Here is a 57,321-nt window from a genome sequence, read left to right on the forward strand (position 1 = left end):
CCGCCGGAATTGAGCCATTGGCGCGGGCGTTCGAACGGATAATATTGCGCCGCGAACATTTGGTGTTGTCCCACGTCCGAAGTGATGATGGCGGAATTACCGGTAACTTCGGCAAGTTTCTGCACGACATATTGCGGCTTGATGATTTCGCTGTCGTTGTCAAACCACAGGCAGTTGCGCGAACGCCATTCTTCGATGTTTTTCCACCATTTGTCCAAAGAGTCGGCGGCAGGTGCATCCTGCTTGCCCCACAAAGCAATCATTTCGGACAAGACGTTTTTCACGTCGCCGACAATCGGAATATCGACTTTGACGCGTTTGGCGATGCTGGACGGGTCAACATCAATATGAATGACTTTTTTGGCTTTTTCAAAGAATTTGGACGGAACGGAGACGACTCGGTCGTCAAAACGCGCGCCCACTGCCAACACGACATCCGCGTTTTGCATGGCGAGGTTGGCTTCGTAAGTGCCGTGCATACCCAGCATACCTAAGAATTGGCGGTCGCTTGAAGGGTACGCGCCCAGCCCCATCAGTGTGCCGGTACATGGTGCGCCCGTCATGCGGACAAACTTCGTCAGCTCTTCCGAAGCATTGCCCAATACCACGCCGCCGCCGAAATAAACGATCGGACGTTTGGCGGAAGCCAACATTTGGATGGCTTTTTTAATCTGCCCGATATGGCCTTGCACGACAGGTTGGTAAGAGCGGATAAAGATGTCTTCCTGCGGATAGCTGAATTTCGCCATCGCCTGCGTTACATCTTTGGGAATATCGACTACGACCGGGCCGGGTCGGCCGCTGGCGGCGATTTGGAATGCCTTTTTAATAGTCTCTGCAAGCTCGTTGACGTTGGTTACCAAGAAATTGTGTTTGACGCACGGACGGGTAATGCCGACCGTATCCACCTCTTGAAACGCATCCGTACCGATGAGCGAATTACCGACCTGTCCGCTGATGACCACCATCGGAATCGAATCGCTGTATGCGGTGGCAATGCCTGTCAGCGCATTGGTCACGCCCGGACCGGAAGTAACCAGCGCGACGCCGACTTTGCCGCTGACGCGCGCATACGCATCTGCCGCGTGTACCGCCGCCTGCTCGTGTCGGGTCAGGATGTGCTTGAATTTATTGAGTTGGAAAATAGCGTCGTAGATTTCGATGACTGCGCCGCCCGGATAGCCGAAAACGTACTCTACACCTTCGGCTTTGAGACTTTGCACTATGATTTGTGCACCTGATAATTGCATAATGACCTCTTTTATACGGCTTCAAACCAATAGGGGCAACCCGCCTCGCCACAGCACCTGTAATGCAAGCCCTCCAAGCAGCGGTTTAGGGTACGCGCATTGAAGGAACACGGCGACAGTCAGACTGTCCAATCAATTGGAATGAAACACAGAGTTTATGAATGAAAGAATGCAAACGATAACGCAAACCGCCTGTTCAATCAAGACAAAATCTTTCATCTTTTAACATTATCCGAATACCGAAAAGATTGAGTATTGATTTTTATAAAATAAATATTCGGGCATTCGGAATATATTAATGAAAATTGTTGACAGTTTTTATAGAAGGGGTCGTCTGAAACCCGTTTTATAGTGGATTAACTTTAAATCAGGACAAGGCGACGAAGCCGCAGACAGTACAAATAGTACGGCAAGGCGAGGCAACGCCGTACTGGTTTAAAGTTAATCCACTATACACTGTTTTCAGACGACCCTCAGGCTACCACCCTCCTCCTCCGGTTTCGCATTCTCTATAAACTTATTTCTCCCGTTTTGTCTATGCCCTCCGGCATGTTTTCCAAGAAGAGATGCAACAAATGATCAATCACCAAATCATTGGTGGTGCTGCAATAAGGCCTATTCGCATAATGTTCTTTGTGATGATGGTATTGGCTTTTGATAATGGCGGAATCCTGAACCATCAGCCGTTCCAGAAACGGGCGGAACAGATGGAATTTGATGGGCAAAGGAAAGCGGCTTTTAGGGAAATGGACTCGGACATTTAAGCCCATACTGCCCTTGTTTTGAGGGATAAAAAAGGCGGAAATCCGATATTCATGACTGTTCGGCGTGAAGTAATCGATACGCACCAAACCCGGGAAGGTAAATGCCGCATCGTTAACGGTAATGCCTTTGTCGAACAGCTTGTTAATCAATCCGTTTTGCTGTTGATTGAGACGATAATGCGTCACGAAACCACGTTCATGGTGGCTCTGGCTGATCTGCATGCTTTGTTTGCCGTTGTTGCGCAGCAGTTTGGCATGGATATAGCGTGTATGGGTCGGGTCGAGGAAGTTTTCGATGGCGTGGATAAAATCACCTTCCATATATCGGACGGCGTTGGCGGTTTCAAAACCTTCCGGCGCTTCAAAATCGGCATACGGTTCAAAAGGAATATCGGAAACCAGACAAACCCACACCCAATCGTCGTACTCTCGGCATGGAAACGTAGGAACACTCTCAGCTTCTTCACAAGCACACATCCCGCCGACAACAGTCAAAACTTTGCCTTGCGCGTCAAACTCCCAGCCGTGATAACAACATTGGAGTTTGCCCGAAACGATTTTGCCCGCACTCAGCGGCACATGCCGATGCGGACAGCAATCATCCATACAGGCTGCGTGTCCGTTCAGCCGTACCAATACCAGCTGCTGTCCCAACAATTCGCGATGAACGGGTTTGTCTTTCAGCTGCTTGCTCGGTATCAACGGATACCAAGCGCGTTTCATTTTTTCTATATTCATGGTTTGTGTCGTTTTATTTGATTGTGATGGCAAATCAACTTTTTCATGTTGATACACCTCTTTTGAAACTTACAGCATGGATTAACCTAGGCAGCTCTTGCGCTTATAGGGGCGGTAGGCTTTTCCATTAAAGCGGTAACGCGTTTCGGTGCAATATCCTGCATTGCCTTCTGTAACGGCGATATCGCGCAAACCGTTATGTTGTTTCGGTAAGATATTGATTCCATAGCCTCCGTCTTCCAACAAGACCTCTGATTTGCCGCGTCCGCTGGAGAGGATTTGGAATTCTGTCGATGCGCTACCGCCCATTGTGCAGACTGCGACGAAATATTTAGCGTCCTTTTTCGGGGAAAGCAAAAGGGGCGCAACGGCAAAATCACCGCATTCGTTTTGTATGGATTTGAACGCAGGCTCTACCTTCGCATTTGCGGAATATTGACGGAATGCCGGATTGCCCGATACTTCCAACGATATCGTTTCGGCGGATGCGGCCGCAGTGGCGGCAAGGCAGATGAGTAAAAACGTTTTTTTCATGATGTACTCCATGTTTTAAGTTCAATATTTATAGTGGATTAACTAAACCAAGACGGCGTTACCTCGCCTTAGCTCAAAGAGAACGATTCTCTAAGGTGCTGAAGCACCAAGTGAATCGGTTCCGTACTATCTGTACTGTCTGCGGCTTCGTCATCTTGTCCTGATTTAGTTAATCCACTATATGTTTACAGTTTGTATTTAATCAGGATTTTTTTGTAATACCCCTGGCTCAATGCGTGTAACAGCTTCCAAATAAGCCGGCGCGCAGGTCGGAGATGGGACGTATAGACCGCCATATATTCGATTTCAGGTACTGCGCCGCGTACCCTTTTGAAATCGGGCGCACCGGAACTGAAATTTAAAGGGACATCCGCTTCGATACAGGTTTGCATGGAACGCGTCATGCAGCGGCGGTATAAGGCATCACTTTGCGGCTTGGCATCATCGTAGCCGACGATGGGCGAAGTAGCGGCGCCGCTGTCGATGACCACGCCTGATACGCCGGCACTTTCACCGGTTTTGCCGTCACGCAGTAGAAATAAATTCAAGATATCGCGCGATACGGCTTCGCGCATAAATTCAGCGGTAAATTGTACGTTTTGCTTGGAATATTTGTTCAGATACAGGCGGTTGTACCAATGCACCGCCGCTTCAAAATCCGCATCAGGGCTGTCGGCACTCAAGCGCTCGAAAACATAACGTCCATCATTAAATATCTTGCGGTCGCGTTTGGTATTGGTTTTTGCCATGACTGCCTGCCAATCGTCCATAATGTAAACCTGCCGCGTCACAACCATTTTCCAACCGAGCTGTTCCAGCCGTTCAATCAAATCCTTATGCTGGCGCGGATTCAGCGAACGGACGGACAAAGCATGTTTCGGCCATTTTGCGACGGCGGCTTGGGTCAGCTTCGGCATTGGGGTCGTCTGAAAAGCCTCAGAGAAGCTATTGGTAGAAAGGCAATAATTGTTCAGCGTCACCATACGGTCGATCTGATTCAGCCGCAGAATGCCGCTTAACGCCGACAACAAACTCGCCGCAAGCATACGCTGCCCGCCGGGCAGTTTGACCAACTCGTCCTTCGCATAATCCACGATTGCCGAATGCGGCGACGCGGTATAGCAATTAGGCGTGATCCGGTTGATGACGGTACAGGGAATATCCAAACCGTCGATATTCAAAACCTCGGCGCGGGCATTCATATTGGCAAACAGGCGTTGCAGCGGAATGTCTCGGAACAATGCCGAAAATTCGTGGGACAGATCAGTTTTCATCGCCGTCAAACTCAATATCGAAAGTGCTGGCGCTGGTTAAAGGCTTATGATGCCGGATACTGCGCCACATCATCTCGCCCAATGCCAGCCATTGCGCATAGAAAGGCAAATCGGCAATCACATCATCGGCTCGGCGGAAGTCCTGCCAAAGCGCCGTCCATTTTCCCTCTTTCCAAGCCCGATAACCGAAAAGCAGCGGCAAGGTCGCACCGACCCGTAAAGGTTTGGACGGCGTGTTGTGTTTCCGTTGCTGCAAGCGCCCTGCTCCGTCAAATATCAAATCCTCGCGTAAAAGATGCAGGCCGCTGGTCGCGCGGGGGTTGCATTCCAACAGCCACAAATCGTTTCCGTCATCAATGAAGTCAAAAGCCGCCTGTCCGTGATACGCATTTTGCTCGGCAAATTTCGTCACAAATTCGTCCAAACGCGGGTCGGAAAGCGGCTCGAAATAGGTCGAGGCCGAATCGTTGAGCAGGTAGCGCGGGCGGTAGGCGGCATGCGCCAACACGCTGCCGTGTTCGCAAATCACATAATTGCACACCCCCTGCCCCGTAATGAAATCCTGCTGCACCCAAGGATAATCCGCACTGATATGGATGTTTTTCAGACGACCCTCCGTTACGCCGCGTATTACGGAACGACCGAAACGCGAATAAACAGGCTTCAATACCGTTTTCTTCACGCTGTCGTATCCGACCTCGCCGACCGACGTGATTCGGCGCGTAGCCGGAAAACGCACCGCCGTATCCTGCGGCATCCGCTCGAAAAAACGGAATTTGTCATGCAGGGTGAACAGCGTTTCATGATCCGGCATCCAACATTTGGCACGCTCCGATTCCGGCAAATCCAGCTTCGCCAAATAAAAAATATCTTCACAGGTCGGAATCACACAATCCGCCTGCGCCACCAATTCCGTCATAGCACGCGCATAGCCGGCGAAATCCAAACGCGGCGCGGGAATGCGGCGGTACTCGCCCAATCCGGCAAAAATGCCAACCGGGAAACGCAGGCTGTCGCAAAACACAACCTGATGTCCGCCGCGTTTGGCGAACCGCGCCCATTCCAGCGCAACGGGCGCGCGGGGAGAAGTAATGAGGATGTTCAATTTGTATTCCTGAAGCGTTTGGCTTTGCATCGATAATTTATGTCGTCAGAATGACAGTGTATCACATTGTCAAAAAAGGTCGTCTGAAAACGGGATGAACCGTTTTCAGACGACCTGCATACCTTACCCCAAACTCTCTGCCGCCTTTCCGATATGTCCTACGGAAAATAGGACGAATCAGTAAACAGCTTGCAAGCCGTTTCTTTGCTTCTCCACTCAAACTTTGCGGATAGTCAACTATGGTACTTATAGCCACTTGCCAGCATGTATGTTTTAAAACATAATGACCCCGCTTATCTATACCAGATGCTTCACAACAACAATACCATCCCTCAGCAAATCGCGCCCACCCTACTCTTCCGACAACATCCCCTGCGCGTTTTTACTGATGACACGTTACTCAAAACCGTCTGAAAACAAATGTTTGAACACTACGCTTTCTATCCGTGACAAGCGCGGAAAATGGTTTTATCCGACTGTTATCCAAGTGAGGACGCCTCCTCTTTAATTGAATTCCTTAAACAATTTCTTGCCGCTTCGCAGCCCGATGTCCCCTCCCAAACCGACTTCATCATAACGATGATTATGGTTTGACCGCTGCCTGCGTTACCGAAATTGCACCGATGGGGCTGAATTGCCCAAACTGTTGATTAAAAATAGCTTAGTGTGATGTGGACATCAGGTCGTCTGAAAACGTCTTCTGTCTTCGTTTTCAGACGACCCTTGACCCGCGCGACTCAACATCATGCGCTGTCACAACACGCCCCTTTTTATCGGTATCCATTGCTCAATGATGTTTACCGAAACCGGTTTTATTACAAAAAAACGAAAGGACTACCTCATGTCGGACAATACGCAACCCACGCGGCAGGGCTTGCCCTCGCTGCCGAAAAGCACGATTTGGATGCTCAGTTTCGGTTTTCTCGGCGTTCAGACGGCCTTTACCCTGCAAAGCTCGCAGATGAGCCGCATCTTCCAGACGCTCGGCGCCGACCCGCACAGCCTCGGCTGGTTCTTTATCCTGCCGCCGTTGGCGGGGATGCTGGTGCAGCCGATTGTCGGTTATTACTCCGACCGCACATGGAAGCCGCGCTTGGGCGGCCGCCGTCTACCGTATCTGCTTTACGGCACGCTGATTGCGGTCATTGTGATGATTCTGATGCCGAACTCGGGCAGCTTCGGTTTCGGCTATGCGTCGCTGGCGGCTTTGTCGTTCGGCGCACTGATGATTGCGCTGTTGGACGTGTCGTCGAATATGGCGATGCAGCCGTTTAAAATGATGGTCGGCGACATGGTCAACGAAGAGCAGAAAAGCTACGCCTACGGGATTCAGAGCTTCTTGGCGAATACGGGCGCGGTTGTGGCGGCGGTCTTGCCGTTTGCGTTCGCGTATATCGGTTTGGCGAATACTGCCGAGAAAGGCGTCGTGCCGCAGACCGTGGTTGTGGCGTTTTATGTGGGCGCGGCGTTGCTGGTGATTACCAGTGCGTTCACGATTTTCAAAGTGAAGGAATACGACCCGGAAACCTACGCCCGCTACCACGGCATCGATGTGGCAGCGAATCAGGAAAAAGCCAACTGGTTCGAACTCTTGAAAACCGCGCCTAAGGCGTTTTGGACGGTTACTTTGGTGCAGTTTTTCTGCTGGTTCGCTTTCCAATATATGTGGACTTATTCCGCTGGCGCGATTGCGGAAAACGTTTGGCACACGACCGATGCGTCTTCCGTAGGCTATCAGGAAGCGGGCAACTGGTACGGTGTATTGGCGGCGGTGCAGTCGGTTGCGGCGGTGATTTGTTCGTTTGTATTGGCGAAAATCCCCAACCAATACCATAAGGCGGGTTATTTCAGCTGCCTGGCTTTGGGCGCGCTCGGCTTTTTCTCCGTATTCTTCATCAGCAACCAATACGCGCTGGTGTTGTCTTACATCTTAATCGGTATTGCTTGGGCGGGCATCATCACTTATCCGCTGACGATTGTAACCAACGCCTTGTCGGGCAAGCATATGGGCACTTATTTGGGCTTGTTCAACGGCTCCATCTGTATGCCTCAGATTGTTGCTTCGCTGTTGAGCTTCATGTTGTTCCCGATGATGGGCGGTTTGCAGGCCAATATGTTCTTGGTAGGGGGCGTCGTCCTGCTGCTGGGCGCGTTTTCCGTGTTCCTGATTAAAGAAACACACGGCGGCGTATAATTTTCTTCATTTATCGGCAGGAGGGTCGTCTGAAACTTCTGCCGACGCTTTATTTGATTTAAGTAAGACGAACCGTATTTCAAAACGGTTTGCCATAAAACCATCAAAACAGGAGCTTTACGATGTATACAAGAATCATGGAAGTCAGCCCTTGGACGCTGCGTTCGGCAAAACTGGAAAAAGAACACAAACGGCTGCAAGAGAGCCTGACCAGCTTGGGCAACGGCTATATGGGTATGCGCGGCAGCTTTGAGGAAACCTACTCTGCCGACAGCCACTTGGGCACCTACATCGCCGGCGTGTGGTTTCCCGACAAAACCCGCGTCGGCTGGTGGAAAAACGGCTACCCCAAATATTTCGGCAAAGCCATCAACGCGCTCAATTTCAGCAAAGTTAAAATCTTTGTCGACAATCAGGAAGTGGACTTAGCGAAAAACGACGTTGCCGGCTTCTCCGTCGAACTCGATATGCAGCACGGCGTGTTGCGCCGCTCGTTCACCGTATTCGGCGTGCGTTTCGATGTGTGCAAATTCCTGTCCGTCGCGCAAAAAGAGCTGGCGGTTATCCGCTGGGAAGCCGTATCCGTTGACGGCAAAACCCACCAAGTCCGCATCGATTCCATCATCGACGCCGACGTGAAAAACGAAGATTCCAACTACGAAGAAAAATTCTGGCAGGTATTGGACAAAGGCGTTTCAGACGACCGCTCCTACATTGCCACCCAAACCGTCGCCAATCCCTTCGGCGTAGAGCAATTCATCGTCAACGCCGAGCAAACCTTCGCCGGCAGCTTCAAAGCCCTCGGCGGCAGCCAAACCGACTGGCAGGTCTCCAACTCTTTCGAAGCCGAAGTCGGCAGTACGCCCGAAACCTTTGAAAAACGCGTGATTGTTACCACCAGTCGCGATTATCAGGGCTTGGAAGCGGTGAAAGCCGCAGGCCGCGCCTTGTCGGAAAAAATCGCAGGCGTTGCGTTTGAAACCTTGCTGGACGCGCACAAAGCAGGCTGGCTGCACCGTTGGGAAATCGCCGACGTGGTTATTGAAGGCAGCGACGAAGCGCAACAAGGCATCCGCTTCAACCTGTTCCAACTGTTCTCCACCTACTACGGCGAAGACGCGCGCCTGAACATCGGCCCGAAAGGCTTTACCGGCGAAAAATACGGCGGCGCAACCTATTGGGACACCGAAGCCTATGCCGTGCCGCTCTACCTCGCACTGGCGGAACCGGAAGTTACCCGCAACCTGCTGCAATACCGCCGCAACCAACTGCCGCAGGCGCAACACAACGCGCGCGAACAGGGCTTGGCGGGCGCACTCTATCCGATGGTGACGTTTACGGGCATTGAGTGCCACAACGAATGGGAAATCACCTTCGAGGAAATCCACCGTAACGGCGCGATTCCTTACGCCATCTACAACTACACCAACTACACCGGCGACGAAAGCTATCTTGCCAAAGAAGGCTTGGAAGTCTTGGTCGAAGTGTCCCGCTTCTGGGCGGACCGCGTCCACTTCTCCAAACGCAACGGCAAATACATGATTCACGGCGTAACCGGCCCGAACGAATACGAAAACAACATCAACAACAACTGGTACACCAACACCCTCGCCGCATGGGTATTGGACTATACCCGCGAAGCCCTGGCGAAATACCCGCGTCCGGATTTGAACGTGGGCGCCGCCGAGCTGGAAAAATGGGCGGACATCAGCGCGAATATGTACCGTCCGCATGACGAAGAACTCGGCGTATTCGTGCAGCACGACGGCTTCCTCGACAAAGACATCCGCCCCGTGTCCGCGCTTTCGCCCGACGATTTGCCGCTCAACCAGAAATGGTCGTGGGACAAAATCCTGCGTTCGCCCTTCATCAAACAGGCGGACGTATTGCAAGGCATCTACTTCTTCGGCGACCGTTTCAACATGGACGAAAAACGCCGCAACTTCGACTTCTACGAACCGATGACCGTGCATGAAAGCTCGTTGTCGCCTTGTATCCACGCCATCCTTGCCGCCGAACTGGGCAAAGAAGAAAAAGCCGTGGAAATGTACCAGCGCACCGCCCGCCTAGACTTGGACAACTACAACAACGACACTGAAGACGGCCTGCACATCACCTCCATGACCGGCTCGTGGCTCGCCATCGTCCAAGGTTTCGCCCAAATGAAAACCTGGGGCGGCAAACTCAGCTTCGCCCCGTTCCTGCCGAGTGCGTGGACAGGTTATGCCTTCCACATCAACTACCGCGGCCGTCTGATTAAAGTCGCCGTCGGCAAAGAAAACGTCGTCTTTACCCTACTCAAAGGTGAGCCGCTCGATTTGCAGGTGTACGGCAAAGACATCACGCTCAACGGCAGCCACACCGTTGCGTTGGAAAAATAAGGAGGGCGCAAAATGACTTTTACCGCAGTCCTGTTTGACCTCGACGGCGTCATCACCGACACCGCCGAATACCACTACCGCGCATGGAAAAAGCTCGCCGAAGAACTGGGCATCAGCATCGACCGCAAGTTTAACGAGCAGCTCAAAGGCGTGTCGCGCGACGATTCGCTCAAACGCATCCTCGCGCACGGCGGCAAAACCGTCAGCGAAACCGAGTTCGCCGAACTGACCCGCCGCAAAAACGACAACTACTTGGAGATGATTCAGGCAGTCAAACCCGAAGACGTGTACCCTGGCATTTTGCCCCTGCTGGAAGCATTGAGGACAAACGGCAAAAAAATCGCCCTTGCGTCCGCCAGTAAAAACGGCCCGTTCCTGCTCGAACGCATGGGGCTGACCCACTTCTTCGACGCTGTCGCCGACCCTGCCGCCGTCGCGCATTCCAAACCCGCCCCCGACATCTTCCTCGCCGCCGCCGAGGGCGTGGGCGCAGACATCCGCCAATGCATCGGCATCGAAGACGCCGCCGCCGGCGTCGCCGCCATCAAAGCCGCCGGCGCCTTGCCCATCGGCGTGGGCAAAGCCGAAGACTTGGGCAGCGACATCGCGCTGGTGTCCGACACTGCCGAGCTGACCTACGCCTACCTGCAAAACGTGTGGGTACAGTCGGGCAGGTAAAGCGCGTCAGGTAAAGTTGTTAAGGAAGTAAAAAGGTCGTCTGAAAACAGGATAAACCGTTTTCAGACGACCTTTCGTTTATCTTGCACACAAATAAAATTTGCCGCAACGGTTTCAGAATGCGCGATCTCCTGTTGGAGCGAACTTTCAGAAGATTTTTTGCGAAACCTGAATGTAAGCCTGCGGCTTACCGCCCTCTCCCTAACCCTCTCCCACGGGGAGAGGGGACAAAATTGGCTGAAATCCAAAAATGGCTGGAGTTCGGTATCCTCAATCCCCTCTCCCCACGGGAAGAAGGTACAAATTGGCTGGAAATCCAAAGCATAGTTGGGTTTCAGCATCCTCAATCCCCTCTCCCCGTGGGAGAGGGTTAGGGAGAGGGCAGCGAACCGTCAGGTTTGCTTTTTAGCGATCGTTGGCTTGACGACCTCATCAACCCTGTCTCTCCAACATCCCTTGAAACCGCAACAATGCCAGCCATAAGAATCCTACGCCGATACAGCCCATGATCAGCATATGTCCCCACACGATTTCAATCCCTGCGCCGCGGAACAGGATGTCTTGCGAGAATTTGACGAACTGCGTCAGCGGCCAATATTCGCTGATCAGTTGCGCCGCGTACGGCATGTTGCTGCGCGGGGATGCGCCGCCGGCAAACAGGTTCATGACGATATACACCGGCAGCATCAGCATACCGAACTGTCCCATCGTCGATGCGAACGTGGCAATCATGATGCCCAGCGACGCCACCGAAAACAGGAACAACGCCAGCCCTACCGCATAAAGCGGCACCGAGCCGATGAGCGGCACGCCTATGCTCAAATGCACGATAAACCACAACGACGACAACGCCGCCACCCAAATCACGGCGGCATTTGCCAGCACTTTGCCCATCATTAGTTCGAACGCATTGACCGGCATCACCAGCAAATGCTCGATTGTGCCGCGTTCGCGTTCGCGGATAACCGCCGCCCCCGTCAATAAAATCAGCAACATACACGACATCGAGCCGATTTGCGAAGTCGGCATGAACCACGCGCTCTCGCCGTTGGGATTGTAATAAGTGTTAATGACGGGGCTGATTAACTCCGGCCGTGTCACGCCGGTGAATTCGTAAATTTCGCGGTTGATAATTTGCGAAAGATAAGACGCGCCCACCCCCGCCTGCGTCATCGACGTCGCATCAACCAAAAGCTGCAAATCAGGATTATGCCCCGCCGCCATGTCGCGCTGGAAATTGGGCGGCACTTCCAAAATAAAGGTGAACTCGCCCTTATCCATCAATTCGTCCGAATCCTCGCGCCGCACGTCCTCTACCGGTTTGAAAAACGGATGTTGCACGGCATCGCGGATACGCATGGACAAAACCGAACGGTCTTGGTCGATGATGCCGACGGTGGCATTTTTCAAATCCGCGCCCACCTGCGCCATCTGATAAATCGTGGCGGTAAAGATATACGCAATCAGCACCATCAGCACCGGATCAGTCAGCACACTGCGGAACTCTTTGAGCATCAGGGTCAGAATGTTTTTCAGGGTACGCATGGGGATTCCTGTTGGTAGATTGCTTTCTCAAAGGTCGTCTGAAAAATTGTCCGGCTGTTTTTCGGCTTTACAGCCTCTGTTTTCCCATTAAAAGTCCGACAGCAGGTTCGCCGTGCACACACAATAGAGTCTGTTTTTTCCTAAAAAATCCCGTCGAAACGCATCGGATAAAGTCAACGCGTATGGAATCAGCTACCACGTTGATTGGTCAATCCAACTCGTTTAGTCAGACCGACAATGTATAATTATGTTTGTCAAATAAGGTCTTTGGGATCAGCTTTGATTTCAGACGACCTATTTCATCAATCCAATCTAAGGAACTATGATGTCCGTCAAACCTTTACTGCTCTGCCTGCTTCTCGCTTCCCCTGCTGCTTTTGCCGGCAATCTATCCTGCCATGAAACCCCGAAATCCACAGGCAACTCCGAACTCGATGCCATCGTAACCCGCTACGAATGCCGTTACACCGGTTCGCTGCAACAAGCCTACTCCGCCTTTATGAGGCAAGGTTACAACGGCGAAGCGCCCTACCCTAAAACCGTTCCTTCCACCCTGCCGCGCAAAAACCTGACTCTAAACGGTAAAGAAAAAATGGACTGCGGCAACACGGAAAACGCACAACCCGAAACCTTTGAATGGTCCTTCAAACTGCGCCGTAAAAATCCCAATCATATCAATATGGAATACCAAAGTTTGGATTGCGCTTCAGGCGCTCATACCGATACGGAATTTAACCGCAACGGAAAAACCGTCAAAATCATTCACAAAGTTTACTCCTCATAAGCGGATAACATCCATATCGTGAAATTTGGCGTTTGCCGCATCATGGGTGGGACTACGGATAAACTGATACGAAATGGCAAACCCACTCCGTAGCAGTTTAATCAAAAGTTCCACTTATTCCGCCAGCGCCGCATCCACTGCCGCAAGCGCATGGATGGCGGTGCTGTCGAACACGGGCAGCGGGCTGTCGGTTTCGTTCACAAGCAGGCAGATTTCGGTGCAGCCGAGTATCACGCCCTGCGCGCCTTCGTTTTTCAGACGGCCTATCACGTCGTAAAAGTAGCGGGCGGATTCGGGGCGGATGTGGTTCAGGCACAGTTCGTCAAAAATAATGCGGTGGATTTCGTCTTGTTCGGCGGCGGTCGGAGCTATGGTTTTCACGCCCTGCGAACCCATGCGCTCAGTATAAAAACCGTCGCTCATGGTAAAGCGCGTGCCGAGCAGGCCGACGGCGGACAAGCCCTGCCGTTTGATGGCGGCGGCAGTGGCATCGACGACGTGCAGCAAGGGGATGCCGGCCGCCTGTTCGATGGCGGGGGCGACTTTGTGCATGGTGTTGGTGGCGAGCAGCAAAAAATCCGCGCCGCCCGCTTCCAGCTTCCGCGCGCTTTGCGCCAACACGTTTCCTGCCGCCGCCCAATCGCCGCTTTTCTGCAAACGGACGATTTCTTCAAAATCCACGCTGTCGAGCAGGATTTTGGCACTGCGGTTGCCGCCCAAGCGGCGGTTGGTCTCGCGGTTGATGATTTGGTAGTAGAGCACGGTGCTTTCGGGACTCATACCACCGATGATGCCTATGGTTTTCATGTTTTCTCCTGAAATTTAATAAATAAAGTCTGCAAAGCTCAAGACAAGGAAGCACATCCTACGGCTGTTGCGGCATTTCTTTTTCAAAACGGAAGAAATATTCAAACGCTTCATCTTGCCCCTCTGCTTGCGGTCTAGTGGTATCGGGGTGGTGCGGATTGAAAAACTCTACGATTTTAAAGCCGCATTTATTGACGTAGAAATGGATATTGCGCTTCTCAAAATACGGCGTATGCGTTTCCCACACGCGTACTTCGGGGTGCAGCCGCTCTATCGCCCGCCACGCTTTCCCGCCCAAGCTGCTCCCGTGTTTCTGCGGGAACATAAACAGTAAATCCAACGAACCGCACTCCGTTTCGGCATTGACGACAATTACCGCGCCGCCCGCTTTTTCGCCGTCGGCAACAATGTGATAACTCTCTGCTTTGGGTGCATTCATAGATTCTTCGATTTCTTCTCGGCTGATAACTTCTTCTCCGTCGTCCAAATCGTCTGCCACCGCCAATCTGAACGACTGCTGCAAGACGCGGATAAACTCGTCTTTTTCGTGTTCTTGAACGGGGATAAGGGTAATGTCAGTCATCATGTTCTCTTGTATCTAATGTGTGGAGTTAATCAATCCTAGCGCGTCAGCACGAAGCTGTCATCTATCAGCCGCCACACGTTTTCTGCGGGCGTTTGCGCCAATACGATGCTCAACCAATGTTCTTTGTTCATGTGGTAGGCGGGCAAGATGCCTGCCGTCGCGCGCCATGCGCCGATGTGTTCGGGGCGGCATTTGACGTTGACGATTTCCGTCATACCGCCCTCGCCTATGCCCAGTTTTTCAGACGGCACGGGCATATACAAACAAAACCATTTGCGGTTGCCCGTGTGGCGGAATACGGCAAAGTCGGGAGATTTCGCCCACGGATATTCCGCCGCCGCGCCGTAGCGTTCGGCCAGTCCATCAAACAGGGTTGCTCGGTTCATGGCGTTTCTTTCTTTAATAGTGGGCTAAGGTTCGGGGTGGACATCCATACCCGCCTGCCGAGTTTTCAGACGACCTCTCACTTCTCCTGCTTCTTCAACAACACACACGCCAAAATCAGGCTGGTGGCGGCAAAGGCGGCGATGGCGGCGTATTCATGCAGCAGATCGGCGGTGTGCAGCCCTTTGGTGAAGCTGCCGACGCTGACGGTGTAGTACCACGACGACGGGAAGGTTTTGCCGATAACCAGCGCGCCGCCTTCCATGGTGGACAGCGGGTAGATAAAGCCGGAATAGGTTTGCGCGGGAATCATGGTGATGATGGCGGTGGCGAAGATGGCGGCAAGCTGGGAGCGCACGAAGCAGGAAATCAAAAGCCCCAGCGCGGTGCTGGCGGACACCATCAAGAGCGTGCCGACGGCGAGTCCAGCAAACGAGCCTTTGAGCGGCACGCCGAACAGGTAAATAATCATCAGCATCATGGCGGCGAAATTGACCATGCCGACGGCGATATAGGGAAGCTGTTTGCCGATCAGATATTGCGCCACGGCGGCGGGCGATGCGTAGAAATTGGCGATGGAACCGATTTCGCGTTCGCGTACCACGCCGACCGCCGACATCATGGCGGGTATCATCATCAACACCAGCATCATCACGCCCGGGGCGATGGCGTTGATGCTGTCGAAATCCTGATTGTACATAAAGCGCGGTTCGATGCCGGCAGGGGCTTTGAGCGAAACGGGCAGCCCGCTTTCGGCGATGCGGTCTTTGGTGTAGGCGGTGATCAGGCTGCCGATGTAGCCGCGGATGTTGGTGGCGTTAAACGGCATGGAGCCGTCCACATAAAAACCGACTTCGGGTTTGAGCCCGCGCGCCAAATCGCGCCCGAAACCGCTCGGAATATCGATAACCAATATGGCGCCGGAGCTTTTGAGCACGGTGTCTATTTCGGCTTCGGACTGTATAGGCGGCTGTTGGAGGAAGTAGCGCGAACCGTCGAAATACTCGACCAGCTCGCGGCTGGCGGCGGTTTGGTCGCGGTCGTAAACGGCAAATTTCAGATTCCGCACGTCAAACGAAATCCCCCACGATACCGATGCCATGATAATCAGCGGACCGAACACGGCGAAAAACAGGCGGATTTTGTCGCGCAGGAGTTCTTTGGCTTCGCGGCGGGCGAAAGTCCAAATCATGGAGAAGCGGTATTTGAAGCTTTGGGTGTCGGGCGTTGCGGACGGATTTTCAGACGGCATCGGATTGTGTTTTTTGGGATCGTCTGAAAACTCGGAATGCCCGTTATCCGATGCCACTTCCGCGTGCATGGCTTGTGCCACAGTAGCCGTAGGTTGGGTCGAGATCCAACTTGTCGAATCCGAAAACATTGTTGGGTCTTGACCCAACCTACCTTGTTCGGAATACCCGTTATCCGATTCCGCCTCAATCAGATACTGCACAAACGCTTCTTCCAAATCCGGCGCATTCTGCCTTGCCGCCAGTTCGGCGGGCGTACCCACCGCCAGCACGCGGCCTTTGTGCATAAAGGAAATGCGGTCGCAGCGGGCGGCTTCGTTCATAAAGTGGGTGGAAACGAAAATGGTGATTTTGTCTTCGCGGGAGAGTTTCAGAAGATGCCGCCAAAACATATCGCGCGCGGCGGGATCGACCCCCGAAGTCGGTTCGTCCAAAATCAACACTTCGGGGTGGTGCAGGCAGGCGGCGGCAAGTTGCAGGCGTTGACGGATGCCCAGCGGCAGCGATGCAGGCGCGGTATCGGCAACGTCTGCCAAATCAAACTGTTGCAGAGCTTCTTCCACCGCCGCCGCGCCTTTAGCGCCCATCTGGTAGAGTCTGGCGTGCAAATCCAGATTGCGGCGCACGCTCAGTTCTTCATACAGCGAAAACGCCTGCGACATATAGCCGACGCGCATTTTCGTGTCCAAGCCGCCCGCGTCTATCGGCTTGCCCAACAGCGTGGCGTCGCCTTCGGTCGCTTCCAGCAGTCCGGTCAGCATTTTCATGGTGGTGGACTTGCCGCAGCCGTTGCTGCCGAGAAAGCCGAAAATCTCGCCTTTTTGAATGGTGAAGCTGACATGGTCCACGGCGGTAAAATCGCCGAAACGCTTAGTCAGCCCGTGCGCTTCCATCGCAGGCGGCGCATCGGGGTCGGGGACGAACGGCGTGATCTCCAAACCGCCCGAACCCTGCTGTTTCTCCGGCGGCAGCATTTTGACGTAGGCCTCTTCCAACACATCGGTGCCGTAGTCCGCCAGCACGTCGGCAGTGGGCTTGTTTTCCAGCAGCCTGCCCGCGTCCATCGCCAGCAGCCGCTCGAAACGCTGCGCCTCTTCAATATAGGCGGTCGCCACAATCACGGTCATGCCCGCGTGTTCCCGCCGCAAATCGTCCACCAGCGCCCAAAACTGGCGGCGCGACAAAGGGTCCACGCCCGTGGTCGGTTCGTCCAAAATCAACAAATCCGGGCTGTGCACCAGTGCGCAGCACAAACTCAGCTTCTGCTTCATCCCGCCCGATAGCTTGCCCGCCGCCCTGCCGGAAAACGGCGCAAGGCGGGTCGCCTCCATCAGCCGCGCAATCTGCCGCGTGCGTTCCTGCCCGTCCAAACCAAACAGCCGCGCGTGGAAATCGATATTCTCATACACCGACAAGGTAGGATACAGGTTGCGCCCCAAACCCTGCGGCATAAAGGCGATGCGGTGCGACAAGTCCCGCCGCACGTCCTTGTCCGCCATATCGCCGCCCAACACTTCCACCCGTCCGTCCTGAATCACCTTCACACCCGCCATCAGCGAGAGCAGCGTCGATTTGCCCACGCCGTCCGGCCCGATCAAACCGACCGTCGCGCCTTTCGGAATGTCCAGCGACACATCGTCAAGCGCAAGGGTCTTGCCGTAGCGGTGGGAAAGGTTTTGAATGGAAACGGTGTTCATGAAAACTTCTTTCGGGTCGGACAAGGGATTTTCAGACGGCCTCAAACGGGTACGAGGCCATCTGAAAACAGCTCGCGGGCTTCTTCGGGTTATAACGGATGATTTTGGCTGCGGTCGATTACTCTACCGTGTAACGCAAAATCGTTTTGAGCTTTTCCACGGCGGTGCGGTTCAGGTTGTTAAGATAAATTTCCCGATGGTAATCGCTGTTGCGTTTCAAGCCTTTCTCATTGCAGAAACCGTCCAATTTGGCAAAAGAGGCGGGTTCGTCGTCAAACGCGCCCTGATGCAGGATGCTCACGCATTTGCCTTCGGCCATCCGTTCAAACCGTATTTCGTCGTAAAGCGGATTCGGCTTTTTGACCCTGACCTTTTCCAATGCTGAAGCTACCATTTCTGCAGTAATAAAATCAGGCTGGCCTATCATAATGGTATAAACCAAGTCTTCTTTTACTAAGGTCCCCTGCGTTTTCCGGCGCCAAATCCCTTCCAAAGGATAAACGGTGAAATCATCGATCTCGCAACCGGCCGCCGCTTTCTTGTAATCCATTTTGACGGCGTAAGCCAAGGCATAAAGGGTCGAGACCCGTTCCGAGAAATCGGGAGCATTGGGATTTCCTTCTCCGTCTATCATGATGAAGGGCTGCGCGGGAACCTCCGTCAAAGTCGGAACCGCTTTGATGTTGTAACAAGCCTTTTGGGCTTTTTTCCATTCATATTTCATCTTGATTCACCTCCGTAAGCCAGGCCGCGTTTACTTGATCAGTTTCGGGCATCAGGCCGTTTAAAAAATGTAAAGCCGCCGTTTTTCAGACGGCCTTACTGGCAGGAAATTCGGGGCGTAAAACCAAAATTCGTAACTAAAATAAAATTCCACCACGTCTTTCGGCGAAAAATAACCGAATTCCCGCCCGTTTCCTTCAATTTCGCCGCTTACTGCATAACGCCAAAGCTGTTCCATCTCTTCGGGAATATAAAAATAATCGGGCAGCCGCAGGCCGGTGGCGGCAAATCTCTCCGCCACGCCTGCTTCAGGAAAAGCCTGCATCAAAACACGGATACCTTCATCGCCGATATGCTTGTCCGCCGTCTGGAAAAAACATGCCAAATCCTCATCGGATGCGGACGCTTCGCGGCTGAGAAAGTTAAACTCCTCGTGCCACATCTTTAAAAGCTTGTTCCCGGTCTTGCGCAATAGTTTGCCGTAAGTTTTTTGGTTTGGCGGACACCGTCTTTTTCCTCATGACCGATATGGTAAACCTCAATGTCGCATCCATCTTCCTCTGACAGATAGCGGACTTCATAAGCCTCGCCTGCCTTAGGTGTGAAAGAAGCGGCGACTCGGCAACTATAATGGTGATTTCTCGTTTGAGACGAAAATGCGCCGTCCAAAACCACAGGCTGATCCGCCGATACGACCATCTCGCGATAAGAATCACGGAAAACGAATCCGGTGTCTTTTTCCGTTTTACGGCTCAACTCGGTAGGCGGAATACCTATCGAAATATTCCTAACCTTACGCGGCAATCCGTTGACAAAACGACGGTTTACCGCGTTCCGTTTTGTTCCCTCCCATTTTGCGCAGTCCGTTTCAGGATAGATGCGGATCAAATCCGAACCATATGAACCATACGAGCGGATTTGTGCCTGACTGCCCGGATCAAAAACAACGTTTTTCTTCACAACCTGACTCTGCATCGAGCCACACGCCGACAACAGTAAAATAGAACCCCAAAGTACGACTGATTTCATTATTCTCTCCAAATTTTCAAAATATAGTGGATTAAATTTAAGTCAGGACAAGGCGACGAAGCCGCAGACAGTACAGATAGTACGGCAAGGTGAGGCAACGCCGTACTGGTTTAAAGTTAATCCACTATACAATTGTTGATAAACAAGATTCAAGCGTAGTCGGTTATCCCGAAAAGGTCGTCTGAAAAACCGTCCTACCTGTTTTCAGACGACCTCAATATCGCATATGCAATGACAAATACCGCCTGATTTATCTAAAGGATACAACGAACAAAGGTCGTCTGAAAACCGTTCCTGAAATTGAGGAAACCGATATTTTCAGACGACCTTAACGATATTGGAACCGATACGCTTAACAACGGCTTTTTTCAGTCAAATATCGGATACACGACTTGCCGCGCATTATTCCGCCAACCAAATCAGGCTGACCATGCGGCCGGTTTGTCCGTCGCGGCGGTAAGAGAAGAAAGTGTCGCGTTCCAAGACGGTGCAGTGTGTGCCGCCGTAGATCATGTCCACCCCTTCGCGGCGCAGAACCAAACGCGCCAGTGCGTAGATGTCGGCAAGATATTTACCGCCGCCGATGTCTTCGAATGCGTCCTCAGCTTCAGGCATGGGCGTACAAAATGCGTCGAACACGTCTTGTCCGACTTCAAACGCGTCCGCGCCGATGGCAGGGCCGAGATATGCCATGATTTCGACGGGCGCGACATTCATCGCGGCAATGGTGTTTTGCAGCACGCCGCCCGCCAAACCGCGCCAGCCGGCGTGTGCGGCAGCGACGACCGTACCGGCTTTGTCGCAGAACAAGACAGGCAGGCAGTCGGCAGTCATCGCGGCGCAGGCGGCTTTGCCCGTGTTGTCCACCGAAGCGTCTGCGTCGGGCGTGTTGCCCAATGCGTCGGCAGCGTTGACGACGATGGTGCTGTGGATTTGATTGAGGTAGGCAACAGGCAGCCCAACCTGTTCCTGCACGATTTCACGGTTGCGGCGCACTGCATCAGGATCATCGCCGACGTGCGAACCGAGGTTCAAACTTTGATACACGCCTTGGCTCACGCCGCCGTTGCGGGTGGTAATCAGGGTTTTCACGTTGGCGGGCGCAGGCCAATCGGCAGTCAGGAAATTTTTACCTTGCGGGGTGAGGTTTAAGGTTTCTGTGATGGTTTTCATGTTTTTATCTGAGTAAGGAAAGGTTTGAAAGAATGTGTCTATCGGCTTCGTATTAACGCATCTCTACGACTTCCAATAATTCTGTGTTTTCCAATCGGTAATAAAGGTCATAACCCCGACCATGCTTATCTTCTCCTTGATTGGGCAGGAAACTGATACAGGCAAATTCTTTATTCTCGGAAATATTGAACCAAATAGTATAGTTCCTCAAATCCGATTGATTCTGCAAATAACGATCAAATTCTTTTTTAGCCGCAGCCATTACCAATAACAAACTTCCATCTAATCTAAATAAATAATCAGATTCAAAAGCATCTCTCCAAACTTTTTCCTGATAACTCATGCCGGCACCTAAATCCTCTATCTTAAATTGACCATTCAGTATGGCAAGTAAGCTTTTTCAACCGTATCGCCTGAATATTCCCATCTGCCTTAGAAAGTAATCAAGGTCATTTAAATAATACAATTGCGTATTAACGCATCCCCACTACTTCCAATAATTCCGTATCTTCCAGTCGGTAATAAAAATTATAACCCCGACCATATTTATATAGTCCTCTATAAGGAATTTCAAAAAATATCCCGCCCACCATTTCATCTATTTTAGGTATCAAACTAATGCAGGCAAATTCTCCATTTTCGGAAATATTTAACCAAATAATATAGTTTTTCAGATCCCATTTACCTTGCGAATAACCATCAAATTCTTTTTTTGCAGCAGCAATTGCCAATAAAAAATTCCCGTCAATTTCAGATAAATCGTCTAATCTAAAAGCATCTCGCCAAACTTGCTCCTTATGACTCATCATCATCTCCTAAGTTATTTGTTTTCACGGGCAGTAAAATCATGGAAACGATGGCAGCTTTGGTGGCAAGTCGGTATGTTTTTTCAGACGACAAATTGCCGTAACCCGCCAGCCACTGCATTTCGCCGTCCATTTGTGCAAGATTTACCAAATCTGAAGAAGACATCTTAATCCCTCACATAAACCACTTCGACGTCGTAGTCGTCTTCGTTCCAATCATCATCGTCATCCGTGCCGAGTTTGTCCTGCCATTCTTCTTCGTTGCTCAAAGACGAATCCAACCCCGCTTCAAGGCGCAGGACGGAGAGCAGGTGGTAAATATCGTCGGGAATCGGGGCTTCAAAAGAGACGGTTTCGCCGGTTTTCGGATGGACGAAACTTAAGCGGTAGGCATGCAAAGCCTGACGCGCACCCAGACTTTTAACGGCTTCTTTTACCGGTTCGCTGCACGGATGGCGCAGGTTACCGTAAACAGGGTCGGCGGCAAGCGGGTGGTTGGCTTCGCGCATATGGACGCGGATTTGGTGCGTCCTGCCTGTTTCGAGCGAGCATTCGATGTAGCTGTGGGCAAGATAGCGTTCCAACACTTTGACATGTGTCACGGCAGGTTTGCCGCCGAATTTGACGACCGCCATTTTCAGGCGGTTGTGCGGATCGCGTCCGATTTGGGTTTCGATTTTGCCGTCAAAGGGAACAATGCCGTTGGCGACGGCGCGGTAAATGCGTTTGACCGTGCGTTCTTGAAGTTGCTGCACGAGGGAGTTTTGTGCGGGCAGGGTTTTGGCGACCACCATCAGGCCGCTGGTTTCTTTGTCTAGCCTGTGGACGATGCCCGCGCGCGGAATCTGGCTCAATTCGGGACAATGCGCCAATAAACCGTTGAGCAGCGTCCCCGTCCAGTTGCCTGCGGCGGGATGAACGACCAGTCCGGCAGGTTTGTTGACGACGATGACGGTATCGTCTTCGTACACAATATCCAAATCCATCGCTTCGGGTTTGAACGCGAGATTCTCTTCGCTCGGACGTACCGTTACGCTGATGGATTCCCCGCCTATCATTTTGTCTTTGGGTTGGGCGGGCTTATCGTTTACAATGACCGCGCCTTCTTTAATCCACGATGTCAGGCGGCTGCGCGAATAATCAGGCATGAGCTTTGCCAACACCGCATCCAGCCGCCCGCCCGCAAGCTCCAGCGGAACAGTCAAATTAACACAACTTTCTGCTTCGGGGGCTGACGTAAAGTCTAAATCGTCGCTATAATCGGCTTCATTATCAAAGGAAGTATTCTGCATGAAAAAAATTCTTTTAGTAGTTTCGTTAAGTCTGGCACTGGGTGCCTGTGCAAGCAATAAAGGTACGGTCGATAAAGACGCGCAAATCACACAAGATTGGAACGTGGAAAAACTCTATGCCGAAGCGCATGACGAGTTGAACAGCAGCAATTATACGCGAGCCATCAAGTTATACGAAATTTTAGAATCCCGCTTCCCCAACGGCCGCTACGCGCAACAGGCGCAGCTGGACACCGCATACGCCTATTACAAAGACGACGAGCCTGAAAAAGCCCTCGCCGCCATCGACCGCTTCCAGCGCCATCACCCGCAACATCCGAATATGGATTACGCGCTTTACCTCAAAGGCTTGGTTCTATTCAACGAAGACCAATCCTTCCTCAACAAACTCGCTTCACAAGACTGGTCCGACCGCGACCCTAAAGCCAACCGCAGCGCATACCAAGCGTTTGCCGAATTGGTACAACGCTATCCGGAGAGCAAATACGCCGCCGACGCAACCGAGCGCATGGCGAAACTGGTGGACGCATTGGGCGGTAACGAAATCTCCGTTGCCCGCTACTACATGAAACGCGGCGCCTACCTCGCCGCAGTCAACCGCGCCCAAAAAATCGTCGAGCGTTACCAAAATACCCGCTACGTCGAAGAATCGCTCGCCATGATGGAGCTGGCTTACAAAAAACTGGACAAACCCCAACTCGCCGCCGACACCCGCCGCGTCTTGGAAACCAACTTCCCGCAAAGCCCGTTCCTGCAACACCAATGGCAGCCGAACGACATGCCTTGGTGGCGCTACTGGCGTTAAGACTTGAAGTTTAAAGCATAGTGATACCGTATCGCCCTATGCTTTTCTGAAACCAAAGGTCGTCTGAAACTGAAAAATACAGTTTTAGACGACCTTTTTATGTTTCAAACAATCATTATTCGTGGGCAAAGCCCACGCTACCTTCCTGGTTATGATGGTTTTGGAGATCATTCATTGTATTATTTTGAACATACGAAAACCGGTTTGTTTTTTTTGATAGCAAACCAAAGCAAAGATAAGGTCATTCATAGTAATATTGATAATATGTGCTTTGACATTTAGATGAAGAGAAAGACGACTATGAAAATCTCAATAGATACAAGCAATCTAGATCAGTTTAAATTCTTGCTTAATACCTTGCTCCTAGGGAGAGTAACATCTCTATTGCAAAAGAAAGCAAATATTGACGATATAGAATATTTAATGTTTGGACCAAAGAGTATTGAACTTTTAAAATTGATTCCTATTGAATCCATATACTCAGATATTATTCACCAAGGCACGGAAATCGAAGATATAGCAAGTTTATTTCCTGATAAATTAGATGATTATTTGGAATCTATACAAAAAACAATATTAAATAACTATCAATCTATATCTCTATCCAAACAAGACCCAATTAACATTACCTTGTTGTTTGATAAGACTGAATATTTGGTTAAATGAATCATAGTAATCATATGGTAGCCGTAGCGTGGGCTTCGCCCACGAATCCCCAAACTAAAAAAGTCGTCTGAAACCCAACTTTCAGACGACCTTTTTATGTTTCAAGCAATCGTTATTCGTGGGCAAAGCCCACGCTACCGCTCCTACATCGCCTGACCGACTGCGACATTTCAAAAAATATAACGAATGCAAACAAAAGCCTCTATACCTCCATTCTCCGACCAAAGCTACAACCCGTAGCGTGGGATTCGCCCACGAATTCCAAAAATACAAAAAGGTCGTCTGAAACACAAACCTAGTTTTTCAGACGACCTCTCCACGACCTCACTCACTTCGGCAAATTTCAACGCAAACTTTACCAATCCAACCCATAATTACCTCCACCCGCGCAGGCAGGAATCCATCGGAAACCCTAAGAAACAGATATTCAAAAACAGTTGCCGAAATTCAAAAGTAGATTCCCGCCTGCGCGGGAATAATGGCAAACAAATATCCCGTCGGATACAGTTATCCCAACCTACACCGACAACCCAAAATCGTCTGAAATCCACCGTAGCGTGGGCTTTGCCCACGAACCCCACAAATATAGTGGATTAACTTTAAACCAGTACGGCGTTGCCTCGCCTTGCCGTACTATCTGTACTGTCTGCGGCTTCGTTGCCTTGTCCTGATTTAAATTTAATCCACTATACAAAAAGGTCGTCTGAAACCCAACTTTCAGACGACCTTCTTTCTAATCCCATCTACTTCATCGCAGCCTTCAACGCAAACGCTGCCAGCAGTGCGCCGAAGCGGTATTTGCGCGGAATGGCGAGCCCTGCCGTTTTATACAGCAGGTTTGTCTGCGTCAGCTCGTTGCCCAAATCCAGCAGCTTCATCAGCGTGTCCGACTTGCGCTCTTCCTGTTCCTTCAATTTACGCTGTTTCAAATACGATGCCTCAATCCTCAGGCGGACGAGTTTGGCTTCCAGTTGCAGCAGTTCGCGTGCTTCATCGCGTTCCGTTTTATTCATCGTCCCCTCCTTCCTGCATATCTTGACCGCGCAGGCAGGCGATGTCTGCCCGGATGTCCTGCAAGGTTGCCGCGATTTGGTTGTTTTGGCTGCGCCAATCTTTTGACACTTTACCGAACAAAATTGCAATGACAATTAGGCTGAGGGCGGTTATCCCGAAAAATACCCATATCGCCGCGGTATCCGACAACGCGCGGTTTAGCCCGAACAATAGGCTGATGAATGCAATCAGCAGCAATATGCCCGATACGACCAGCCATATGATGATGCGGAACACGTTTTCCGCCTGCTCCGCCAAATCCAGATTCAAAATCTGCAACCGCAGCAAAAGCAAATCAATACCTTGATTCAGCAGCGTTTTCGTATGTTCGATATTTTGTCTGATACCCATATTCCGATTTCCCTGATTGCTCCGAAACGGACAATCCGAAGGCTTTTGGGTCGTCTGAAACCTTTGCCGACCCGCATAAGCAAACGCCGCCGGAACAAGATTTCGGAAAATCGTGTCCGGACGGCATTCATGTTTGACCGATTATCGGCGGTTCAGCAATACGCCGACGACCAAGCCTGCCAATGCGGCAAAGCCCATTGCGTAATATGGTTTGTCGTGTACGGCTGCATCAGCTTGGCGCGCGCCGCGTTTGATGCGGTCGCCCGCTTCTTCTCCAAACTCGGCAAAGCGTTTTTTGCCTTCTTGGAAACGCTCTTCTGCCAATTCTTCAAATTCGTCGTATTTTTCGCGTGCGCGGTCGGCATGATGTCTAATGCGCTCGCCCGCTTCGTCTTCAAAACGATATAAACGCTCTTTGGCGGCTTCGAGTTTTTCCTGCAATTTGGCTTTGGCTTTTTTACCTTCTTCCGAGCCGGCTTCCACGCCTTTGGTGTACAGTTCTTCGACATCGTTCATTACATCTTGAATGTCTTTCAACAAAGCTTCTTTGCGGGATTCAAAATCATGTTTTTTCATTACCTTCTCCTTGATGTCCTTACCGTTGAAATAACAGATTGTTCATCTGTTAATCGATTATAACCCTTTTACACTTCTGCTCAAGTCAATTCGGCTAAAGGTGGTTTGAAAACATGTAAAGATTAACGCGGGAGATAAAAGGTCGTCTGAAAACTTTCAGACGACCTTTGGGCCCCTTTAAAACTTTTCCGTCATGTAAACTGCTTCTTGGAGGAAGGGCTCCGTCCAAACAGCCTACCACTTTATTCTCAAGGCAACGGAGGCATTGCGCGGTTTGCCGTAAAAATTGCTGCGGGAGTTGGTGTAATAGCGTTTATTGGTCAGGTTACCGACGTTGACCGCCAGTGCGGCGTGTTTGTTGATTTTATAGCGCGCCATGACGTTCCATATCGAATAGGAAGGCTGCCACAGTGCTTTGGGTTTGTCGGAAACGTAATATTGCCCGTTGGAAAGACCATGCCCCCAAGGTTTGGGCTTGGTACCACTGACCCAGCGCATCCCCACCCCCATCGTCAGCTTGGGGGTAAAGTCGTAGCTGGTGAAGAATTTGAAGGTTTTATCCGGCGCGGTATAGGTGCCGCCGTACTCCAGATTCATGTCGTCCCCCAAGTCGTTGGAGGAGTTGGGCGCATCGTAAGGTTTGTCTATCTTCAGTTTGACAAAGCCCGCCTGCATCCGCCATTTCGGGGTAATCTGTCCGGCAAGGTTGATGTCGAACCCCCTGCTGGTATAGCCCTTACCCGTACCGTATTCCCAATCGCCTTGGAAGCACCACGGTTCGTTGCCGTTTTCCCCGCCGTATTTCCATTCGTAACAACGCGAGCCTGTAGGTTCGAGCGTGGGGTAATTTTTCTGAGTCATGGTGAAGTAAGACAGGGCGAAATTCAGCTTGTCGTTCCACAAGCCGCCTTTGATGCCGACTTCTTTGGAATTGCCGGTAATCGGCGGCAGCCATCCGCCGCCCTCGCCATAGGCCGGCCGATTCCTTAAAACATTGTTGGTTTTCAGGATGCCGGTATAGCTGGCGTAGGCATTGATGGTCGGCGTCAGCTCTACAATCACGCCGCCGTACGGGACGAATTTGCGCACCGTATCGTGATACATCCTGCTTTTATTGTGATCGGGGGCGTACCCTTCGTCGGGCATTTCGACCGTATCGTCCGTTATCACGTTGTTTTTGTTTTTATAAAACGACCATTTCCCGCCCCCTTTGTCCCGCCATGTCAGCCAACGCCCGCCTATCACCGCCGTCAGCCACTTGGCCGGCTTGAGTTTCAGGGCAAAATAGGGACCGTATTGTTCCGAAGCCAAATGATCACGGGAAATCAACCCGTCCGGTCCCAATTTTTTCTCCCAAGCCCGGTTGTACCCCAACATGGGATAGCTGCCGTTATTCCAGTAATCAAGCGGAATCGCCTGCCATAAATAGAAGTTACGGTCTATCGGTTCCCCCGTCATGGCCGCAATACCTGTAGGCTTGGCATCATCGACATTCAATTCGCCGCTGCTGCTGAAATTATAATCGTCCCTCGTCTGGGTATGGCGGATGCCGCTAAAACCGACAATAAACTGCTGGTCCTGGTCAAAAAGTTTGAAACGGCTGTCCAGATGGATATCGAACGCCTTGTCGTCGTATTTGTCGCGTTCGCGGCCGAAATCGTAAGTTGCCGCGTTAAATTGCGGCGCGTAGCCGTTTACCCCCATATCGCCGTAACGCAGGTCGCTTTTGGTGCGGCTGCGGGTATAGGCGGTTTGCAGCTTGATATGGTCGTTGAAATGATGTTTGTATTCGGCAAACATATTGTCGCTGGTGGCTTTGTTAAACGCCCATTCCGCCCCGTTGTTGAAGCTCGGCGGAACGTCTCGGGCATCTATCCAATGCGTCGGGGAATCCCCCAATTCGAAATCATAGTCCTGGGTAACTTTCGAATAACGCATCAACCCCTTGGTCGGCGCGCCGGTGATGTTGCGGTACTGACGGCTGAAGCCCAGCGTAAAGCTGTCTTTGTCGGTTGGCGTCCAATCGAATACAGTGTATAAGGCATGGGATTTGCGTTTGATTCTGTCCATAAAGCTGTCGCCGTCCTCCCATGTTCCGACGATGCGGCCACGCAGGGTTTGGGATTTGTTCAACGCACCGCCGTAATCGAATTCGACACGTTTGTTGTTCCAAGAACCGTATTTCAGGTTCAATTCCCCCGCACTTTTCGCTATTGGGCGTTTGCGCACAAAATTGACGCTGGCCGCCGGATCACCCACTCCGGTGCTCAGCCCGTTCGAACCACGGATGATTTCCACCCTGTCGTAAAGATAGCTGTCCTGTGCGGCAATAAAGCGCGGTCCGCCAAGCAGGTATTTATTGGCCAGCACACCGTCAAGCTGGTAATTGTCGACGGGAAAGCCGCGCGAATAATACTGGGCTTCGCCCATGCCGGTAACGGAGTCCTGCAAGACGGTAATACCCGGCGTTTCTTCCAGCACCTGATCAAGATTCTGCAAATTCTGATCCTGCATCTGCTGCTGGGTGAAAACGGTTACACTTTGCGGGGTTTCTTTGAGTTTCAAGTCAAGTTTGGTGGCCGAGGTGCTGCCTTTGACGGTGTAGTTGCCATTACTCTGGGCGGGTGTATTTCTTGCCCCCTTTACGGTAATTTCGTTCAGATTGACTTTATCGGGTACAGTTTGAGCATATGCGGATGAAAATGCAAAAGCGATGACGATACTCAAACAGTTAGGCTGCCACAGGCTGTTCATAACTGCTCCTTAATGGGAAATGAATTCAGATATGAGTAAGGTCGTCTGAAAAAGTAAGATAGGAAGATGTTGATATGATTGATTTGTTTTTGAGAATGATTATATATTGAATAAAAATTAAAGATAACACTGCAAAGTATAGAATATCCGACAATTTATGTAGCTTATGCGACAATCTGTACGATATAGTGGATTATAGTGGATTAACTTTAAACCAGTACGGCGTTGCCTCGCCTTAGCTCAAAGAGAACGATTCTCTAAGGTGCTGAAGCACCAAGTGAATCGGTTCCGTACTATCTGTACTGTCTGCGGCTTCGTCGCCTTGTCCTGATTTGAATTTAATCCACTATAACGCTGGAAACAAACGCCTAACGAAATTTGCAGATTATGGCAAACCAAGTAAAAAGGTCGTCTGAAAACCTGTTTCCAAGTTTTCAGACGACCTTTCAGCTTTTCAGTCAAAACGACCAAGCGTTACGCCAAGCCTTTTGCTTTCAACACTTCCAGCATGGTGCTGCCCAATTCGGCAGGGCTGCGGGTGTAGGCGATGCCGGCTTTTTCGAAAGCGGCGAATTTTTCTTCCGCAGTACCTTTGCCGCCGGAGATAATCGCACCGGCGTGGCCCATACGTTTGCCTTTAGGAGCGGTAACACCTGCGATGTAGCCGACGACGGGTTTGGTTACGTTGGATTGGATGTATTCGGCTGCTTCTTCTTCCGCAGTACCGCCGATTTCACCGATCATGATGATGGCGTCGGTATCGGGGTCTTCTTGGAAGAGTTTCAGCGCGTCGATTTGGTTCATGCCCGGAATCGGGTCGCCGCCGATACCGATACAGGTTGATTGACCCAAGCCCAGTTTGGTAGTTTGTGCCACGGCTTCGTAAGTCAATGTACCGGAACGGGAAATGATGCCGATGCGGCCGGGAGTGTGGATGTGGCCCGGCATAATGCCGATTTTGCACTCGCCCGGAGTAATCACTCCCGGGCAGTTAGGGCCGACCAAACGTGTGCCGTTGCCGTTGGTTTCCAAGTAACGTTTAGCTTTGAGCATGTCCAGGGTCGGCACGCCTTCGGTAATCACAACCACCAAGCCTACGCCTGAATCAACTGCTTCAACGATAGAATCCAACACAAACGGAGCAGGAACGTAAATCACGGATGCGTCTGCGCCGGTTTCTTTAACCGCTTCTTTCATGGTGTTGAACACGGGCAGGTTCAGGTGGGTTTGACCGCCTTTGCCCGGGGTAACGCCGCCGACGACTTTAGTGCCGTAAGCCAGAGCTTGTTCGGAGTGGAAAGTACCGTTTTTACCGGTGAAACCTTGAACCAATACTTTGGTGTCTTTATTAATCAATACGCTCATTCTTTTCTCCTTAGGCGTTTACGGCTGCGACAATTTTTTCGGCTGCGTCATTCAGGCCGTCGGCGGAAGTCAATTTCAGACCTGATTCGTCCAGGATTTTCGCGCCGAGTTCGGCGTTATTGCCTTCCAAACGGACAACGACAGGCACGTCAACGTTGATTTCTTTAACGGCTGCCACGATGGCTTCCGCGATCATGTCGCAACGGACGATACCGCCGAAGATGTTGATCAATACGCCTTTGACGGATTTGTCTTCGAGAATCAGTTTGAACGCTTCAACTACGCGCTCTTTGGTCGCGCCGCCGCCTACGTCCAAGAAGTTGGCAGGTTGGCCGCCTTTGAGTTTGATGATGTCCATAGTTGCCATCGCCAAACCTGCGCCGTTCACCATACAGCCGATGTTGCCTTCCAGCGCAACGTAGTTCAGGTCGAATTCGGAGGCTTTCAGCTCGCGTTCGTTTTCTTGGGATTTATCGCGCAATTCGGCGATTTTCGGCAGGCGGTAGAGGGCGTTGCTGTCGATACCGATTTTGCCATCCACGCAGGCGAGCGCGCCGTTTTCTCGAACTGCCAGCGGGTTCACTTCAAACAGGGCAAAGTCGTTTTCGACAAACGCTTTGTACGCGCCGGTCATCAGTTTGACGAACTCGTTGATTTGTTTGTCTTTCAAGCCCAGTTGGAACGCAACTTCACGCGCTTGGCAGGGTTGCAGGCCGACCAGCGGGTCAACGGTTACTTTGAAGATTTTTTCAGGGGTTTCAGCGGCAACTTTTTCGATTTCCACACCGCCTTCGGTCGAAGCCATGAATGTGATGCGACGGGTAGAACGGTCGACCACCGCGCCCAAATACAGCTCGGTTTGCACCGGATACATGTCTTCGCAAACCAAAACGCTGTTGACCGGCTGACCGTTGGCATCGGTTTGATAAGTAACCAAATTGGTGCCAATCAGGCTTTCTGCCACTTCTTTGGCTTCTTCACGGCTTTTGACGACTTTTACGCCGCCCGCTTTACCGCGTCCGCCTGCGTGGACTTGGGCTTTAACGACGGCAAATTTGCCGCCCAGTTTGTCGTAAGCGGCTGCGGCTTCTTCGCCGTTGTGCGCCAAAATACCGCCTTGCACGGGCAAGCCGTAGCTTGCCAGCAGTTCTTTAGCCTGATACTCGTGTAGATTCATGGATTTCTCCTTTAGATTAGTGGAATGCCCTGAGACTGCCCATAAATGACAACCCCGTGCGTTTCAGACGACCTTTCGGCGGTCGGAAAATCGTCGTTTCACTTGCTGAACGGCAACCACATCCGCGCAAGCAGATACATGATTGCGCCGCCGCCCCCGAGGATAAAAAAGACGATGCCTTTTTTACGCGAATTCGGGCAGAGCAGGTAAACGGCAAGGCTGAAACTGATAAACAACAATGCCACGCGCCAAACCAATTCTTTGTCTTTGAAGCGGTTGAGCGTATAAGTTTCGGTCATCATCACATACATCTGCCACAACGCGGCCATACACATGCTGATGATGCCCATCGGTATAAACAGGATACCGATTACTTCTTTATTCATAATCAAATGCTGTCTGTGAATGTGTCGCCGATTATATATAGTGGTTCAAGTTTAAACCAGTACTGCGTTGCCTCGCCTTGCCGTACTATCTGTACTGTCTGCGGCTTCGTCGCCTTGTCCTGAATTTAAACTTAACCCACTATCGTAGATTCATAGAAAATGCTTAAATCGTCATTCCGACAAGAGAACAATGGCAACTGATATGCCCTATTTTCCCTCTATACCTATCGGAACATTGCTTCCGAACATTCATCTTTCCGAAAAGGTCGTCTGAAACTTTTTCAGACGACCTTTTATGCTTTACTTGACCTCATCAGCCATGCAAAGCGCGCTTGTCGGCGGCCAGTGCGGCTTCGTGAACCACCTCGGACAAGGTCGGGTGGGCATGGATGATGCGTGCGATATCTTCGCTGCTGGCGAAGAATTCGAGCGCAGTGACGCCTTCAGTGACCAATTCGCTGACAACCGGGCCGATCATGTGTACGCCCAAAATGCGGTCGGTTTTGGCATCTGCCAACACTTTGACCGTACCTTTTGCCTTACCCATTGCCAACGCGCGGCCGTTTGCGCCGAAGCCGGAAGTGCCTTTTTTGTATTCCACGCCTTCGGCTTTGAGCTGCTCTTCGGTTTTGCCAACCCAAGCGATTTCGGGGTCGGTATAAATCACGAACGGTACGCTGTTGAAATCGATATGCGGTTTCTGACCGGCGATGCGCTCGGCAACGGCCACGCCTTCGTCGCTGGCTTTGTGCGCCAGCATCGGGCCGCGAACCACGTCGCCGATTGCCCAGACATTAGGCAGGTTGGTGCGGCATTCGGCGTCCACTTTGATAAAGCCGCGCTCGTCTTTTTCCAAGCCGACGGCTTCTGCGTTCAAGCCTTTGGTGTTCGGAATACGGCCGATGGCGACGATGAGTTTGTCAAAGACTTCGGTTTTGGCTTCGCCTGCGGCGGTTTGGTAGGCAACGGATACGCCTTTGCCTTCAGATTTGATGTCGCCGATTTTCACGCCCAGTTCGATGTTCAAGCCCTGCTCTTTGGTGAAGTATTTGAAGGCTTCTTTGGCGATTTGCTGGTCGGCGGCGGCAAGGAAGGTCGGCATGGCTTCGAGGATGGTAACTTGCGAACCGACGCGGTTCCATACCGAACCCATTTCCAAACCAATCACGCCCGAACCGATGACGCCCAGTTTGGCGGGCACTTCGGTCAGGTTCAATGCACCTTCATTGTCCAATACGTTTACATTGTCGATGGCAACCTGCGGCAGCGGACGCGGCACGGAACCGGTCGCTACGATGACGTGTTTGGCTTCGATAACGGTTTTCTCGCCTTTGTTATCGACTTCGATTTGGTAGGCATCACCGTTTTTTCCGGCAAATGAAGCCGTACCGAACAGGCTGGTTACTTTATTTTTTTGGAACAGGAATTTCACGCCGCCGGTGAGCTTGGTTACGATGGCGTCTTTGCGCGCAATCATTTTCGCCGCGTCGAATTTGATGTCGCCGACGCTGATGCCGTGTTCGGCAAAATCATGCTGCGCAGCATGGAAATGTTCGCTCGACTGCAACAGGGCTTTGGAAGGAATGCAGCCGACGTTCAGGCAGGTGCCGCCCAGCGCGGGCGCATCGCCTGCTTTGTTGACGCCCGCATCGACACAGGCGGTTTTAAAACCCAGTTGGGCGGCGCGGATGGCGGCAACATATCCGCCGGGACCTGCGCCAATGACTACTACATCGTATTGAGACATGTGAAAAATCCTTTGTTTGACATTTTTGCCGCAGGAAAACCTTCGGCAGCGGTATAGTGGATTAACTTTAAACCAGTACAGCGTTGCCTCGCCTTCCCCTGATTTGAAGTTCATCCACTATATTTTGCATAAGAGGTCGTCTGAAAGCGCGGCTTCAACGAAGTTAAAACTCATTCTGCCTTTTTCAGAGTGCGAAGCCTGCCCGCAGGCACGACCTTTGAAACTTCAGCTCGATTGGTTCGGCCGCATCAGCGGCGGCAGGAATGCGGGCTGTATTCCCTGACTTCCTGTCCGGTGAAATTGTTGTAAACGCGGACGGTAGCGTGCGGATAGCGTTTGCACAAAACGCTGCGGGCGACGGGGATGCCTGCTTTGTTGCTGTCCATTTCAAAACGCTTGTTCAACATTCTGCCGCGCGCGTCGTAGGCGTTGACGGAATATTCCTTGCCTTCGAATGCGGCACACGCGCCAAGCAGGGAAACGACAGCCAAAAGCGGAAACAGGGAAATGGGTTTCATGGATACGCTCCTAATGGATTTTCAACCGTTTGCCTCTGCACGGAAAGTGGCAGCAACAAACCATATTCTCCCTTAGATTTCAAACATCCCGCCGTTTTCAGACGACCTTTTTTCGTTTCAAGGTCGTCTGAAAGCCAGTAAGCAGCCTGATTTCAAACTGCTTTGTTTTGATCCGCTTTATATCCCTTTGGCGGCGTTTACAGATCCAACAACAGGCGTGCCGGATCTTCCAGCGCGTCTTTGATGGCAACCAAAGTCAGCACAGCTTCGCGGCCGTCGATAATGCGGTGGTCGTAAGAGAGCGCCAGATACATCATCGGGCGGACAACGACTTGACCGTTTTCCACGACTGCGCGCTCTTTGGTTGCGTGCATACCCAAAATAGCGGATTGCGGCGGATTGATAATCGGGGTGGACATCATGGAGCCGAACGTACCGCCGTTGGTGATGCTGAACGTACCGCCGGTCAAATCTTCCAGCGCGATTTTACCGTCTTTGGCTTTTTTGGCGTAATCGACGATGGCTTGTTCGATGTCGGCAATGCTCATTTGGTCGGCATCACGCAGAATCGGCACAACCAAACCGCGCGGACTGCCGATGGCGATACCGATGTCGAAATAACCGTGATAAACGATGTCGTTGCCGTCAACGGAGGCATTCACCACCGGATATTTTTTCAGCGCGGCAACGGCTGCTTTGACGAAGAAAGACATGAAGCCGAGTTTGACACCGTGTTCTTTCTCGAATTTTTCTTTGTATTTCGCGCGCAAGTCCATGATGGGTTTCATGTTGACTTCGTTGAACGTAGTCAGAATCGCGTTTTCCTGTTGCGAAGCCAAGAGACGTTCGGCAACGCGGGCGCGCAGCCGGCTCATCGGAACGCGTTGTTCCGGACGCGCACCCGCGGGAACAGGTGCAGACGCGGCAGCGGGTGCAGCAGCAGGTTTGGCGGTAGCGTTTTGCACGTCTTCTTTCAAGACGCGACCGTCACGGCCGGAACCTTGCAGCGCGTTCACATCCACACCGGTTTCGGCTGCCAGTTTGGCGGCGGCAGGCATGGCGGCATTGGTTTGCGCAGCGGCGGGAGCGGCTTCAGGCGCAGGCGCGGTGGCTGGTGCTTCAGCAGAAGCGGTTGCTGCGGTGTCGATGCGTGCCAACACTTGCTCGGCGGCAACGGTTTCGCCGTTTTGGGCAATGATTTCGACCAATACGCCGGCTTGTGGGGAAGGTACTTCCAAAACCACTTTGTCGGTTTCGATGTCGATCAGGATTTCGTCGCGTGCTACGGCTTCGCCGACTTTTTTCTTCCATTCCAAGAGCGTGCCTTCGGATACGCTTTCGGACAGCATGGGTACTTTTACATCAATAATCATTATGTGTCTCCGGATGGTCGTTGGTTTTCAGACGACCTGTTGTGTGTTATCTCTTTTGTTTGGCGGGCGTTCCGTCTGAAGTGTTTCATTCGGAACGCCGCACCGTATTGCGTTACAGCGTCATTGCGTCTTCAACCAGTTGTTTCAGCTGGGCGACGTGTTTGCTCATATAGCCGACGGCTGGCGATGCGCTGCTCGGACGGCCGGCATAAGACAGTTTTTGGCTTTCGCCGATAACGTCTTCCAAGCGGTGGCGGATTTGGTAGAACGCGCCCTGGTTTTTCGGCTCTTCTTGCGCCCAAACCACGGATTTCGCGTTCGGATATTTCGCCAACTCTGCACGCACCTCGTCGTATGGGAACGGATAAAGCTGCTCGACGCGGACGATGGCGACATCGTTTTCCAGTTTGCGCTCGGCACGGCCTGCTTCCAAATCGTAGTAAACCTGTCCAGCGCACAGAATCACGCGTTTCACGCTTTCATTATTACCACGCTCGGCGGTATCGCCGATAACGGGACGGAAGCGCGAACCTTCGGTAAAGTTTTCCAGCGGACTCATCGCGCCTTTGAAGCGCAACAGGCGTTTGGACATGAAAATCACCAGCGGTTTGCGGTACGAACCCAAGACCTGACGTTGTAACAAATGGAACATTTGCGACGCTTCAGACGGCATAATGATTTGCATATTGTGTTCGGAACACAGTTGCAACCAGCGTTCCACGCGGCCGGATGAGTGTTCTGGACCTTGACCGTCGTAGCCGTGCGGCAGGATGGTGGTTAAACCGCACAAACGTCCCCACTTGGTTTCGCCGGACGACAGGAATTGGTCGATGGTGACTTGAGCGCCGTTGGCAAAGTCGCCGAACTGCGCTTCCCAAATGGTCAGTTTGTCGGGTGCGGAGCAGGCGAAACCGTATTCGAACGCCATGACCGCTTCTTCATTCAAGATGGAGTCGATAACGAGGAATTCGCCTGCGCCTTCGCCCATATTGCGCAGCGGTACATAAGTACCGTCATCCCATTTTTCGCGTTTTTGGTCGTGCAATACGGCATGGCGGTGTGAGAACGTACCGCGTCCGGAGTCTTCGCCAGAAATGCGCACGCCGTGGCCTTTGGTGACCAGGCTGGCGTATGCGAGGGTTTCCGCCATACCCCAGTCAATCGGCTGACTGCCCGCAGCCATGCCTTTGCGCGCTTCGAGCACGCGTTTGGCAGTCGGATGCAGTGCAAAGCCTTCGGGAACGGCGGTAAATTTCTCGGCCAGACGCTCGATGTCAGCAGCGGGCAGGCCGGTTTCCACATCTTCGCGCCAGTCTTTGCCTTGGTATTTGCTCCAATCGATTTGCGTGCGTTGGAAATTGCTCAACGTTGTTTGCTCGACGTGTTCGCCTTTATCCAAAGCGTCGCGGTAGGCTTGGATATAGCCGTCGGCTTCCGCCTGCGTTACCACGCCTTCTGCGATCAGTTGCTCGGTGTACAAAGTACGCGCACCGGGGTGTTGTGATACTTTTTTGTACATCATCGGCTGGGTCAGGGTCGGATCGTCGCCCTCGTTATGGCCCCATTTGCGGTAGCAGACGACATCGATCACGATGTCTTTGTTGAATTTCTTACGGTAGTCCAAAGCGGCTTGAATGGCGAAGCAGACGCGTTCAGGATCGTCGCCGTTGACGTGGATGACCGGGGCGGAAACCATTTTCGCCACGTCGGTACAATGCACGGTCGAACGGGTGTCGCGGGTATCAGAGGTGGTAAAGCCGATTTGGTTGTTGATGACGATGTGAACCGTACCGCCGGTGGTATAGCCGCGCGTTTTGGACAGGTTGAATGTCGCTTGGTTGACGCCCAGGCCGACAAATGCAGAGTCGCCGTGAATCAATACGGGCAATACTTTGTCGCGGCCGTTTTCGCCCAAACGTTTTTGTTTGGCGCGTGCAGAACCTTCAACGACAGGATTGACGATTTCCAAGTGAGACGGGTTGAACGCCAAAGAAACGTGCATCGGACCGTTCGGCGTAGCGATGTCAGAGCTGAAACCCATGTGGTATTTCACGTCACCGCTGGGCAGCTTGATTTCGGCGCGGCCTTCAAACTCGGCAAACAAATCGCCCGGTTTCTTGCCCAAAATGTTGACCAAGACATTCAGACGACCTCGGTGTGCCATACCGATGATGACTTCTTCGACACCGTCTTTACCTGCGTTTTGAATCAGGTAATTCAGACCGGCAATCACACTCTCGCCACCTTCAACGCCGAAGCGTTTCTGACCGACATATTTGGTATGCAGGTAACGCTCCAAAGTCTCGGCAGCGGTCATTTCTTTCAGGATGCGGCGTTTCTGTTCGGCACTGTAACTCGGGGTGGACAGCACATCCTCGAAATAATTGCGCAACCAGCGGCGTTCTTCTGTATTGGGAATGTAGATGTATTCCAATGCGAGGTGGCCGCAGTAGGTTTGCTTGAGGTTGCTGATGATTTGGGACAGAGGCAGTTTGCTTTGGCCGGAAAAATCGCCCTCGCCCATATTGAACTGAACCGCCATATCGGCATCATTCAGTCCGTGGAATTTGGGATCGAGGGCTTCAATGTTGCGTGGCGGGATACGTTTGAGCGGGTCAAGCTGAGCAGCGCCCACACCTTGAATACGGTAAGCAGAAATCAACCGCAGTACGCCGACCTGTTTCTTCATCATGGCTTCGTCCATACCGCCGGCAATAGCCGCTGTCGATTTGGTTTTTGCCAAATTGGCGAAGGATTCACGGATCGGAGCATGGGCGATATCAACATCCGCCGCACCGGGCTGCTTGCTTAAGTCGGTGAAATACTGCTTCCATTTTTCATCGACCGAATTGGGGTTTTCCAGGAAATTCTCATACAACTCCTCGATGTAGGGAGCATTTGAACCGAACAGATAAGAAAAATTGAGTTTTTCATCCATCATGACGCGAGCTCTTTTCTTTAAAATATAAACAAAGGGTAGAATTCCATGTGTTTCAACGGAATCCATGCCGTTTGAAATGACACTTCATTCTACCCTATTTCCAGCCAAATTACTTGTATCTGTTTCGTTTGCTGCAGACAAACTTATTTAAAAAAACTATTCGGCTTTCTCAAATGAAGTTCCGACAACATATTAATATACTGATTTTCAGCGTTTATCCGCCGGCACATAATCGCGGCGTTCCGCACCGGTATAAAGTTGGCGCGGACGGCCGATTTTCAGCGAAGGATCGCCGATCATTTCATGCCAGTGCGAAATCCAGCCCACGCTGCGCGACAGGGCAAAGATGACGGTAAACATTTCGGTCGGAATGCCCAGTGCGGACAGGACAATACCGGAGTAGAAGTCGACGTTGGGGTACAGTTTGCGCTCTACGAAGAACGGGTCTTTCAGAGCAATTTGTTCCAATTCCATCGCCAGTTTGAATTTCGGACTGTCTTCCAAGCCCAATTCTTTCAGCACTTCATAACAGGTCTCGCGCATGATGCTGGCGCGCGGATCCATGTTGCGGTACACACGGTGTCCGAAGCCCATCAGGCGGTATTTACGCTGTTTCACGCCTTCCATATATTCGGCAACACGGGACACATCACCAATTTCGTCCAACATTTTCAAGACGGCTTCGTTCGCACCGCCGTGGGACGCACCCCACAGACAGGCAATACCGGCAGCGATACAGGCAAACGGGTTCGCACCTGAAGAACCTGCCAAACGGACGGTCGAAGTCGATGCGTTTTGCTCGTGGTCGGCATGAAGGATAAAGATGCGGTCGAGCGCGCGTGCCAATACGGGATTGGGTTTGTAGTCTTCACATGGTGTAGCGAACATCATGTGCATGAAGTTTTCGGAATAAGAGAGGTTGTTTTTTGGATAATTGAACGGCAGACCGTTGGAATAACGGTAACACATTGCCGCAATCGTCGGAATTTTGGAAATCAGACGGTAAATCGCGATTTTGCGGTGTTCGGGGTTCGTGATGTCCAGGCTGTCTTGATAGAACGCAGACAATGCACCGACCACGCCGACCATCATCGCCATCGGATGCGCGTCTCGACGGAAGCCGCGGAAGAACCAAGTCAGCTGTTCATGCACCATCGTATGACGGCGGACGGTATTGTCAAATTCTGCCTTTTGCTCAGGCGTCGGCAGTTCGCCGTAAATCAGCAGGTAGCAGACTTCCAAATAATCGGATTTTTCGGCGAGTTGTTCGATGGGATAACCACGGTAATACAGCAGACCTTTGTCGCCGTCGATATAAGTGATTTTGGATTCGCAGCTTGCTGTTGAAACGAATCCAGGGTCGAATGAGAATAAGCCTGTGTTTTTCGTCAGTGCGCGGATATCGACCACGTCATGACCGATGCTCGCCTCCAATACGGGCAGTTCTAAATCCTCTTGATTGGGTACGTTGAGTTTAATTGATTTGGACATATTTATCGCTCCTTTGTAGGTTGGGGCTTTCGTTGCTGCCTATGCAGCACGGTCTTTATTTTCAGACGACCTCCGTATCCTAGAAATCCGCCGAAAGGCAGGCGGATTTCCAATACGTCAAGCTTGTCTGATTTTTTCAAGCATGGGGATAAGGTGTTCCTTGTCTGTCGCCGAATGTCCGTTGATCAGGGCAAGAAGCTCTTGATCTTGAAACTCAAGGATTTCGGAAAACTCGGACAGCTCTTTATCGCTCAAATGCTCGAATTCTTTTTCCATAAACCTGCCGAAAATCAGATCTAACTCCAATAATCCTCGGCGGGTTTGAAAACGGATTTTCCGTTTGGCAATATCGTCAAAAACCATCATTTCTTAAACGGCTCGTTTCAACATAATTTCTTTAATCTTACCGATGGCACGGGTCGGATTCAAGTGTTTAGGACATACGTCCACGCAGTTCATGATGGTATGGCAGCGGAACAGACGATACGGGTCGTTCAAATTGTCCAAACGCTCGTTGGTGATGGTATCTCGGCTGTCGGCGATGAAGCGGTAGGCGTTCAGCAAACCGGACGGACCAACGAATTTGTCGGGATTCCACCAGAACGACGGACAGGCAGTCGAACAGCAGGCGCACAAAATACATTCGTACAAACCGTCCAGCTCTTTACGCTCTTCCTGAGTTTGCAGGCGCTCTTTGTCTGCATCGATGGGATTATCATTGACGACGTAAGGTTTGATGGAGTGGTATTGCTTGAAGAACTGGGTCATGTCCACAATCAGGTCGCGGATGACAGGCAGACCGGGCAGCGGACGGATTTTGACGGGCTGTTTCAAGCCGCGTAAATCAGTCAAACATGCCAAGCCGTTTTTGCCGTTGATGTTCATACCGTCAGAACCGCAAATACCTTCGCGGCAAGAACGGCGGAAAGACAGGGTATCGTCTTGCGCTTTCAGGCGCACCAGCGCGTCCAAAAGTTTGACGTCGGTAGGTTCCAGTTCCAACTCGTAACGTTGCATATAAGGTTTGGCATCAACGTCCGGATTGTAACGGTAAATTTCAAAACTCATTTTTTCCATGAGAAGTGTTCCTTTTCTCATAAACCGCCTGATGGTTTTATGTTATGGGTTCAGGCTGTTCAGTGTGGTGGTGTATTTGATTTTCAGACGACCCCTTGTGATACGGAGGTCGTCTGAAAACGCATCAGTAAACGCGCTTGGCCGGTTTGATGTATTCCACGCTCAAAGGCTTGGTGTGTACCGGTTTGTAGGACAAGGTATTGGTATCCGAATGATACAGCGTGTGTTTCATCCAGTTTTCGTCATCGCGCTCAGGATGGTCGTCTGAAGCGTGCGCGCCGCGTGATTCTTTCCGTGCTTCAGCAGACACCAAAGTCGCTTTTGCCACTTCAATCAGGTTATCCAATTCCAAAGCTTCGATACGCGCGGTATTCCACACTTTGCTCTTGTCTTTGATTTCAGTACGTTTCACGCGCTCGGCAATCACCATGATTTCTCGAACGCCTTTGCTCAGAATCTCATCAGTACGGAACACGCCGGCGTGCAGTTGGACAGAGCGTTGCAGCTCGCGACGCAACGCATCAACGTTTTCACCATCAGTTTGATTATCCAAACGTTCGATACGTTGGCGGGTCAGCTCGCCCGCATCCGCAGGCAGAGGTTTCCAATCGCTTTGCTCTTTGATGAATTTAATCATGCTGTCGCCGGCAGCTTTACCGAATACCACCAAGTCAAGCAGGGAGTTGGTACCCAAACGGTTCGCACCGTGTACGGAAGCACAAGCGCACTCGCCCGCTGCGTACAGACCTTTCACCGGCACTTCATATTCATCGCCTTGCGGAACAACGACTTCACCATGATAGTTGGTCGGAATACCGCCCATCATGTAGTGGGTAGTCGGCACGACGGGAATCGGGTCTTTAATCGGATCGATACCGGCAAACTGAATGGAAATCTCACGGATGCCCGGCAGTTTTTCCATAATTTTTTCGGCACCGATATGGTCGATTTTCAGCAAAACATGGTCTTTGTTTTTGCCGCAACCGCGACCTTCGTAGATTTCCATCGCCATTGCGCGAGAAACCACGTCGCGCGAAGCCAAGTCTTTTACGGTCGGTGCATAGCGTTCCATAAAGCGCTCGCCGTCGGCATTCAACAGAATACCGCCCTCACCGCGCACGCCTTCGGTAATCAACACGCCTGCACCTGCCACACCGGTCGGGTGGAATTGCCAGAACTCCATGTCTTCCAACGGAATGCCTGCACGAGCGCAAATACCCAAACCGTCGCCGGTATTCATATAGGCATTGGTAGAAGACGCATAAATACGACCGCCACCGCCGGTAGCAAACATCACAGCCTTAGCATGGAAAATGTAAACTTCGCCGGTTTCCATTTCCATAGCGGTAACACCGACGACATCACCATTCTCATCACGAATCAAATCTTGCGCCGTCCATTCCACAAAGAATTGCGTATTGGCACGGACGTTTTGTTGATACAGCGTATGCAGCATCGCATGACCGGTACGGTCGGCAACCGCGCAAGCACGTTCTACCGCGCGCTTGCCGTGTTCGGCAGTATGCCCGCCAAAAGGACGCTGATAAATTTTGCCGCTTTCCACGCGGTCAAAAGGCATACCCATGTGTTCCAACTCAATCACCGCTTCAGGCGCGGCGCGACACATAAACTCAATCGCGTCTTGGTCGCCTAGCCAGTCAGAACCTTTCACGGTATCGTACATGTGCCAGTCCCAACGGTCTTCTTGCACATTACCCAGCGAAGCAGAAATACCGCCCTGCGCCGCTACAGTATGCGAACGGGTCGGGAACACTTTAGACAAAACGGCACAATTCAGACCGGATTTGGATAATTGGAGGGCTGCGCGTAAACCTGCACCACCACCGCCGACAATCACGGCATCAAACTTGCGAACAGGAAAACCCATACTTACCCCCAAATTACTTTAACTGAATACACCAAGCAGCCGACCAACCAAACGATGGTGGCAACCTGCAAAAACAAACGCACACCGAAGGGTTTGATATAGTCCATCCACAAATCGCGGATACCCACCCAAGCGTGCAAAAATACGGCGATAAAGCTGACCTGGGTGAACACTTTCACCCAAACTTGATCGAAAAATACCTGCCATGCCGAATATTCTTTAGGCAGGGTAAACAGAATCACTAAAAGTGCGACGGTATAAATCAACATGATAACCGCAGTCGCACGCTGCATCGCCCAATCGCGCAAACCGTAATGGGCACCGGTCAATTTACGCTCTACCATAACAACGCTCCCAAAACGACGGTCAACACCAAAGCGGCGGCAAACACCAATTTGGCAGTATTGCGCGCAGTATTCAGCTCAAGGCCTTTGTGTGCATCTAAAAATAAAAAACGGATACCGGCGAGAAAATGGTGCAGATAAGCCCACAACACGCCGATTAAAATCAACTTGACCAAAGGATTGGAAACGATGGCACGGTAAGTTTCAAACGCCGACTCGCGGCTCAACGTACCGGACAGGAGATACAGCAAAACGGGAAGCATTATAAATAATCCTACCCCGCTGATGCGGTGCAAGATGGAGACAATTCCCGGTATAGGCAACCGTATATTGGGAATCTCCAAAAAGACAGGACGCGGTTTGACGGACATAGCCAGTTCCTCTGTATTTTTTTATCAGCTCAAAACCAATAACTCAAATTACATCGAGTTACATAAACTATAATTTACCTGTTTTATCCGATTTTGAACAGTCTAATTTATAAACAATCTAATAAATTTTACCAAAAAACATCATAAACTGTACCAATAACAATAAACATCTCTATTAATACTTAAACCAACATTTTTTCCACTACCGCTTAATCAGTTTCGCACAATCTCACACCATCAAAATAGTATTAATATCCTGTTTCTTGTGATAAAAATATGAATTAATATCATTTACTAACGCATCCACAAGAAAAACAGCCATAACCTTATGGGATAAACGTTGCATTCAAAACAAAATTTCAACAGGCAACTTTTCAGACGACCCTCTTATTTTTCTATTACAAAACTGCAATATTTTAGTGAATATAGATTTGCGTCATACTTCATATCGATGGTGTGATTTCTACTAATGCCTTCAAAAAGACAGCGCTGCAACCATAGCGGAATGATACGGGCTTCAGACAAACAGCTGATTGACGCTATTCATAAATTAAATGACATAGCTGAAGTGCTGAAGTAGATCTCATTGCAAATAAAAGTGCGGTTAAAACGTTCAACATTTTTAACCGCACTTTTTGTTTCTAACAATTAACCTATTTAATCACACCACACGCCATGCGTGCACCGCCACCACCAAGCGGAGCAGGATGATCGGAATGATTGTCGCCACCAACGTGGATCATAATAGAATGACCACGAACTTCATTAAGGTGTTTGATGCGTGGCGCAAGAACCGGATTGGTGGCTGTACCGTCGTGTAATACGGTTAATGCAGGCAAATCGCCTAAGTGGGCATCATCTTGCCATGGGAAACCGTGTTTTTTGGTTTCTTTCGGATCCCAGTGGCCGCCGGCGCCCAAGCCTGCAGTCAGTTTACCGTCTTTTTCTTTCGGCTCACAGCTTGGGTTTTGATGAATGTGAAAGCCATGCAGTCCAGCTTCTAATCCGCTTAAGTTTGGAGTAAAGACCAAACCGTACTTGGATTCGGTAATCGTTACAGTGCCTACATCTTTATTACCATTAACCGGGTCAAGTTGTTGCACTTTCACTTTAATAGAAGCACCGGCAGGTGTCATGTGGTCATGTTTGTGTTCATGCGCATTAACCACTCCCGCAGCACAGATTGCACTGATACCAACAGCTACGAGTGTTTTAAATTTCATTTATATCTCCTTTTTATGTCAAATTTATGTCAAAGCCCCTTTGTATTCTAAACAAAATGGGGAGTAAATCGAGTATTTTTAAGATGTTATTAGCTATCAAAGCCATTTGATTTTTCTATCTTTTCCACTAATCGAAATAATATTTATTTATAATATGAAACAGCTACGATAAAGAAGTAGTCAACCATAATTTTTGCCTCGTTTAGGCAAAACTGACATTTCTTTGCCTTACTCCGTTTTATACTTTGCCCGCATTACGGCAAACCCTTCCCACTCAATTACTGTGAGGCTTGTTATGAAACATTCCGAAGAAAAACAATACACCCAGTCTTCCGATCCGGAAAACTTTATCCCCAAATTCAGAAGGCGCAATTTGGATAAAACAGGTTTCCTCAATAAACTCGCCCGTTTTGCAGGTCGGTTGGGCGAGCCCATCGTACGCCAGTTGTATGCGCTGTATTATCTTTGGGACTCCCCTCACACCCCCAGACGCGCCAAAATGATTATCGTCGGCGCATTGGTTTACTTCCTCAGCCCTATCGACAGCATTCCCGATTTGCTGGGTCCTTTGGGATTCAGCGATGACATTGCCGTCATTACTTTGGTGTACAGCCAGATGAAAACTTATCTGACGGAAGACATCAAAGAGCGAGCAAGACTGGCAACCGAGAAGCTGCTGCGTAAAACATCATAAATATCGACATCCAAAACAAAAGGTCGTCTGAAAATTTTCAGACGACCTTTTGTTTGAAATGAGAAACTTATTTCAACGGAGTCATATTCATCACTTCCATCAGGAAGTTGGTAAACGCCGGATTGGAAGGTTTGTTGCCCATATTTTTCCAGCGTTGCTGCCATCCGCGCAAAGCGTTTTGAATATACAGCTTAGATTGTTCGGTATTGATTTCGCCTCGTTGGCTGTCAACGGCAGAACGCAGATAAACCTCATATACGCTGTCATCCACGACATTGCGACCGACAAGCTGAATGCGGAACTTGTTCAGATATTGCGCAGCTTGAACTTTGGTCATTTTTCCTTGGCTGACTTGATAGCTCAAACGCGTTGCCTCGTCGCGGATTTTTGAAACATCACTCCAATGCGAAGAAGCCAAACTGAACGCTGTAGGTTTTTCAGCCTTAGTTGCTTTAACGTTAGGCTTAACATTAGTCGGACGGACAGGCACTTCTTGCAAACTTGGGACATAAATGGTCTCACAACCGGCAAGTGCCGCCAACGCAAATAAGATGGGGATATATTTTTTCATGTCTACCATTATAATCAGGATTATCCAGATAACCAAATTCTATATCAATCTGACTTTTTCTGTTGACTGAATTACAACAACTTTCGCCTTACATTCCAATCTTTACACGATATGGTGGTTTAAATCCATTTTTGCGCCACACCATGCCGCAAGACCGCAAAAAAGACCGCCGAAGCGGTCTTTTTTATCACTCATGTTCTCTCAACTCTACTATGCCAAATCGGCAAACAGAGGCGTAGAAAGATAGCGTTCGCCATAAGAAGGCAGCAGCACGACAATCAGTTTGCCTTCATTTTCAGGCTGTTTGGCAAGCTGCAGCGCGCTCCATACTGCCGCACCGGAAGAAATACCGACCAAAATACCTTCTTTTTCCGCCATCGCGCGGGCGGTTTCAAACGCCGCTTCGTTCGGAACTTGGGAAACGCTGTCATATACCTTGGTATTCAACACGGTAGGGATGAAACCGGCGCCAATACCTTGAATCGGGTGCGGACCTTTTTCACCACCGCTCAACACCGGAGAAGCTTCCGGCTCGACGGCAACGACTTTGACTTCGGGTTTGTATTTTTTCAACACTTCGCCCACGCCGGTAACCGTACCGCCCGTACCGACACCCGCCACAAAAATATCGACTTTACCGTCGGTATCGCGCCAAATTTCTTCGGCGGTCGTTTCGCGGTGGATTTGCGGGTTCGCCTCGTTATCGAATTGGCGCGGCATAAAATAAGTATCGGGATGCTCGTCCACCAAGGCTTGGGCTTTTGCAATCGCACCCGCCATACCTTCAGATGCTGGAGTCAAAATCAATTCCGCACCGAACGCACGCAACAGCATTTTGCGTTCTTTACTCATACTTTCAGGCATCGTGATTGCCAGCTTGTAGCCGCGCGCCGCGCACACCATTGCCAAACCGATACCCGTATTACCGCTGGTTGCTTCCACAATTACGGTATCTTTACCGATTTTGCCCGCTTTTTCAGCAGCTTCGACCATCGCTTCGGCAATGCGGTCTTTCACGCTGCTGCCGGGATTGAAAAATTCCAGTTTGACAGCGATTTCGGCTTTCAAACCTTCAGTCAGACGGTTTAATTTGACCAACGGGGTGTTGCCGATCAGCTCGGTGATGCTGTTTGCAATCTTCATTTTCTACTCCAGATTTTGATGTGATATGACCTGTATATTAAAGACAGGTCGTCTGAAAAACCAATATCGAATATTTCTTTCTTTATAACTTTTGGTTGTTTGGCTTGATTCGCAAAATTTTTTTCTTAATGAAGCCCGATTTCTCCGACCAAAGCTCCTGTTACCAAAACCTGCATGACCAAGGCCATCAGCCAGCCCAGTCTGAGCTGTGCTTTACTGAACACCGCCGGCGACTGCTTGGCAATGCTTCTGCGGTGCAGATAAAAAACGGTCATGATAACAAACTGCAAAATAAACCAATAAACAGGCTTGAGCGCGTACAATTTCAACAAAGCCGGCAACGTAAAAGCCAAAGAACGGCTCGGCAACATAAAATACAATATAGCGATAATCGACACAAAAGCCAAAGTCATCAACACATTGCTGACAGCAAACACACTCAAAAACGGATGCCGTAAATCCGCCTGCCAAAAATCAGTATCCGCCTGTTTTTTCCAATGAAAAGCAAAGAAAAACACACTGGCAAAAGTCAGATAAAAATGCGGGACAAACAACGGACCGACATGGGTAATCCCCCACATTCCCGGCAAAAGCTGCGATCCCAAAATCGATACACCCAGCCACAAAACGACCGAAGCCCAAAACCACTGGAACATTTCAGCGCGGAAAATCAATCCAAAAAACACCAGTCCATAAGCAACAACGGCGAGAAAATCCAAATTCGTCCAAATCATGAATACTGCAACTCGCCTTCAAAAACCGTTTGAACAGGCCCTGTCATCAAAACGTCCTCACCATGCGACCAAGTAATAAACAAATCTCCGCCCGACAGCGAAACCTTCACTGGCACACCTTCCGCCAACAGCCCCAACCGGACGCCCGCAACCACAGCCGCACAAGCCCCCGTACCGCAAGCCTGCGTTTCACCCACACCGCGCTCAAATACGCGCAGGCGGATAGATTCCCTATCGACAATCTGCATAAAGCCGACGTTGACACGTTCCGGAAACTGTTCGTGCGACTCAATGGCTTCGCCCCAATGAGCCACGGGCGCAGTCTGAACATCCTCCACCACAATCACAGCATGAGGATTGCCCATATTCACACAACTGACCTGCACCGTTTCCAAACCGACCATCACCATATGCGTCAAAGCATCATCTGCTTCGTCAGGAACCGGTACAAACGGAATTTCAGACGACGTAAAGCGCGGTTTGCCCATATTCACGGTCACCAAACCATTATCCAACAGCTTGGGAATAATCACACCCTTAGCCGTTTCCACCAAAATTTCCTTTTTATCGGTCAAACCTTTATCCGCCACAAATCGGGCAAAACAGCGCGCACCGTTGCCACACTGCTCCACCTCGCTGCCGTCCGCATTGAATATACGATAACGGAAATCCACCGCATCGGAAGAAGGCTTTTCTACTAACAGCAACTGATCGAAGCCCACCCCTCTAAAACGGTCGGACCATTCGGCAAGCGGCGCAGTCAGCGGATCAAAATCCTGCCCGATACCGTTTACCACCATAAAATCATTGCCCAAACCGTGCATTTTGGTAAATTTCAAGGTTTTCATTGTTTTTTCCAGAATCCGTTATCGATTAAATAGGGAGCGAATATCCAAATATTCTTAACCTTTTTACTTTGCAAAAAAATCCGTCTGAAGGGTCGTCTGAACAGCATTCTACACTATATATATGCTATATCGCAGATTTTCCCGACTTCATACCGCCATACGCCGATATCCTTATTATCCATACAGCCTTAATGCTTCTTTCTCCCACCTTAATCAAAGCTAACGTCCTCCACCGAATAAAAACGATATAATTCAATAAGAAAAGTCACCATATGTGGTTTTATTTTCATAACATCATTGCCCATCCGAGGCAAAACCACGCCTTTCCGTTATCGCCTGCAATCAGGTTCATACTCATAGCGAGGAAATGCCATGAAACCCTCAATCCCCCTCATCCTTCTCGCATCTGCACTCTGCGCCTGCACCGCCGGCACGCCTGGTATGTCCATCGGTTTAGGCATAGGAACCGGTATCGGACACCATGTCGGACTCGGCACTTCCGTCAACATCCCGATTACCTTAGACAAAAATAAAACCGCCCCAAACAATACAGGCGGCATTAATATTATTGACGAACAAATCGTGACTTATTTCGATACACACGGCAATCCCAGCAACAGCGCCGTCAAGGGCGGCTACTACCGTCAACTGAAAAACAAACGAGGCGATCAATATACCGTACAAGATTTTTACAGCGACAACAGTCGGAAGCGGACAGACCCCTATACCTTAAGCCGCAACCAACTGATGCAATTCCGCGCCACACCAAACAACGGCTCACTCACCACATACGCCTATAACGGCACCGTAATGCAACACCAAGAGTTCCGCAACGGAAAACTTGTCAACGTAAAATATTAGACAAAATAGCATCCTGACAGGCCAACTACGCCTGTTGCCATTTGCGCCCTACTGGTTTCAAAAACAACTATTCACAAAATAAATACTTTTAACATTCAACTATTTGTAATATTACTACGCCTCATCTGAAAAATAATATTGACACTTTTTTTTCAGACGCTATAATGCACCCCATTCCCCGATAGCTCAGTCGGTAGAGCGACGGACTGTTAATCCGCAGGTCCCTGGTTCGAGCCCAGGTCGGGGAGCCAAATTTCAAAAGCCTGAACATAATGTTCAGGCTTTTTTGTTTACCAATCCTACTTTGGCTTCTTCAGCATCCTTCTTCGGATGCTTCCCAATCCCAACATCCTTGCACCCGTGTCCCACACACACCAAACATTAATCAAAATTTATATAAATCAATAATTTAGTAAACAGATATCAAATGAAGCATACCCTGATCATTCACATAGATAAAAACATTATTTTTTCTAAATACATATATTGAAGAATTCTTCTCACATATCCAATCGCACTTTTCAGCAAAATTTATCCAGTTATCAATACTCGAGAATTCTGAAAACAAATCATTTAAAACTACAGATTTGGCATTTGTGTTCTCAAAATTTATCTGCATACCTATTATTTTTTTATTTTCTAACGAGAGCATTATATTTTCATAATTATCTAAAAATATTTTTGATTTTTTAGAAGTTCTCATAGGGTTTAATACAAAACCTTTGATTTCTTGGCAAATATCTTCTTGATCATCCCCTACATAAAGATTACCAATCCTTCCGCTTTCAACAATATCACTAATTAAATACGGTCCACATCGATTCATCACTACTTCCTCACACACAAATTTGGTCTAAAATCCACTAAAACTTTTTAATCGACAACCTTATCTATATCGATATCAGAAATTTTCCATTCTTCTAATAAACCCAGGTCGTCTGAAATTTTTCAGACGACCTTTTTACTTTTTTATAGTGGATTAAATTTAAATCAGGACAAGGCGACGAAGCCGCAGACAGTACAGATAGTACGGAACCGATTCACTTGGTGCTTCAGCACCTTAGAGAATCGTTCTCTTTGAGCTAAGGCGAGGCAACGCCGTACTGGTTTAAAGTTAATCCACTATATTTCAACCAGCCGCCGCCCAATGCCTTATACAGCGACACCAGCATCTGCGCCCTTGCCAGCCGCGCCGCAATCAGGTTTTCCTGCATTTGGCCTTCGGTGATATGGGCTTTGAGGGCGACATCCAGCGTTTTGTAGCCGTTGCGAAACATTTTTTCCGTATCGGCAGCATGGCGTGCCGCCTGATTATGGGCGGTTTGCAGCAACTCGGTTTGACGGCTTAGCGATTCCACGCCTTGATATGCGCTGTCAACTTCGCCCAGCGCGGTCAGGAGCCGTTTGTCGTATTCCAGCAATGCCGTCTGAAGGCGCGCATCGGCAGCTTTGATATTGGCTTTGATGCGGCCGTTGGTAAACAGCGGCGTCTGTATGCCCACCGACAGCAAACTTGCCCAGCCGGTCAGCGAACGGTCGCCGTCCACACCGATACGTCCGCCCTGCCCCATAAAGCTGATGGTGAAGCGTGGCAGTAAATCGGCTTTGGCACTGGCGAATTTGGCGGCATAGGCATTGACTTGCGCCGCCTGCGCGCGCAGGTCGGGGCGGCGTTCCAGCAAGCCTTGCGGTGTCTGCCCGCTTGGTGCGGAGGGTTGGCGCGCCAACGCATCGACAGACGATTCGGGCAGCGTAAACGTCTGCGGCACGTTACCGGTCAAAACGGCGATACTGCGCACATAAGCGGCGTATTCCGCCCCTATCGTGGCGCGTTTGGCTTCCGCTGCGGTCAGTTGCACTTTCGCCTCGTTCACTTCATAACCGCTGACATGTCCCGCCTTAAAACGCCCTTCGATGTAGCGCACCATCCGCCGCAAGGTGGCAACGGTTTGGTTGGCGGTTTTCAGACGACCTTGAGCCGCACGCGCTTTGAAATAATTGTCGGCAATATCGCCCGCCACCAGCATTTGTGCGCCGTACGCCAGCTCTTGTTGTCCGAGTGCAGCATAACGTGCGGCATCGGCATCGCTGCGTTTCTTGCCGAAAATATCCGGCTCCCACGAAGCGGTCAGTCCGCCGTATAGGCTGGTGCCTTGAGAATCGATGGTATCGCCGTTTAAAGACGAGGCCTGCGGATAACGCGAGAGCAACGCTCTGGCATTGCTGTTGAGCGGATTATCCATTTTGCTGTCATTCGCCCCCACCTTGCCGCTCAGGCCGACGGTCGGCCCCAAATCGGCACGCGCAGCCCCCGCGACGGCACGGGCTTCGTTCAGACGGCTGACGGCGATTTTCACATCATGCCCCTGCGCCAAACCCTGCGCGATTAATCCGCTTAACACCGGATCGTTCCACTGCTGCCACCACGCCCCGATGTCCGCATTGCCCTTCGCCGCCGCATCCTGCGTAAATGTTTCGGGCAACTCAACCTGACTGTTTAACGGAACTTCAGTATTTTTGCAGGCAGCAAGCGCCAAGACTGCGGCAATACACAATAAATGGATTTGATTGAATTTCATCGTATTTTCCTTTTTGAAAAGGTTTTAGCGTTCCGTGTTGGCGAAATTTGCTTCGCTCGTTTTCAGTGTACGCAGCCTCTTGACGTGGCAACCTTTCAGACGACCTTTCAGAAGATTTTTTTGCGAAACCTAGGAACCTGAATGTAAGCCTGCGGCTTACTGCCCTCTCCCTAACCCTCTCCCACGGGGAGAGGGGACAAATTGGTTGAAAATCCAAAAATGAGGCATTAGATTTTCTTTCGAAAAATATGGGTATCAAAAAAGCCTTGAGAATTGGTGGCTAGACAAACCGTACCCTATCGAAGCTAACGCCTATAATAAATAGTCCGTATCAAGCATGGCAAGTTCACAGGACTTGCGCCCGGTTTCACGATATAAAGCCTATATTCATGATAAACAGCAGGACGAAACCCATCGACAAGGTCGTCTGAAATCCAATTTCGCTTTTCAGACGACCTTGTGCCGTGAATTAATTCTGCAAATACAATGTTGCTTACCGCACAACACCTTTTCCTACCGTTACGCCTTCTATACATCCTTCTCATGACAAGAATGCTACAATTGGCATATTTTTACCGTTATCGGACAGGTGTTTTATGCAGTATTTCTGCCTACTCATCCCCATCCTCATTGGCTATTTTCTTGACGAAATGACCGTCGGCGTCATTTTCGGCTCTATTTTATGGTTGTTTGCGCGGGAACTCGGCAAACCGCGTCAGGAAGAACATGATGCAAAGCTGCAAAACCTGGAAAAAGAAATCGAGTTGCTGAAGCTGCGTTTGACGGCTTTGGAACAAGAAACCGTTCATGATAAAGCAGAAGTCGGGCAGGCGCGGAAACTGCGTGCTGTTTTGTCCGAACATGCCGACGATATTCAGACGACCCCTGCGCCGCTTCATGAGAAGGTTGAACCTGTTGCAACTGCGGACAATGCGTCCGTCGAGCCGCACATCGAACCGGTTACCGCCCCCTCTTTTTCTACGCCTGTTCCCCCTGTTTCCGCTGAATCTTCCGTACAGCCCGAACCTGCTTTGTCCGCAGATAGCGTCGAAACGCCTGCCCAAGTTTCCGCTATTCAAGAAGACGAACGCAAACAAGACGCACCTGTCCTGCAAACGTCGTCTGAAAACGAAGCGCCGATGTCGTCTGAACCTATATCTGAAACTGCAGACGCAGATTCTCGTGAAACCATTATCCGAAAAGAAGAAGGTTTCGATTTCAAATTCTCCGAAAATCCGATTGTTGCTTGGTTCCTGCGCGGCAATCCACTGCTGAAAACCGGTATCGTGGTGCTGTTCCTCGGCTTGGCGTTCCTCTTGCGCTATGCCTCCGAGCGGATTCATGTGCCGGTGGAAATGCGTTACCTGACCGTGGCAGGCGCGGGTCTGGCGGCGGTCATCGGCGGCTGGAAGCTGCAAAGCCGCAAACGCGAATACGGCTTGGTGTTGCAAGGCTTCGGCGTGGCGGTGATGTATCTGACCGCTTTGGCGACGTTGAAACTGCATCCGCTGCTGCCCGCACCGATCGTGTTCGTGCTAATGGTGGCGATGGTCGTATTGATGGCGTTGCTGGCGATCAGGCAAAACGCGCAGATTATGGCGCAGGTCGCCTTGGTCGGCGGTCTGGCGGCGCCCATCCTGGTATCGGACGGCAGCGGCAATTATTTGGTGCTGTTTTCCTACCTTTCCCTGCTCAATGCCGGCGTAGCGGCGATTGCCTGGTTTAAGGCATGGCGGCCGCTGAACCTGACGGGTTTCGCCGGAACCTTCTCCATCGCCGCGTTGTGGGGCATGCAAAGCTATACGCCGCAGCATTTCGCCACGACCGAACCTTTCCTGATTTACCACTGGCTGCTCTACACCTTCATCGCCTATCTGTTCGCCCGCCGCAAGCTGACGGATAGCCGCGAAGACACGCTCGCGCCCGTTGCCGACAATGCGACGCTGGAAGAAATTTGGAACAGCATCTGCTCCCACGGCCTGCGCGTCCACGTCCTCGACCATACTTTATTGTTCGGCACGATGGCGGCGGCGTTCGGACTGCAATACCGCATGGTGGAACACTGGCCGTCTGCGGATGCATTCTCTGCGCTGGGCTTCGCCGCCGTTTACGGGCTTGCCGCGCTGATGCTGAAACAGCAACAGGGTTTGTATATCCTGCGTCAGGCGTTTGTTGCCTTGTCGCTGCTTTTCCTCACGCTCGCCGTTCCGCTTTACTTTGAACGCGGCAACACCGTCATCCTGTGGACGGTAGAATCCGCGCTCGTGTATTTCTTCGGGCTGCGCCAACAGCGTCCGCATATGCGTTTGGGTGCGCTCGTCGTTTATCTGCTGGCGGCGCTGACCCAACTGAGCGGTTATCAGGAGGGAGGATCCACCATCCTGCAAGGTCAATGGTTCACCACCCTGCTGACCCTGTTCGGCGGCGCAGCAATTTACCTGCAGTGGCACCTCTACCGCCGTAAAGGCTCGGCACACTGGGAACACACGCTTCAAAACGCAACCCTCTGCGCCGCCCTGCTCTACACATCCATCCTGCCTTTACTGTTTTTCGCGGAACGCGGCAGCATCATCATTTTCTCTGCTTTGGTGGCAGCTTGGGCGTTCTGCCGAGGCAAAGGCAAGTCGGACGTGTTCAGCACATTCGCCTTGGGCAATGCAATCTTTATCCTGCTCTTCCAAGCCTCGATTAATAATGAATCCAACGGCTTCCTGACACACTGGCACCTCTTTGCCGCCGCGCCACTGCTGTTTGCTGCCGCCTACATGCTGCAATATCCGCGCGTCCAAACCGAAGCATCTGAAAACCAAGACAAACAAGACCAAACCCTCCCGTTCTCGCAAATTGCGGGCTGGGCTATCCTCGTTATCGCCCTGATGCTGGGCGGCTTCGCCATCTATACCCAATGGACGGGCGAAGAAACCCTGTTCATCGAGCTTTGGGCATTGCCGATATTCACCGCCTTGCTGTTGCTTGCCAACCGTTTGAACTGGAAAGAGCTTTTTCAGACGACCTTGGCATTCCTGCCCCTGTTTGCCCTGCACTTCATCGGCTATCACCTCGAACATCTATGGACGGCCGCCGCAGCCCTGCCGCTTGCCGCCGCCACCGTGTTGAACTTCCTCATCCTGAATAACCGCCGAACCAATGCGCCTATCGGCTTGCACAAAATCAACATCATCATGCTCGGCATCCTTTGGTCGCTTTGGTCGGGAATGTATGTCGGCGAACTCGTCGACGGCGTTTGGTCGCAGCTCTCGTGGCTTGCCGTACCGCTGATCATGTGGGTCGTCCTTCATACGCAGCGGCAGCGCGGCTTTTTCAGACGACATCAATCCGCCTATCAGCATTCCGCCCTGCCGATAGCCGCCCTTGCCGCGGCAAGTTGGATGATATGGACGAACTTCTCTACTCCGTTCCAACCCACGCCGTTGCCGTATATCCCGCTGCTTAACCCGCTGGAACTCGCCTGCGCCGGAATGCTGTGGTTCGCCCTGAAGTCCCTGCCCGAAGCTCTGCCTGCAGAATACCGCCGCGTGAACGCGCCCGGCGTCGCCGCCCTCGCATTCATGGTCATCAGCGCGGGCGTGATGCGCCTGTGGCACTTCTACGACGGCATCACTTGGCGCCTCGACATCATGCTTCAATCCTTCGGCCTGCAAGCCAGCCTCTCCGTCGTCTGGGCAGTGACCGCCATCATCCTGATGGTGTACGGCAACCGCCGCAAACTGCGCCCCTTCTGGATAACCGGCGCAGCGCTGATGGCCGTCGTCGTCGTCAAGCTCTTCCTCATCGAGCTTTCCAACAGCGGCGGCATCGCCCGCATCGCCTCCTTCATCATCGTCGGCGTGCTGCTGCTCTTGGTCGGCTGGTTCGCGCCCGTTCCGCCCAAAGCAGTGGAAAACGAAGAGGACAAAGCATAGCCCAGTCCCCAAAGAAAAGGTCGTCTGAAAACCGACAGCAAGTTTTGCTAAAATATTTTCAGACGACCTTCAGGCATCCCGAATCCAACCCGGCATGGCAGAAAATCGACCACTTTTGTCAGGTCTGCTTCAATCTGAGCGTGCTTTACCGATTATTGATGGATTAAAATACACATACAAAATGAAAAAGTCTAAAGAGGAGATTAAAAATGCCCAACCGCAGCGAACTTCCGTTGATTTATTCCTGTTCCGGATGTTCTGACGTAGCGCAACTTGCCAACAATACCGCCGTAGCACTCGATCACGCCGGCGAATTTGAAATGTCGTGTATTTCCGGCGTAGGAGGCAAAGTCGCACCTTTGGTACGCAAAGCGCAGTCCGGCAGGCCGATACTGGTCATCGACGGCTGCCATCTGCATTGCGCCAAGTCATGTTTGGAAAACGTAGGCGTCGAAATTTCAGAAGAACACCACGTCAAACTCTATGACTTGGGCTACAAAAAGCGTTTTGGCAAAAGCTATGACGAAGCGGCGGTAGAAGAAGTCTATCAATATGTCTTAACTAAAAAACACGATGTGTTAAGCAACTAGCCACCTTTCCCCCAAGCAATCCGTTTGCAAAACCTTCAACACAAACCCGAACGGATGACAACCGTTTCAAAACAAAGGTCGTCTGAAAACCGATAGCAAGTCTCGCTAAAGCGTTTTCAGACGACCTTTTTTAATAGGGAGAACGTTACCGCCCGATTGCCAACTTGTTCAATATCTTGAAGGTGAAAAACAATTGCTGCCTAGACGGTACAGCGGCTTACAGGTTTCAACTTCATGCTCAATATTATAAAATCCATCACCTTCCCGACATCCGCACC

General features: G+C 50.9%; 51 protein-coding genes, 1 tRNA gene and 5 pseudogenes. 13 read left to right on the forward strand and 44 right to left on the reverse strand.

Going from position 1 to position 57,321, the window contains the following annotated elements:
- Positions 1-1,250: biosynthetic-type acetolactate synthase large subunit (gene ilvB / locus HMPREF1028_RS06430; RefSeq protein ID WP_009312014.1), on the reverse strand; the 1,250-nt coding region annotated here is incomplete at its 3' end.
- Positions 1,251-1,597: 347 nt separating this feature from the next.
- Here ilvB and HMPREF1028_RS14650 point away from each other — a divergent pair.
- A pseudogene (locus HMPREF1028_RS14650) lies at positions 1,598-1,705 on the forward strand (IS5/IS1182 family transposase); the annotation flags it as partial.
- 54 nt (positions 1,706-1,759) lie between these two features.
- Here the strand turns inward: HMPREF1028_RS14650 and HMPREF1028_RS06435 are convergent.
- From HMPREF1028_RS06435 to HMPREF1028_RS06450, 4 genes are all read right to left on the reverse strand, one after another.
- Entirely contained in the window at positions 1,760-2,752 is a 993-nt protein-coding gene (locus tag HMPREF1028_RS06435) for a Rieske 2Fe-2S domain-containing protein (protein WP_009312015.1), read from the reverse strand.
- 81 nt (positions 2,753-2,833) lie between these two features.
- Positions 2,834-3,286, reverse strand: a complete 453-nt coding sequence (locus HMPREF1028_RS06440; RefSeq protein ID WP_009312016.1) for a hypothetical protein — start codon at positions 3,284-3,286, stop codon at positions 2,834-2,836.
- A gap of 185 nt (positions 3,287-3,471) precedes the next feature.
- Entirely contained in the window at positions 3,472-4,560 is a 1,089-nt protein-coding gene (locus HMPREF1028_RS06445) for a GNAT family N-acetyltransferase (RefSeq protein WP_009312017.1), read from the reverse strand.
- The gene (locus tag HMPREF1028_RS06450) at positions 4,550-5,665 is read right to left on the reverse strand and encodes a carbamoyl-phosphate synthase large subunit (RefSeq protein WP_232203813.1); all 1,116 of its coding nucleotides are present in this window, start codon (positions 5,663-5,665) and stop codon (positions 4,550-4,552) included. Before HMPREF1028_RS06450 ends, HMPREF1028_RS06445 begins: the two co-directional genes overlap by 11 nt.
- Positions 5,666-6,506: 841 nt before the next feature.
- Between HMPREF1028_RS06450 and HMPREF1028_RS06455 the strand changes: the two genes are divergently transcribed.
- The 3 genes from HMPREF1028_RS06455 (at position 6,507) to pgmB (ending at position 10,918) form a co-directional block, all read left to right on the forward strand.
- Complete coding sequence (locus HMPREF1028_RS06455; RefSeq protein WP_009312019.1) at positions 6,507-7,859, forward strand: SLC45 family MFS transporter; 1,353 nt, start codon at positions 6,507-6,509, stop codon at positions 7,857-7,859.
- 122 nt (positions 7,860-7,981) lie between these two features.
- Positions 7,982-10,240 carry a glycoside hydrolase family 65 protein gene (locus tag HMPREF1028_RS06460; RefSeq protein ID WP_009312020.1) on the forward strand — a complete coding sequence of 753 codons (2,259 nt, stop codon included), beginning with the start codon at positions 7,982-7,984 and terminating at the stop codon, positions 10,238-10,240.
- Between the two features lie 12 nt (positions 10,241-10,252).
- Positions 10,253-10,918, forward strand: coding sequence for a beta-phosphoglucomutase (gene pgmB / locus HMPREF1028_RS06465; protein ID WP_009312021.1), 666 nt, complete (start codon positions 10,253-10,255; stop codon positions 10,916-10,918).
- 432 nt (positions 10,919-11,350) lie between these two features.
- Here the strand turns inward: pgmB and HMPREF1028_RS06475 are convergent, their stop codons facing one another.
- Entirely contained in the window at positions 11,351-12,463 is a 1,113-nt protein-coding gene (locus HMPREF1028_RS06475; protein WP_009312023.1) for an ABC transporter permease, read from the reverse strand.
- 325 nt (positions 12,464-12,788) lie between these two features.
- On the opposite strand from HMPREF1028_RS06475, the gene HMPREF1028_RS06480 reads away from it, so the two are divergent.
- On the forward strand, positions 12,789-13,247 hold the full coding sequence (locus tag HMPREF1028_RS06480) for a hypothetical protein (RefSeq protein ID WP_009312024.1): 459 nt from the start codon (positions 12,789-12,791) through the stop codon (positions 13,245-13,247).
- A gap of 114 nt (positions 13,248-13,361) precedes the next feature.
- Here HMPREF1028_RS06480 and HMPREF1028_RS06485 read toward each other — a convergent pair whose 3' ends face one another.
- The 7 genes from HMPREF1028_RS06485 to HMPREF1028_RS06515 all read right to left on the reverse strand — a co-directional run bounded on the left by HMPREF1028_RS06485 (position 13,362) and on the right by HMPREF1028_RS06515 (position 19,723).
- Positions 13,362-14,054, reverse strand: a complete 693-nt coding sequence (locus tag HMPREF1028_RS06485) for an aspartate/glutamate racemase family protein (protein ID WP_009312025.1) — start codon at positions 14,052-14,054, stop codon at positions 13,362-13,364.
- A gap of 58 nt (positions 14,055-14,112) precedes the next feature.
- Positions 14,113-14,637: a hypothetical protein gene (locus HMPREF1028_RS06490; RefSeq protein WP_009312026.1), complete on the reverse strand. Its 525-nt coding sequence runs from the start codon at positions 14,635-14,637 to the stop codon at positions 14,113-14,115.
- 38 nt (positions 14,638-14,675) lie between these two features.
- On the reverse strand, positions 14,676-15,026 hold the full coding sequence (locus tag HMPREF1028_RS06495; protein WP_009312027.1) for an MmcQ/YjbR family DNA-binding protein: 351 nt from the start codon (positions 15,024-15,026) through the stop codon (positions 14,676-14,678).
- 77 nt (positions 15,027-15,103) lie between these two features.
- Entirely contained in the window at positions 15,104-17,971 is a 2,868-nt protein-coding gene (gene rbbA, locus HMPREF1028_RS06500; RefSeq protein WP_009312028.1) for a ribosome-associated ATPase/putative transporter RbbA, read from the reverse strand.
- A 118-nt stretch (positions 17,972-18,089) separates the two neighbouring features.
- Positions 18,090-18,695 carry a GyrI-like domain-containing protein gene (locus HMPREF1028_RS06505; RefSeq protein ID WP_009312029.1) on the reverse strand — a complete coding sequence of 202 codons (606 nt, stop codon included), beginning with the start codon at positions 18,693-18,695 and terminating at the stop codon, positions 18,090-18,092.
- Between the two features lie 60 nt (positions 18,696-18,755).
- Entirely contained in the window at positions 18,756-19,136 is a 381-nt protein-coding gene (locus HMPREF1028_RS06510; protein WP_009312030.1) for a hypothetical protein, read from the reverse strand.
- Between the two features lie 2 nt (positions 19,137-19,138).
- Entirely contained in the window at positions 19,139-19,723 is a 585-nt protein-coding gene (locus HMPREF1028_RS06515; protein ID WP_009312031.1) for a hypothetical protein, read from the reverse strand.
- A gap of 4 nt (positions 19,724-19,727) precedes the next feature.
- On the opposite strand from HMPREF1028_RS06515, the pseudogene HMPREF1028_RS14655 reads away from it, so the two are divergent.
- Positions 19,728-19,859: pseudogene (locus tag HMPREF1028_RS14655) on the forward strand (IS5/IS1182 family transposase); the annotation flags it as partial.
- Positions 19,860-20,125: 266 nt separating this feature from the next.
- Here the strand turns inward: HMPREF1028_RS14655 and pgeF are convergent.
- The 5 genes from pgeF to rluD all read right to left on the reverse strand — a co-directional run bounded on the left by pgeF (position 20,126) and on the right by rluD (position 22,994).
- Positions 20,126-20,896 (reverse strand): peptidoglycan editing factor PgeF, encoded by a 771-nt coding sequence (gene pgeF / locus HMPREF1028_RS06520; RefSeq protein WP_009312032.1) that lies wholly within the window; start codon positions 20,894-20,896, stop codon positions 20,126-20,128.
- A 52-nt stretch (positions 20,897-20,948) separates the two neighbouring features.
- On the reverse strand, positions 20,949-21,239 hold the full coding sequence (locus HMPREF1028_RS06525; protein WP_003755517.1) for a hypothetical protein: 291 nt from the start codon (positions 21,237-21,239) through the stop codon (positions 20,949-20,951).
- 130 nt (positions 21,240-21,369) lie between these two features.
- Positions 21,370-21,702, reverse strand: coding sequence for a hypothetical protein (locus HMPREF1028_RS06530; RefSeq protein WP_009312033.1), 333 nt, complete (start codon positions 21,700-21,702; stop codon positions 21,370-21,372).
- Entirely contained in the window at positions 21,692-21,868 is a 177-nt protein-coding gene (locus HMPREF1028_RS14660; RefSeq protein WP_009312034.1) for a hypothetical protein, read from the reverse strand. The genes HMPREF1028_RS06530 and HMPREF1028_RS14660 overlap by 11 nt, the downstream gene beginning before the upstream one ends.
- A gap of 1 nt (position 21,869) precedes the next feature.
- Positions 21,870-22,994 carry a 23S rRNA pseudouridine(1911/1915/1917) synthase RluD gene (gene rluD / locus HMPREF1028_RS06535; RefSeq protein WP_036529295.1) on the reverse strand — a complete coding sequence of 375 codons (1,125 nt, stop codon included), beginning with the start codon at positions 22,992-22,994 and terminating at the stop codon, positions 21,870-21,872.
- Here rluD and HMPREF1028_RS06540 point away from each other — a divergent pair.
- Together HMPREF1028_RS06540 and HMPREF1028_RS06550 are read left to right on the forward strand one after the other, a co-directional pair.
- A complete protein-coding gene (locus HMPREF1028_RS06540; protein WP_003755523.1) occupies positions 22,993-23,799 on the forward strand; it encodes an outer membrane protein assembly factor BamD in 807 nt (268 codons plus the stop codon). The two genes, rluD and HMPREF1028_RS06540, sit on opposite strands and share 2 nt — an antisense overlap.
- 300 nt (positions 23,800-24,099) lie before the next feature.
- Entirely contained in the window at positions 24,100-24,465 is a 366-nt protein-coding gene (locus HMPREF1028_RS06550) for a DUF3969 family protein (RefSeq protein WP_009312036.1), read from the forward strand.
- A gap of 580 nt (positions 24,466-25,045) precedes the next feature.
- Here HMPREF1028_RS06550 and HMPREF1028_RS14665 read toward each other — a convergent pair.
- The 20 genes and pseudogenes from HMPREF1028_RS14665 to sodC all read right to left on the reverse strand — a co-directional run.
- Positions 25,046-25,156: pseudogene (locus tag HMPREF1028_RS14665) on the reverse strand (IS5/IS1182 family transposase); the annotation flags it as partial.
- Positions 25,157-25,208: 52 nt separating this feature from the next.
- Positions 25,209-25,478, reverse strand: coding sequence for a hypothetical protein (locus HMPREF1028_RS06555; RefSeq protein ID WP_009312037.1), 270 nt, complete (start codon positions 25,476-25,478; stop codon positions 25,209-25,211).
- Positions 25,471-25,869: a phage holin family protein gene (locus HMPREF1028_RS06560; protein WP_009312038.1), complete on the reverse strand. Its 399-nt coding sequence runs from the start codon at positions 25,867-25,869 to the stop codon at positions 25,471-25,473. Before HMPREF1028_RS06560 ends, HMPREF1028_RS06555 begins: the two co-directional genes overlap by 8 nt.
- A 141-nt stretch (positions 25,870-26,010) precedes the next feature.
- Positions 26,011-26,445, reverse strand: coding sequence for a DUF883 family protein (locus HMPREF1028_RS06565; protein ID WP_009312039.1), 435 nt, complete (start codon positions 26,443-26,445; stop codon positions 26,011-26,013).
- Positions 26,446-26,679: 234 nt separating this feature from the next.
- Positions 26,680-29,199 (reverse strand): TonB-dependent receptor, encoded by a 2,520-nt coding sequence (locus HMPREF1028_RS06570; RefSeq protein WP_009312040.1) that lies wholly within the window; start codon positions 29,197-29,199, stop codon positions 26,680-26,682.
- Between the two features lie 288 nt (positions 29,200-29,487).
- Positions 29,488-29,553: pseudogene (locus HMPREF1028_RS15500) on the reverse strand (transposase); the annotation flags it as partial.
- A 120-nt stretch (positions 29,554-29,673) separates the two neighbouring features.
- Positions 29,674-30,564 (reverse strand): succinate--CoA ligase subunit alpha, encoded by an 891-nt coding sequence (gene sucD, locus HMPREF1028_RS06575; protein WP_003745608.1) that lies wholly within the window; start codon positions 30,562-30,564, stop codon positions 29,674-29,676.
- Positions 30,565-30,574: 10 nt separating this feature from the next.
- Positions 30,575-31,744 (reverse strand): annotated as a pseudogene (gene sucC / locus HMPREF1028_RS06580) (ADP-forming succinate--CoA ligase subunit beta); the annotation flags it as partial.
- Between the two features lie 95 nt (positions 31,745-31,839).
- A complete protein-coding gene (locus tag HMPREF1028_RS06585; protein WP_003755543.1) occupies positions 31,840-32,127 on the reverse strand; it encodes a hypothetical protein in 288 nt (95 codons plus the stop codon).
- A gap of 313 nt (positions 32,128-32,440) precedes the next feature.
- Positions 32,441-33,874 carry a dihydrolipoyl dehydrogenase gene (lpdA, locus tag HMPREF1028_RS06590; RefSeq protein WP_009312042.1) on the reverse strand — a complete coding sequence of 478 codons (1,434 nt, stop codon included), beginning with the start codon at positions 33,872-33,874 and terminating at the stop codon, positions 32,441-32,443.
- A 248-nt stretch (positions 33,875-34,122) separates the two neighbouring features.
- A complete protein-coding gene (locus HMPREF1028_RS06595) occupies positions 34,123-34,392 on the reverse strand; it encodes a hypothetical protein (RefSeq protein ID WP_009312043.1) in 270 nt (89 codons plus the stop codon).
- Positions 34,393-34,589: 197 nt separating this feature from the next.
- Entirely contained in the window at positions 34,590-35,765 is a 1,176-nt protein-coding gene (odhB, locus tag HMPREF1028_RS06600; RefSeq protein ID WP_009312044.1) for a 2-oxoglutarate dehydrogenase complex dihydrolipoyllysine-residue succinyltransferase, read from the reverse strand.
- Positions 35,766-35,877: 112 nt separating this feature from the next.
- The gene (locus HMPREF1028_RS06605; protein ID WP_009312045.1) at positions 35,878-38,706 is read right to left on the reverse strand and encodes a 2-oxoglutarate dehydrogenase E1 component; all 2,829 of its coding nucleotides are present in this window, start codon (positions 38,704-38,706) and stop codon (positions 35,878-35,880) included.
- 207 nt (positions 38,707-38,913) lie between these two features.
- Positions 38,914-40,197, reverse strand: a complete 1,284-nt coding sequence (gene gltA, locus HMPREF1028_RS06610; RefSeq protein WP_009312046.1) for a citrate synthase — start codon at positions 40,195-40,197, stop codon at positions 38,914-38,916.
- Positions 40,198-40,314: 117 nt separating this feature from the next.
- Positions 40,315-40,563, reverse strand: a complete 249-nt coding sequence (locus tag HMPREF1028_RS06615) for a succinate dehydrogenase assembly factor 2 (RefSeq protein ID WP_003755557.1) — start codon at positions 40,561-40,563, stop codon at positions 40,315-40,317.
- Between the two features lie 3 nt (positions 40,564-40,566).
- Complete coding sequence (locus HMPREF1028_RS06620; protein WP_002241462.1) at positions 40,567-41,274, reverse strand: succinate dehydrogenase iron-sulfur subunit; 708 nt, start codon at positions 41,272-41,274, stop codon at positions 40,567-40,569.
- 124 nt (positions 41,275-41,398) lie between these two features.
- Entirely contained in the window at positions 41,399-43,162 is a 1,764-nt protein-coding gene (gene sdhA, locus HMPREF1028_RS06625) for a succinate dehydrogenase flavoprotein subunit (protein ID WP_009312047.1), read from the reverse strand.
- A 2-nt stretch (positions 43,163-43,164) separates the two neighbouring features.
- Entirely contained in the window at positions 43,165-43,506 is a 342-nt protein-coding gene (gene sdhD / locus HMPREF1028_RS06630; RefSeq protein WP_009312048.1) for a succinate dehydrogenase, hydrophobic membrane anchor protein, read from the reverse strand.
- The gene (gene sdhC / locus HMPREF1028_RS06635; protein WP_003779309.1) at positions 43,500-43,877 is read right to left on the reverse strand and encodes a succinate dehydrogenase, cytochrome b556 subunit; all 378 of its coding nucleotides are present in this window, start codon (positions 43,875-43,877) and stop codon (positions 43,500-43,502) included. Before sdhC ends, sdhD begins: the two co-directional genes overlap by 7 nt.
- A 653-nt stretch (positions 43,878-44,530) precedes the next feature.
- Positions 44,531-45,100: a superoxide dismutase family protein gene (sodC, locus tag HMPREF1028_RS06640; protein WP_009312049.1), complete on the reverse strand. Its 570-nt coding sequence runs from the start codon at positions 45,098-45,100 to the stop codon at positions 44,531-44,533.
- A 295-nt stretch (positions 45,101-45,395) separates the two neighbouring features.
- On the opposite strand from sodC, the gene HMPREF1028_RS06645 reads away from it, so the two are divergent.
- Entirely contained in the window at positions 45,396-45,794 is a 399-nt protein-coding gene (locus HMPREF1028_RS06645) for a YkvA family protein (RefSeq protein WP_003755567.1), read from the forward strand.
- A 67-nt stretch (positions 45,795-45,861) separates the two neighbouring features.
- Here the strand turns inward: HMPREF1028_RS06645 and HMPREF1028_RS06650 are convergent, their stop codons facing one another.
- The 4 genes from HMPREF1028_RS06650 to dapF form a co-directional block, all read right to left on the reverse strand.
- Positions 45,862-46,374, reverse strand: a complete 513-nt coding sequence (locus HMPREF1028_RS06650) for a lipoprotein (RefSeq protein WP_009312050.1) — start codon at positions 46,372-46,374, stop codon at positions 45,862-45,864.
- A 201-nt stretch (positions 46,375-46,575) separates the two neighbouring features.
- Positions 46,576-47,508 (reverse strand): cysteine synthase A, encoded by a 933-nt coding sequence (cysK, locus tag HMPREF1028_RS06655; protein WP_003755570.1) that lies wholly within the window; start codon positions 47,506-47,508, stop codon positions 46,576-46,578.
- Between the two features lie 125 nt (positions 47,509-47,633).
- Entirely contained in the window at positions 47,634-48,242 is a 609-nt protein-coding gene (locus HMPREF1028_RS06660; RefSeq protein WP_009312051.1) for a hypothetical protein, read from the reverse strand.
- The gene (gene dapF, locus HMPREF1028_RS06665) at positions 48,239-49,090 is read right to left on the reverse strand and encodes a diaminopimelate epimerase (protein ID WP_009312052.1); all 852 of its coding nucleotides are present in this window, start codon (positions 49,088-49,090) and stop codon (positions 48,239-48,241) included. The genes HMPREF1028_RS06660 and dapF overlap by 4 nt, the downstream gene beginning before the upstream one ends.
- A 372-nt stretch (positions 49,091-49,462) precedes the next feature.
- Between dapF and HMPREF1028_RS06670 the strand changes: the two genes are divergently transcribed.
- A complete protein-coding gene (locus tag HMPREF1028_RS06670) occupies positions 49,463-49,951 on the forward strand; it encodes a hypothetical protein (protein ID WP_009312053.1) in 489 nt (162 codons plus the stop codon).
- Positions 49,952-50,126: 175 nt separating this feature from the next.
- Positions 50,127-50,202, forward strand: a tRNA-Asn gene (locus HMPREF1028_RS06675).
- A 158-nt stretch (positions 50,203-50,360) separates the two neighbouring features.
- Here HMPREF1028_RS06675 and HMPREF1028_RS06680 read toward each other — a convergent pair.
- Complete coding sequence (locus HMPREF1028_RS06680; RefSeq protein ID WP_036529304.1) at positions 50,361-50,777, reverse strand: hypothetical protein; 417 nt, start codon at positions 50,775-50,777, stop codon at positions 50,361-50,363.
- Between the two features lie 256 nt (positions 50,778-51,033).
- Positions 51,034-52,530, reverse strand: coding sequence for a TolC family protein (locus HMPREF1028_RS06685; RefSeq protein ID WP_009312055.1), 1,497 nt, complete (start codon positions 52,528-52,530; stop codon positions 51,034-51,036).
- 596 nt (positions 52,531-53,126) lie between these two features.
- Between HMPREF1028_RS06685 and HMPREF1028_RS06690 the strand changes: the two genes are divergently transcribed.
- Positions 53,127-56,453, forward strand: a complete 3,327-nt coding sequence (locus HMPREF1028_RS06690) for a DUF2339 domain-containing protein (RefSeq protein WP_009312056.1) — start codon at positions 53,127-53,129, stop codon at positions 56,451-56,453.
- A 209-nt stretch (positions 56,454-56,662) separates the two neighbouring features.
- The gene (locus HMPREF1028_RS06695) at positions 56,663-57,043 is read left to right on the forward strand and encodes a putative zinc-binding protein (protein ID WP_009312057.1); all 381 of its coding nucleotides are present in this window, start codon (positions 56,663-56,665) and stop codon (positions 57,041-57,043) included.
- The last annotated feature ends 278 nt before the right edge of the window (positions 57,044-57,321 follow it).

This window comes from Neisseria sp. GT4A_CT1, assembly GCF_000227275.1.
Taxonomy (GTDB): Bacteria; Pseudomonadota; Gammaproteobacteria; order Burkholderiales; family Neisseriaceae; genus Neisseria.

What these genes read in the sequence shown, in the direction of transcription:
- HMPREF1028_RS06435 (WP_009312015.1), bottom strand. Translation starts at nt 2,752, where the DNA reads ATGAATATAGAAAAAATGAAACGCGCTTGGTATCCGTTGATACCGAGC.
- HMPREF1028_RS06440 (WP_009312016.1), bottom strand. Translation starts at nt 3,286, where the DNA reads ATGAAAAAAACGTTTTTACTCATCTGCCTTGCCGCCACTGCGGCCGCA.
- HMPREF1028_RS06445 (WP_009312017.1), bottom strand. Translation starts at nt 4,560, where the DNA reads ATGAAAACTGATCTGTCCCACGAATTTTCGGCATTGTTCCGAGACATT.
- HMPREF1028_RS06455 (WP_009312019.1), top strand. Translation starts at nt 6,507, where the DNA reads ATGTCGGACAATACGCAACCCACGCGGCAGGGCTTGCCCTCGCTGCCG.
- HMPREF1028_RS06460 (WP_009312020.1), top strand. Translation starts at nt 7,982, where the DNA reads ATGTATACAAGAATCATGGAAGTCAGCCCTTGGACGCTGCGTTCGGCA.
- pgmB (WP_009312021.1), top strand. Translation starts at nt 10,253, where the DNA reads ATGACTTTTACCGCAGTCCTGTTTGACCTCGACGGCGTCATCACCGAC.
- HMPREF1028_RS06475 (WP_009312023.1), bottom strand. Translation starts at nt 12,463, where the DNA reads ATGCGTACCCTGAAAAACATTCTGACCCTGATGCTCAAAGAGTTCCGC.
- HMPREF1028_RS06480 (WP_009312024.1), top strand. Translation starts at nt 12,789, where the DNA reads ATGTCCGTCAAACCTTTACTGCTCTGCCTGCTTCTCGCTTCCCCTGCT.
- HMPREF1028_RS06485 (WP_009312025.1), bottom strand. Translation starts at nt 14,054, where the DNA reads ATGAAAACCATAGGCATCATCGGTGGTATGAGTCCCGAAAGCACCGTG.
- HMPREF1028_RS06490 (WP_009312026.1), bottom strand. Translation starts at nt 14,637, where the DNA reads ATGACTGACATTACCCTTATCCCCGTTCAAGAACACGAAAAAGACGAG.
- HMPREF1028_RS06495 (WP_009312027.1), bottom strand. Translation starts at nt 15,026, where the DNA reads ATGAACCGAGCAACCCTGTTTGATGGACTGGCCGAACGCTACGGCGCG.
- rbbA (WP_009312028.1), bottom strand. Translation starts at nt 17,971, where the DNA reads ATGAACACCGTTTCCATTCAAAACCTTTCCCACCGCTACGGCAAGACC.
- HMPREF1028_RS06505 (WP_009312029.1), bottom strand. Translation starts at nt 18,695, where the DNA reads ATGAAATATGAATGGAAAAAAGCCCAAAAGGCTTGTTACAACATCAAA.
- HMPREF1028_RS06510 (WP_009312030.1), bottom strand. Translation starts at nt 19,136, where the DNA reads ATGTGGCACGAGGAGTTTAACTTTCTCAGCCGCGAAGCGTCCGCATCC.
- HMPREF1028_RS06515 (WP_009312031.1), bottom strand. Translation starts at nt 19,723, where the DNA reads ATGAAATCAGTCGTACTTTGGGGTTCTATTTTACTGTTGTCGGCGTGT.
- pgeF (WP_009312032.1), bottom strand. Translation starts at nt 20,896, where the DNA reads ATGAAAACCATCACAGAAACCTTAAACCTCACCCCGCAAGGTAAAAAT.
- HMPREF1028_RS06525 (WP_003755517.1), bottom strand. Translation starts at nt 21,239, where the DNA reads ATGAGTTATCAGGAAAAAGTTTGGAGAGATGCTTTTGAATCTGATTAT.
- HMPREF1028_RS06530 (WP_009312033.1), bottom strand. Translation starts at nt 21,702, where the DNA reads ATGAGTCATAAGGAGCAAGTTTGGCGAGATGCTTTTAGATTAGACGAT.
- HMPREF1028_RS14660 (WP_009312034.1), bottom strand. Translation starts at nt 21,868, where the DNA reads ATGTCTTCTTCAGATTTGGTAAATCTTGCACAAATGGACGGCGAAATG.
- HMPREF1028_RS06540 (WP_003755523.1), top strand. Translation starts at nt 22,993, where the DNA reads ATGAAAAAAATTCTTTTAGTAGTTTCGTTAAGTCTGGCACTGGGTGCC.
- rluD (WP_036529295.1), bottom strand. Translation starts at nt 22,994, where the DNA reads ATGCAGAATACTTCCTTTGATAATGAAGCCGATTATAGCGACGATTTA.
- HMPREF1028_RS06550 (WP_009312036.1), top strand. Translation starts at nt 24,100, where the DNA reads ATGAAAATCTCAATAGATACAAGCAATCTAGATCAGTTTAAATTCTTG.
- HMPREF1028_RS06555 (WP_009312037.1), bottom strand. Translation starts at nt 25,478, where the DNA reads ATGAATAAAACGGAACGCGATGAAGCACGCGAACTGCTGCAACTGGAA.
- HMPREF1028_RS06560 (WP_009312038.1), bottom strand. Translation starts at nt 25,869, where the DNA reads ATGGGTATCAGACAAAATATCGAACATACGAAAACGCTGCTGAATCAA.
- HMPREF1028_RS06565 (WP_009312039.1), bottom strand. Translation starts at nt 26,445, where the DNA reads ATGAAAAAACATGATTTTGAATCCCGCAAAGAAGCTTTGTTGAAAGAC.
- HMPREF1028_RS06570 (WP_009312040.1), bottom strand. Translation starts at nt 29,199, where the DNA reads ATGAACAGCCTGTGGCAGCCTAACTGTTTGAGTATCGTCATCGCTTTT.
- sucD (WP_003745608.1), bottom strand. Translation starts at nt 30,564, where the DNA reads ATGAGCGTATTGATTAATAAAGACACCAAAGTATTGGTTCAAGGTTTC.
- HMPREF1028_RS06585 (WP_003755543.1), bottom strand. Translation starts at nt 32,127, where the DNA reads ATGAATAAAGAAGTAATCGGTATCCTGTTTATACCGATGGGCATCATC.
- lpdA (WP_009312042.1), bottom strand. Translation starts at nt 33,874, where the DNA reads ATGTCTCAATACGATGTAGTAGTCATTGGCGCAGGTCCCGGCGGATAT.
- HMPREF1028_RS06595 (WP_009312043.1), bottom strand. Translation starts at nt 34,392, where the DNA reads ATGAAACCCATTTCCCTGTTTCCGCTTTTGGCTGTCGTTTCCCTGCTT.
- odhB (WP_009312044.1), bottom strand. Translation starts at nt 35,765, where the DNA reads ATGATTATTGATGTAAAAGTACCCATGCTGTCCGAAAGCGTATCCGAA.
- HMPREF1028_RS06605 (WP_009312045.1), bottom strand. Translation starts at nt 38,706, where the DNA reads ATGATGGATGAAAAACTCAATTTTTCTTATCTGTTCGGTTCAAATGCT.
- gltA (WP_009312046.1), bottom strand. Translation starts at nt 40,197, where the DNA reads ATGTCCAAATCAATTAAACTCAACGTACCCAATCAAGAGGATTTAGAA.
- HMPREF1028_RS06615 (WP_003755557.1), bottom strand. Translation starts at nt 40,563, where the DNA reads ATGATGGTTTTTGACGATATTGCCAAACGGAAAATCCGTTTTCAAACC.
- HMPREF1028_RS06620 (WP_002241462.1), bottom strand. Translation starts at nt 41,274, where the DNA reads ATGGAAAAAATGAGTTTTGAAATTTACCGTTACAATCCGGACGTTGAT.
- sdhA (WP_009312047.1), bottom strand. Translation starts at nt 43,162, where the DNA reads ATGGGTTTTCCTGTTCGCAAGTTTGATGCCGTGATTGTCGGCGGTGGT.
- sdhD (WP_009312048.1), bottom strand. Translation starts at nt 43,506, where the DNA reads ATGGTAGAGCGTAAATTGACCGGTGCCCATTACGGTTTGCGCGATTGG.
- sdhC (WP_003779309.1), bottom strand. Translation starts at nt 43,877, where the DNA reads ATGTCCGTCAAACCGCGTCCTGTCTTTTTGGAGATTCCCAATATACGG.
- sodC (WP_009312049.1), bottom strand. Translation starts at nt 45,100, where the DNA reads ATGAAATTTAAAACACTCGTAGCTGTTGGTATCAGTGCAATCTGTGCT.
- HMPREF1028_RS06645 (WP_003755567.1), top strand. Translation starts at nt 45,396, where the DNA reads ATGAAACATTCCGAAGAAAAACAATACACCCAGTCTTCCGATCCGGAA.
- HMPREF1028_RS06650 (WP_009312050.1), bottom strand. Translation starts at nt 46,374, where the DNA reads ATGGTAGACATGAAAAAATATATCCCCATCTTATTTGCGTTGGCGGCA.
- cysK (WP_003755570.1), bottom strand. Translation starts at nt 47,508, where the DNA reads ATGAAGATTGCAAACAGCATCACCGAGCTGATCGGCAACACCCCGTTG.
- HMPREF1028_RS06660 (WP_009312051.1), bottom strand. Translation starts at nt 48,242, where the DNA reads ATGATTTGGACGAATTTGGATTTTCTCGCCGTTGTTGCTTATGGACTG.
- dapF (WP_009312052.1), bottom strand. Translation starts at nt 49,090, where the DNA reads ATGAAAACCTTGAAATTTACCAAAATGCACGGTTTGGGCAATGATTTT.
- HMPREF1028_RS06670 (WP_009312053.1), top strand. Translation starts at nt 49,463, where the DNA reads ATGAAACCCTCAATCCCCCTCATCCTTCTCGCATCTGCACTCTGCGCC.
- HMPREF1028_RS06680 (WP_036529304.1), bottom strand. Translation starts at nt 50,777, where the DNA reads ATGAATCGATGTGGACCGTATTTAATTAGTGATATTGTTGAAAGCGGA.
- HMPREF1028_RS06685 (WP_009312055.1), bottom strand. Translation starts at nt 52,530, where the DNA reads ATGAAATTCAATCAAATCCATTTATTGTGTATTGCCGCAGTCTTGGCG.
- HMPREF1028_RS06690 (WP_009312056.1), top strand. Translation starts at nt 53,127, where the DNA reads ATGCAGTATTTCTGCCTACTCATCCCCATCCTCATTGGCTATTTTCTT.
- HMPREF1028_RS06695 (WP_009312057.1), top strand. Translation starts at nt 56,663, where the DNA reads ATGCCCAACCGCAGCGAACTTCCGTTGATTTATTCCTGTTCCGGATGT.